This is a genomic window from Brevibacillus fortis, assembly GCF_003013395.1.
Taxonomy (GTDB): Bacteria; Bacillota; Bacilli; order Brevibacillales; family Brevibacillaceae; genus Brevibacillus; species Brevibacillus fortis.
Genome location: NZ_PXZM01000014.1, coordinates 1 through 57,366 on the forward strand (window position 1 = coordinate 1; position 57,366 = coordinate 57,366).

A 57,366-nucleotide genomic window follows, 5' to 3' on the forward strand; every position below is an offset into this window, starting at 1 on the left:
ATTCTTCTCTGACGTAACTGATCACACGGAAAGCTCGTAGAGGAAACAGGAGAAGAAAGCGAAGATCTTAGGGACGCCGACCGAGACGCAATGCAAAAAGCGAAACGCGCTCTTAAGCGTCCACCTCTGAAACACATCCTGAAAAGACTACTTTGGACGCGGTTTCGCTTTTTGCATGGAGTCGTGCAGTCAATCCCCCAGGGGGTGGCCCTAGAATCCGAGCGTTTTCTCCTGTTTCCTCCCCACCACAACAGTAACTTAAGGATCCTGTTATGTGGCTGCGGTGAAGAGAAGAATATTTCCAGTCTAGGCTCCAGGCTCCGTCCCCCGGGGAAGTGAGCACTGTCCGCTCCGAAGGGATTAGCGGGGAAACGCAAAAGTGGTAGCCGCTTCGATGTATGGGCAAGTTGCGTTTCTTTTGCCCGCTAATCCCTTCTCCGCTCGGTAGGACTCCACAAGTCGCTACGTCTGGAAATATTCTTCTCTAGCGTATCTGATGTGATTCTTCAATTTTTTAAGGCTTTAAAAAATCGGATCACACGGAAAGCTCGTAGAGGAAACAGGAGAAAAAAGCAAAGATCTTAGGGACACCGACCGAGACGCAATGCAAAAAGCGAAACGCGCTCTTAAGCGTCCACCTCTGAAAACACATCCTGAAAAGACTACTTTGGACGCGGTTTCGCTTTTTGCATGGAGTCGTGCAGTCAATCTCACAGGGGGTGGCCCTAGAATCTGAGCGTTTTCTCCTGTTTCCTCCCCACCACTACAGCCACGTACAAGAGACTTCTGTTCTTCATGAATCAGATAGAATCAATCGTTATACACTACATAAAACAGGTGCTATTGGTGGACATTCAACCCATTTACCAAATGAAAAAAATGAGGTATTCTTGTCCATATGCAATCCTTTCATTGGAATCGGACAGGATTTCCTGACCTCACCAGTGCAAAGGATTTTTTGCCCCTTAATAGGAAGAGTCTGAATGATCGTAGTAGAGCAATCTTCAATAATTTTGTTTTAACGTAGTTCGAAGTCGGTAACTGATGAGAGATGATGAGAAACGATGCGGATCGATCAGCATATATTGCAAGCATTTTTACAGGAAGTACAAGTGGAGAGTCTGTCGCCGGATGATCCAGTCGTGGTACACCACACACCGTACCCGTGGGAGTTGGTCGGTACCGGCAATTATGCTGCCGTATTTGCCCACCCGGACTATCCGAAGGTAGTGATCAAGCTGTACGCACCTGGAAGACCAGGAGCCGAACAAGAAATCGAAGTCTATCGCAAGCTAGGGGAGACTCGTTCCTTCCCTGTCTGTTATGATTATGGTGCAGGATACTTGGTCATTACGCGGATGAACGGCATACCCCTGTTTGACTGTGTTCGCTTCGGTATCCCGATTCCCCCGCAGGTGATTGAAGACGTGGAGGAAGCGCTAGAAGAGGCACGCAGGAAGGGTTTGTTTCCGCATGATGTCCATGGGAAAAACGTTTTAATGGATCAGGGACGCGGTTATTTGATTGACGTATCAGATTACTATGTCAATGATACAGACACGAAATGGCGTGATTTACGCAAGGCGTATTACAAGGTGTATTTGCCATTTATCAAGGATCGCGGATGGAAAATTCCATTGTGGATGCTGGAAGTTGTGCGTAAAGGCTATCGACTGTACAAAAAAGGAAAGCGCTTGTTCACGTAGACTGTCTCTGGTAAAATGATCATTTGACATTGTGTTTGTACAGTTGCTGGTCGAAGCAGAATAAGGAGGACATTCCATTGTTGTACTATCTCATTGCGGCAGTAATTATTGCGCTTGATCAGTTTACAAAGTATTTAGTCGTGAAGTTTATGGAACTGGGCCAATCGATACCTTTGATCGCGGACGTATTTCATCTAACTTCCCATCGAAACATGGGAGCGGCATTTGGTATCCTGCAAAATCAACGTTGGTTTTTTATTGTCATTACCATTGCCGTTGTGATTGGGATTGTCATTTCTTTGATTCGCTTGGGGAAAAACCAACCTCGTGCATCGTTGGCGCTGTCGTTGGTCTTAGGTGGAGCCATCGGGAATTTCATTGATCGTGCGATGACCGGTCAAGTCGTAGATTTTCTCGATTTTACGTTGATTAACTTCCCAATCTTTAACGTGGCTGACATGGCTATCACGATTGGCGTGGGGATTTTGCTACTGGATGTTTTTCTGGATGGGAAGAAAAACAGATAGTCATGAGAATAATAGTAAGAAAGCTCGGATAGGTGGAGAACATATATGAATGATATGCAATTGTTTGAACGTTACGATTGGACGGTAGAGCCAGCGGATGCGAGCGAGCGCATCGACAAGTTTATCACGCTGCAAAATGAAGAGTGGTCCCGCTCACAGGTGCAGGCTTGGGTGAAGGAAGGCCGTGTCACTGTAAATGGTGAACCGATTAAAAACAACTACAAGCTGCAGGCGGAGGACGAAGTGACCCTACGTGTTCCACCGCCAAAGGAAATGGCGATTCAGGCAGAGGAGATGTCGCTCGAGATCGTTTACGAGGACAGCGATGTCGTGGTCGTGAATAAACCACGTGGCCTCGTCGTGCATCCTGCTCCTGGTCATTACAGTGGGACACTCGTCAATGGGCTTTTGGCTCATTGCAAGGATTTGTCCGGAATCAATGGCGTATTACGTCCGGGAATTGTCCACCGCATTGACAAGGATACATCCGGTCTGTTGATGGTAGCCAAAAACGACAAGGCACACATGGGTTTGGCTGAACAATTGAAAGCACATACGGTCAATCGAAAGTATGTCGCGATTGTTCATGGAGTCATCCCGCATGAAATGGGAACGATTGAAGCACCAATCGGGCGCGATCCGAAAAATCGCCAGCAAATGGCGGTCGTTTTTGAGAACAGCAAGCCTGCTGTCACGCATTTTATCGTGCTGGAGCGTTTCAAGGAGTACACGTTGGTGGAACTGAAGCTCGAAACAGGACGGACCCATCAAATTCGCGTACACATGAAGTACATTGACTATCCACTGGCTGGCGATCCGAAATACGGTCCGAAAAATACATTGGAGCTCGAAGGACAAGCTCTACATGCGAAAACACTGGGCTTCATCCATCCGCGTACAGGAGAGCAGCTCGAATTCGAAGCGCCAATGCCGAAGGAATTGCTCGACGTCATAGAAGTTCTCAGACAAGCGTAAGAGAACAGGAGGAACAGCCGTGCTAAAAAGATTAGCGCATGTGACACTGTACGTTCACGATTGTGAAGATGCATTGCGGTTTTACACGGAAAAGCTCGGTTTCGAAAAACGCATGGATTCTCGTATGGATGATGGTTCTCGTTGGCTTACCGTGGGTCTTCCTGGGCATGAGATAGAGATCGTCTTGCATGACCCTACCCATTGGCATCGAGAAGAGGTTGCGCAGGAAATGCTACGTCAGGTCGGCAAAAATCCCATGTGGGTATGGGAGACGGATGATTTTTGGTCCACATACGAAACACTGCGTCAACGCGATGTGAAGTTTGTGAGTGAACCAAACGACGTGATGTATGGCATAGAGGTTGTTTTCGAGGATCTGTATGGCAATCGTTTTTTGTTGTTGCAGCCAGTCTTCATGTGACACTTACATAATGGTAGTTGGATTGGAAAACGCTAGCAGAGAGCTTATTACTTTCTTCTGGTGTTTTTTTACATCATTCAATAGAGCGTGTAAGGAGTGAATGCCTGTGAACAGAAAATGGGGGAAGCTGATCAGCCTTGTTGTCCTCTTGGTTGTACTTGTCACAGCAAACGGTGAAGCAAAGGTGGCAGCCCAAAGCCAAGGTCCAGAGCGTGTAAACAAGGAAATAAACGTGCCAGCGAAAATTGCTTTTACGAGCAACCAGCATTTGTTTTTGGTAGATGGACGGGATGCATCGGGTAAGATAAAGCAAATTACCAAGGACGGCTACGCAGAGATTGTGGGCTGGTCGCCGGATGGCAAGTGGCTCCTGTTCGTGAAACACAAAGGCAACGACAATTATTCGACACCGGGCTACGTGTGGATCGTTAGCGCAGATGGAAGCAAAGCTGTGCAGGTGGATGAGCGAGCGGTTTATGAAAGGCCAAAATGGTCCCCGAAAGCGAACGAGCTAGCGTACACCGTGAATATCGGCAGCAATGAAGAGCCGAGACCATTGCTGATTGTAAAAGACGTCCAGGACTATGGAGAATTAGCCTTGCAAAGTACAACGAAGGCTGATTTCGCAGATTTTGCCTGGATGCCGGATGGAGAAAACATGCTTGTCTCGCTACCCGCCGAAAAAAATAAGCCGATGACGCTGGCCTTGCGTACGCTTGCCGGTAAACCGCTGGCTGCCTATCCGATTGCAGAACCGCCAAAAGTGGAGGAAGGTATCTACCTATGGGCAGCGACAGGCTTAAAAGTATCCCCGGATGGGAAGGCTGTGGCCTACTTTGTCAGGTATAACTCCGGTTCCTTGTCTGCTGATGGCGTACCTATTCAACGGTTTGATTTGACACAACCTGGCAAGAAGCCAATAGAGCTCGGTACAGGATTGGCGTATCCTGACTGGCTTGCTTGGGCACCCAATAGCGAACAGCTCGCTTTTATCGATGGCACTGACCGGATCGCCACGACTAACAAGCAGTTGAAGCTGGCGGATCGAGCAGGAAAGGTCAAAACAGTCAGCCCTGGTCCAATCGTGGTAGATACTTATCCGGTCTGGATTCCAAAAGCTCCGTACTCGCTGCTTTTCACTAGAGGCTTAGCCACGCCGTATTCATACGACCCAAAGAAGGTCATGGTACCGGAACAAGGCATCTGGCGGCGGTCCGCAGATGGAGCTGAGCAGCAGGTGACAAAAGGGGAGGCGAATACAGCAGATTACTATCCTGCGTCGTCTCCAGATGGGAAACAGCTCCTTTTTTTGCGTTTAGATCAAGCGGAGCATGGCTCCCTGTTTGTCCAAGGAATTGGCGAGGATGCGGACAAGCAAATCGAGCTGATCAAAGACATTACAGGGGACATTGGTTATTATGCGAACTACTTGCCACCGTGGGTCAGCGTCTATTGGGAATAGTTAGACTTTTTTGAGCTGCATTGACACCCGTCCAGAATCGTGACATAATTCTACATGACGAATGGAACCTTTAAATCCAGTCCAGTGAGGCTGGCAAGGGCACGGAATGACAAGCAGGCGGGACTCTTACAGTCCGGTCAGTTTGTCCGAGGGCTTCTTGTCTCCTGACAAGGAGCCTTTTTTCGTAAGGTCCACTGTTCCCGTCGAAAAGGGGGATATTGAGATGATCAACAAAAGCGTTATTATGGATGAAGCGGCGATCCGCCGCGCGCTCACTCGTATCGCACATGAAATTATCGAGCGAAACAAAGGCGTCGAGGATCTCATTATCGTGGGCATCAAAACTAGAGGGATCTACCTCGCGCAACGCCTGGTAGAAAGAATCGAAATGATTGAGAATGTGAAGGTACCAGTCGGTGAGCTGGACATTACGTTCTATCGTGACGATTTGCAGCACAAGTCCGAAGATGCCATTTTGCAAGGCTCCAAGCTCCCGGATCAAATCACAGGCAAGACTGTGATTCTGGTGGACGATGTTCTCTATACCGGACGTACCGTACGTGCTGCTTTGGATGCACTTATTGATAACGGGCGCCCACGGATGATTCAACTGGCTGTCTTGGTTGATCGCGGGCATCGCGAGCTGCCAATCCGCCCTGATTTCGTCGGAAAAAACCTCCCAACTGCACGAACGGAAATTGTCGATGTACAATTGGCAGAAGTGGATGTTATGGACATTGTGTCCATCCGACAGCTACTGTAAAAATAAAATACCTCCTCTTTAAAAACGATCCTGTGAGGTCGGCAAGAGGCAAGATACTTCCCATGAGCATGGTGAAGCTAGCCTCTTTGTGTCCGCACAAAGAGGTTTTTTGTATAAAAAGAAGCTTTTGTATGAATGAAACAAAACAGGGGGCATACAGGCATGAGCCAAAAAAATTACATCGATGTAGACGAAACACCACATATTTCGCGATTGCTGCCACTTAGTATTCAACACTTGTTTGCGATGTTCGGTTCGACTGTACTCGTACCGATCTTGACAGGTCTGGACGTTGCAACCGCCCTCTTGGCGAGCGGGATCGGGACACTTCTGTTCCTGTGGATCACCAAAGGAAAACTCCCGAACTATCTCGGTTCTTCCTTCGCCTTCATCGGTCCGATTATCGTCGTGAGTCAATCGCATGGCGTAGGGACGGCCCTCTTAGGTTGCTTCCTCTCCGGGATTGTGTACATCATCGTCGCCGGAATCGTGAAGAAGGCAGGAGTCAAATGGCTCGATCGGGTACTGCCACCAGTCGTCATCGCATCCGTCATCGTTGTGATCGGTCTGAGCTTGGCTGGTGTAGCGGTAGACATGGCAACGAAAGTCACCGTAGACGGCCAATCGCAAATGTCACTGACTTCGATTGAAATCTCGCTCGTTACCGTGGTCATAACAGTGCTTGCAGCGGTCATACTACGCGGTTTCCTTGGTCTTATCCCAATCTTGATCGGAATGTTTTCAGGTTATGTATACACACTGCTGCGTCACCCTGATCTGATTCATTTTCAAACAGTGAAAGATGCACCTTGGGTTGTTGGATTCAGTGAAATGTTTACCTCTCACTTCAAATTTGCAGAAGTGACGAGTGCAATGGCGAATCCAAGTGCTTGGATCGCTGCTCTGGTTATCGCACCAGTCGCTTTCGTCACACTGGCGGAGCATCTCGGTCACTTGCTGGTAACGAGCAAGGTCATGGATCGTGATTTGATGAAAGACCCGGGACTGCACAGAAGTTTACTTGGGGACGGGATTGCAACGTCACTCGCTGCGATTATGGGCGGTCCACCAGCAACGACGTACGGTGAGAACATCGGAGTCCTTGCGATTACGAAGGTATACAGCCGCGTCGTCATCGGTTTGGCTGCTGTGCTCGCGATTATGTTCGCCTTCGCAGGTAAGATCAGTGCCTTCTTGATGACGATCCCAACGCCGGTACTGGGCGGTGTCTCCATCATCCTGTTCGGTATCATCGCTGCACAAGGCTTACGGATGTACGTCGAGCACAAAGTGAACTTTGCAGACAAGCGCAACATGATTCTCGCAGCGGTCATCTTGGTCACGGGAATCGGCGGATACAAAATCAGTTTTGCAGGTACAGGTATCGCTTTCCTGAACGATCTGACCATCGATAATATCGCACTCTCTACCTTCCTGGGAATCATTCTGCACCTGATCCTTCCAGGAAAAGAGTCCGCGATGGGAGAAGCGCACCGTGAAGAATAAAAACAAATAGCGTAAACGTTCCAATCCTTTAAATCCAGTCCAGAGAGGCTGGCAAGGCAAAGAACGCTGTTTTGGCTGCCCAAAAAAGGCACTCAACCAGCTTCTTGTCTCGCTTGCCTCCAAATGCAAAGCGATGCCAAGAAGCTTTTTCTTTTGAATAAATAAATGAAGCGGAGGGATTCATGATGAAAAATGTAGCGCACCTGATTGGCCTCAAAGACTTATCGAAAGAACAAATCATCCAGCTCCTCGAGCGAGCAGAGTATTGGGCTGCCAGACCAACTGAGCAAGCGGATATCCTGCGCGGACGGTTTGTCGCGAATCTGTTCTTCGAGGCCAGTACCAGAACCCGCTTCTCTTTTGAAGTAGCACAAAAGCGACTGGGCGCACATGTATTGAACTTCATTCCCGAAACCTCCTCTACTGTAAAAGGCGAGACGGTCTATGACACGATCCGCACCCTAGAAGCAATGGGCGTCGAAGCAGCCGTTATCCGCACCAAGAAAGAAGGCCTGCTGCAAGAGCTGGCAGAAAGTGTAGACCTGAAGCTGATCAACGCGGGAGATGGAACAAATGAGCATCCGACCCAATGCCTGCTCGATCTACTGACCATGAAAAGGCAGTTTGGCAAGCTCTCTGGTCTGACGGTAGCGATCATCGGAGACTTACGACACAGCCGCGTGCTTGGTTCTCACCTACATGCGCTACCAAAGCTGGGTGTGAATCTGCTGCTTGCAGGGCCTGCTACGATGATGCCAGCGCAAATCCCGCAAGGTGTCAAAATCGTGGAAATGGAAGAAGCGGTTCAAACCGCAGATGTGGTCATGATGCTGCGTGTTCAGCTGGAGCGTCATGCAGACTCCCTCTATCTGTCGAAGGAAGAGTACCACAAGGCACACGGGCTCACGCTAGAAAGAGCCAAAATGATGAAGTCCGGCGCAGTTATCATGCATCCGGCACCCGTCAATCGCGGGGTTGAGATTCATACCGATTTGGTAGAATGCGAAACGTCCTTGATTCAAACCCAAGTGACCAACGGAGTCGCAGCAAGAATGGCAGTTCTAGAAACTCTTTTGAAAGGGAGCGAAATGACATGGGAATCATCCTTGGCAACGGCAACGTACTAAATCAGGCGGGGGAACTTACCCCGATGGAAATATTGGTGGAAAAGGGAAGAATCACAGCGATGGGGGAAACGCTCGATCGCGAGGGTCATGAATGGATCGATTGCCACGGCGGTATGATTAGCGCGGGTCTCATCGATGCCCACGTACATCTGCGTGAACCAGGCTTTGAACATAAAGAAACGATCGAAACAGGGGAAAAAGCAGCCGTACAAGGCGGATTTACAACAATAGCATGCATGCCAAACACACGTCCGTCCATCGACAGTGTCGAGACAGTGACCTACATTTTGGACAAAGCGAGCGAGGCAGGTATGGCGCGCGTGATCCCGTATGGTGCGATTACCGTTCGCCAATTGGGAAAAGAGCTGACGGATTTCGCGGGGTTAAAAGAAGCAGGGATCTTCGCTCTGACAGATGACGGTGTGGGTGTGCAATCCACAGCGATGATGAAAAAGGCTATGCAAAATGCAGCAGAGCTGGGTATCTCCATCGTCGCTCACTGTGAGGACGAAGACCTGTTGATCCCGGGAGCAGCCCTGCATGACGGGGTGGTAGCAGCTCGACACGGACTCCCAGGAATTCCTTCTGAATCAGAGTCCATCCACGTAGGCCGCGATATTTTGCTGGCAGAACAAACAGGTGTGCACTACCACGTATGCCACATCAGTGCGAAAGAGTCGGTGCGTCTGGTACGCGATGGGAAACGCGCTGGCGTAAATGTAACGTGTGAAGTCAGTCCGCATCACCTCTTGCTGTGCGACGAGGATATCCCGGACAATCTGGATACGAATTGGAAAATGAACCCGCCGCTGCGCTCTCGTGAGGATCGCGCTGCACTGATTGCGGGATTGAAAGATGGCACGATTGATATGATCGCGACCGACCATGCACCACACACCCAAGAGGAAAAAGCAAACGGGATTAACCGTGCACCGTTCGGAATTGTTGGACTGGAAACAGCATTCCCGCTCCTGTACACAAATCTTGTGCAAAACGGAGAGCTGACCTTGAAGAAGCTGGTTGAGCTGTTGACTGTGAAGCCAGCAGAAGCATTCAAACTGCCATACGGGCGTCTGGAAGTAGGCGCACCAGCAGACCTGACTGTGATTGATCTGGAAACGGAAAAAACAATTGACCCAAGCACATTCGCAAGTAAGGGAATCAACACACCATTTGCTGGTTGGGTATGCAAAGGCTGGCCGACCCTGACGCTGGTAGATGGCAAGATCGTATATCAAAACGTGTAAAAACGACTTACAGACAAGACACAAGTTTTTACACGACAATGGAGGAGGAGCATAAATGCGTGCAAGATTGATCTTGGAAGACGGAACGGAATTTATCGGGACGGCATTTGGAGCGACAAAGGAGTCTTACGGGGAAGTGGTTTTTAATACAGGGCTGACTGGCTATCAGGAGGTTTTGTCCGACCCATCCTACTGCGGACAGATCGTCACCATGACATACCCGCTGATCGGAAATTACGGGATCAATCGAGACGACTTTGAAGCTGTTCGTCCATACATTCACGGCTTCGTTGTTCGCGAGCATTGTGAGGCGCCGAGCAACTGGCGCAATACGAACACACTCGATGAACTATTGAAAACCTATGACATCCCGGGCATTGCCGGAATCGATACCCGGATGCTGACGAGAAAAATTCGTTACCACGGCACGATGAAGGGGATGATTACGACTAGTGAAGCCCCGTTGGCTGAATTGGTTGCGGCCTTAAACGGCACGACATTGATGACAGACCAAGTGCCACGTGTCTCTACGAAAAATGTCTTCAGCTGCCCTGGTACAGGTCATCGGGTAGTGCTGGTCGACTTCGGAGCCAAGCACGGGATTTTGCGCGAGCTGACCAAGCGCAGCTGCGACGTAGTGGTCGTGCCTTACAATGTGACGGCAGAAGAAATCCGCCGCATTCAACCGGACGGGATACTCTTGTCCAATGGCCCTGGGGACCCGAAAGACGTACCGCAAGCCGTAGAGATGATTCGCGAAATCTTGGGTGAATATCCTCTGTTCGGAATTTGCCTCGGTCACCAGCTGTTCGCACTGGCATCTGGCGCTGACACGACGAAATTGAAATTCGGACACCGTGGCGGCAACCATCCGGTAAAAGAGCTGCCAACCGGACGCACATATATCACATCCCAGAACCACAGCTATGCAGTCAAAGAAGACTCGCTGGTAGGCACGGAACTAGAAGTTACACATATCGCACTCAATGATGGCACCATCGAAGGCGTACGTCATGCAGCGAAGAATGCATTCTCAGTACAGTACCATCCAGAAGCAGCTCCAGGTCCGTATGATTCCGGCTACCTGTTCGACCAGTTTCTTGCGATGATGGAAACCGCTAAGGAGGAAAAAACTCATGCCAAAACAAGATAATTTGAAAAAAATCCTCGTAATCGGCTCTGGACCTATCGTCATCGGGCAGGCTGCTGAATTTGACTATGCGGGCACACAAGCATGTGAAGCATTAAAAGAAGAGGGTATGGAGGTAGTTCTGATCAACTCCAACCCGGCGACCATCATGACCGATACAAACATGGCTGACAAAGTATATATCGAGCCAATCACACCTGAATTTGTTGCACGAGTCATTCGTCAAGAGAAGCCGGATGGACTTCTGCCTACACTTGGAGGTCAAACAGGCCTGAACATGGCTGTTGCCCTCTCAGAAGCAGGCGTTCTCGAGCAAGAAAATGTGAGACTGCTCGGAACCAAGTTGGAATCGATCAAGCAAGCAGAAGACCGCGAGCTGTTCCGCTCACTCATGAATGAACTGGGCGAGCCGGTACCTGAATCAGTCATCGTGAGCACAGTAGAAGAAGCTGTCGATTTTGCAAACGAAATCGGTTATCCAATCATCGTTCGTCCTGCGTACACTTTAGGTGGTACAGGCGGAGGAATTTGTGAGGATGAAGAAACCCTTCGAGAGATCGTCGCAAGCGGATTGAAATACTCCCCGATTACGCAATGCTTGATCGAGAAAAGTATTGCAGGCATGAAAGAAATCGAGTACGAAGTAATGCGCGATGCCAACGACAACTGCATCGTAGTCTGCAACATGGAAAACATCGACCCAGTCGGCGTGCATACAGGTGACTCCATCGTAGTGGCGCCTAGCCAAACACTGGCGGACCGCGAATATCAAATGCTGCGTACATCCGCACTGAACATCATCCGTGCACTCGGTATCGAGGGTGGCTGCAACGTACAATACGCACTCGACCCGCACAGCTTCCAGTACTACGTGATTGAAGTGAACCCGCGTGTGAGCCGCTCTTCCGCACTGGCTTCCAAGGCAACAGGCTATCCAATCGCGAAGATGGCAGCCAAAATTGCAATCGGCTACACGCTGGATGAACTGAAAAACCCAGTGACAGGCCAAACGTACGCATGCTTCGAGCCAACACTGGACTACATCGTCAGCAAAATTCCACGTTGGCCGTTCGACAAGTTCCAATCCGCCAACCGCAAGCTCGGTACGCAAATGAAAGCGACGGGTGAAGTCATGGCGATCGGACGGACTTTTGAAGAATCCATCATGAAAGCCATCCGTTCCTTGGAAATCGGCAGCCATCACATCGAGATTAAAGGAGCAGGAGAAATCAGCGAGGAAGACCTGAGGGCACGACTGGTGCACGCCGATGACGAACGCCTTTTCCTCCTGGCAGAAGCACTGCGCCGTGGCTGGACGATCGAAGAACTGCACAGCTTGACCAAGATTGATCTGTTCTTCCTGCACAAGTTCCATAAAATGATTGCCTTTGAAGCTGAACTGGCAAAAGGCTTGACGAGCGAAAAGCTGTACGAAGCAAAACGGATGGGCTTCACTGACCGCAAAATTGCTGAGCTGTGCGGTGAGACAGAAGAAGCAGTATACGCAATGCGCAAAGAAAAAGGCTTTGTACCTGTATATAAAATGGTAGATACTTGCGCGGCAGAATTCGAAGCGCAAACACCGTACTACTACTCCGCGTATGAAGTGGAAGACGAGCGCATCGAGACTGGCAAGAAGCGAGTGGTCGTACTAGGCTCCGGACCGATCCGAATTGGCCAAGGAATCGAGTTTGACTATGCAACTGTCCATGCTGTCTGGGCACTGAGAGAAGCGGGTTATGAGGCTGTCATTATTAACAACAACCCGGAGACCGTTTCAACAGACTTCAACACTTCTGATCGCCTTTACTTCGAGCCGCTGTACATCGAAGACGTCATGAACATTCTCGATGTAGAAAAACCAGAGGGTGTCATCGTACAATTCGGTGGTCAAACCGCGATCAACCTGGCTGACAAGTTGACTGCACGCGGAATCAAAATCTTGGGTACGAGCTTGGAAAACATCGATGCAGCGGAAAACCGCGAGAAGTTCGAAGCGCTGCTGCGCGAGCTGGACATCGCTCAACCACCAGGCAAAACAGTAACTTCTGTCGAGCAGGCAGTTGTGGCAGCAGAAGGTCTTGGCTTCCCTGTCCTGGTTCGCCCATCCTACGTACTTGGCGGACGTGCGATGGAAATCGTCTACAACGAGTCCGAACTGTTGGAGTACATGGAAAAAGCGGTGAAGGTAAATCCAGATCACCCTGTACTGGTAGACCGTTACATGGTCGGGGTAGAAGCGGAAGTCGATGCGATCTGCGACGGCGAAAACGTCCTGATCCCAGGTATCATGGAGCATATCGAACGCGCAGGGGTGCACTCCGGTGACTCCATCGCCGTATATCCTCCGCAATCCTTGTCCCAAGCGATCAAGGATGAGCTGATCGAAATGACGACGAAGCTGGCGCGTGCGCTGCAAATCAAAGGCCTGCTCAACATCCAGTTCGTTATCTATAAAGACCGCCCATACGTAATCGAGGTGAATCCGCGTTCGTCCCGTACGGTGCCGTTCCTCTCCAAAGTAACGGGAATTCCAATGGCGAACATCGCAACGAAAGCGATCCTTGGTCACTCGATTATCGAACAAGGCTTTACACCGGGCTACCATCCAGAGGAGTCGATGGTTTCTGTCAAAGTACCAGTCTTCTCCTTCGCTAAGCTGCGCCGCGTCGATATTACGCTCGGCCCTGAAATGAAATCGACCGGAGAAGTCATGGGACGCGAGAGTACATTGGCAAAAGCGTTGTACAAGGGCTTGGTCGCAGCAGGCATGAATATCCCGACACAAGGCACCTTGCTCGTGACTGTTGCTGATAAAGACAAGGAAGAAGCGCTAGACATCGTGAAACGCTTCCGCCACCTCGGCTTCAAGCTGATGGCGACCGCAGGCACAGCCGACTATTTGGAGCAAGCGGGACTGCAAGTGACTCGCGTAAGCAAACTGTCCGAAGGCACGCCAAACCTGTTGGATGTCATCCATACAGGCGAAGCGAACATCGTACTCAATACACTGACAAAAGGCAAAACGCCACAACGTGACGGCTTCCGCATCCGTCGGGAAGCAGTAGAAAACGGAGCAGTATGCTTGACTTCACTGGATACAGCTTCCGCTCTCCTGCACGTACTGGAGACGATCTCATTCTCTACAGAAGCAATGCCAGCCCAGCGTGCTGGTGCAAAAGTGGCAATCACTGTATAAATGACCGGAGCAAAGAAAAGGGGGAGAGCAGCGTGCAACACCAACTAACCGATATAGGCGAACGCATGATTGTTGCGCTCGACTTTTCCACACTGGATGAAGTCAAGAAGTGCATCGAGCCCCTGCAAGGGCATATCCGCTATGTAAAAGTGGGGATGGAGCTTGCTTACGCAGAGGGTCCAGCGATCGTTTCCTTCTTGAAGGAAAAGGGACTCAAGGTGTTTCTGGACTTGAAGGTTCACGATATACCCAATACAGCCAAAGGCGCGATGAAAAGCCTGGCACGTCTCGGAGCAGACATGGTAAACGTCCATGCGGCTGGTGGCGTAGCCATGATGGCGGCAGCGAGAGAAGGCTTGGAGCAAGGGACAGCGGCAGGTGCTGCTCGTCCCCTCCTGATTGGTGTGACGATGCTGACATCTACTGGTATGCAAACGATGAATCAAGAATTGGCGATTCCAGGTGCGGTAGAAGATGTCGTCGTGCACTATGCGCTGATGACCAAGCAAGCTGGTTTGGATGGGGTAGTTGCTTCTCCGCTAGAGGTTCCGATGATCAAAAAAGCTGCTGGAGATGCATTTGTAACCGTAACGCCTGGAATTCGTCCACTGGGAGCGGATCAAGGCGATCAGACGCGTATCACGACGCCGGAACAGGCATTCCGCTTGGGCAGTGATTACCTCGTGATCGGGCGCGCGATTACGGGTGCAAAAGATCCGGTAGGTGTCTGGCAAAGTATCGTCGCAGCCGTGGAAAAAGATCGTTCGTAAAGTAGCCAGCTGGAGGGAATAAGAGAAATGACGACAATGACAACCGCTAAACATATTGCAGCGAACCTTCTCGAAATCGGAGCAGTCCATCTGCGACCGGAGCAACCTTTTACATGGACGTCTGGGATCAAATCCCCAATCTACTGCGACAACCGGATCACGATGTCTTATCCGCATGTTCGTCGCGCCATTGCGGGTGCATTTGCCGATTTGATCAAAAAGCAGTACCCAGATGCACAAGTTGTGGCTGGAACGGCGACTGCTGGTATTCCACATGCTGCATGGGTAGCTGAGCTGCTTGATCTGCCCATGATTTACGTACGGGACAAGGCAAAAGGCCACGGTCGCCAAAATCAGATTGAAGGCGCATTGGCGGCTGGTCAAAAGGTCGTCGTGATTGAAGACCTGATTTCCACAGGAGGTAGCTCCTTAAAGGCTGCACAAGCTGTGCAGGCTGAGGGTGGAGAAGTACTGGGGGTCGTAGCCATTTTCAGCTACCAATTCCCGGATGCCCAAGCCCTGTTTGAGGAAGCAGGCATTCCTTGCTCCACGATATCGAATTACACAGCACTTTTGGAAGTGGCATCAGAGCAAGGGGTTATTACAAGCGAGCAGGAAAAAGTATTGGGCGAATGGCGGAAATCCCCACGTACTTTTTTTGAATAATGAGTGATACATGATGAAGAGTAGGGCGGTGGTCAAACCGTCCTACTCTTTTTTTGTTTCGTCGTGGATCACAATCTGGACCCCTTCGGATCGATAAAATTGGAGTATATCGTCGACACTCTTTTCGAAATGGCCGAAATCCTCTGGGAAAAGAATACCAGGCGGAACAGTCGAGCTTTCGTTTTGCCGAATGATTTGTTGTGCAAAAATGACAGCTCCCAAAGCGGTGAGGTGAGTCTGTCCTTTCGGGTCAGTTACCTCGACTTGGCGTTTCGCGTTCATGTCATGCTGATTGCGCCCATTTATTTGGATGACAACATGGTGAGGAGATCCTGTGCCTGGATTGTACAGTATTTTTTGACGTGTGCTTTTGCCGAGCAGGTCCCATATCCGACTTTTTACCAATGAAACGAGTGCAAAAGTAGACAGTTTATTGTCGAAGGCGATGCGAAAATCAGCGGCTGTTACGTTTGGGGCTTTCACGAGTGTCGTGTGATCCGGTGTGTCAAGACGATAGCAGTTTGTATGATATCCGTTCGGAAAGGTGACGGGTACCGGATCTGACAAGGGTGTGACTTCTTTTACGCCAGTGGGTGTGGTGACAGCAAAAGGAATCGTCATGCGATCCATATAGTCGGTGGAATCTGGACCTGCTTTGTCTTGAAGGGAATAAAGGGCGTGAAGATGAATCTGGACATCTTGCAGGGAAGATGCATGTATACTCGCGAGAAGCGCTACAGTTCCCCCCATCCATCCAGATGCAAGAATGACTGGAGAGCCAATGTTCTCATTCTTCAAGCGTTCGATCGATTGTGTAAAACGTTCTGTCCAACGCGTGACGTCAATCAAAGGGATCTGTCGGCGAACCGCAGCAAGCAGCAGCATGTCATCAGGATCATTTACTGCACTAATAATCAAGGTTAAATCTTCTGGTGCATGGGCGAGAGGATCGGGTTTGGAGACGTCTAGGAGGAATGGCTTTAGCCTAGCGGACATAAAAGGCAAAGGCTTTCCCGCAGACCTCCCTCCCAGCAATAATTCGAGATGAGGGTGGCGATCGTGTAGGATCTTGACGATTTGGCTTCCAACCGTTCCATAGCCTCCAACAACTAAAACTTTAGTGAGATTCATGAATATCCCCCTCTGATTAAGTGTTTATTTGTTTAAGTTTATTAACGAATAGGTGTGAAAAAACAGGGACACACTGTCCCTGTTTCGTGGCGATTTGAAATCAGCGGCATTCTTCTTCGACGAAGGTCACCAATTGCTTAAAAAGTCTGATCGCCTCTGTAATTTCAAGCCGATAAAACATTTCCGTTCCTTTCTTTTGAACGTTCACTAGGCCCGCTTGTTTTAATATTTTCAAGTGATGAGACACCGTAGGTCTAGACATGGGAATATGCTCGGCGATTTGTGTTACGTTCATACTTTCCTTGTCGATGAGAAGCGCTACGATTTGCTGCCGAATCGGATCACCCAAGCCTTGGAAGTATGGACTTAGCTCCATAAATATTTGAATCGCTTTTTCATTGCAGGTTGGATTCGTCATTGCACACTCCGTTAATAAACTTAATCATTTAAACCAAAGTATATGTGTTCTTCCTTATTTTTGCAAGTCATAAAAACGTTGATATATCAGCAAAAAATTAAGAGAAGGAGAGAGTGGTCAGATGTAATAGGAAAGAAAAGTGGGGAATAGTAAGGGGGGTTACAAAAAAAGTAAAGGTAGGTGCTTGTGCATGATAAAGGGAATGGGGAGTCTGGACTCTCTTATGAAAACAGGGAAGGTTAAAAAAATCATTGGTGCAGCTATATTGTCTGTCACACTCATGTTTTCCCTTCCTCATACGGGACTAGCAGTGGGTAAAGGTGCTCATGGGCCAGATATTTATGTGATTCAGGGGATGTTGAAATCATTAGGTAGTTACTCGGGCCAAATCAATGGTTACTACGATGATGTAACCGTACGCGGTGTGAAGCATTATCAGAAAAAACATGGATTGCCGGTTACAGGAAATGTGGATAATCGTACGTTACAAAGCATTGTTTATTCCTATGATAGTATCAAAACAGGGAAAGGCGGCCACAGAGGTGGTAAAGGCCAAGGTGGCGGTAAAGGCATCGGTGGCGGAACAGGCCAAGGTGGCGGTAAAGGCATCGGTGGCGGAGCAGGCCAAGGCGGAGGCATGGGCGGAGGAGCAGGCCAAGGCGGAGGCATGGGCGGAGGAGCAGGCCAAGGTGGAGGCATGGGCGGAGGAGCAGGCGAAGGCAAAGGCAAAGGCTATGGTCGCGGAGCGGGCGAAGGAGAAGGCAAAGGCAAAGGTTATGGTCGCGGAGTAGGCGAAGGAGAAGGCGAAGGAAAAGGAAAAGGAAAAGGTTATGGTCGCGGAGTAGGCGAAGGAGAAGGCAAAGGCAAAGGCAACGGCAAAGGTTATGGTCGCGGAATAGGCGAAGGCGAAGGCAAAGGAGAGGGCAACGGCTACCGCGGCGGAAAAGGTAACGGCAACGGCAACGGCAACGGCAATGGCAACGGCAATGGCAATGGCAATGGCAATGGCAACGGCAAAAACGTAGAGGATAACGAAGGTACCGGAAAAGACTAATTGTATACAAGAGGTAAAAACGCTTCGGCTCTTCATGGGGACGAAGCGTTTTCCATATAAAAGAGCTAACTTTAGTTAGTGTTAGAAGGAATTTGGCTAATGATATCATTATTCATGATTGCTATTTAATCAGGCTGGATATCAGAAAAAGTTCGAAGAAGGAAGAGCGATACACATAGGAAAGACAAGTCGGCGTATCCAGGCCTGAAAGAATGTAAGCAGGTAAGTGATCAAATGACAGAAAAGTACAACGATTGCGTGCAAGGAGGATTATGGTACATACCAGATCTTTTGAATATGAGCAAGACGAAGCCTTTATTTGGGAATTGTACTGTTCTACGAGAACTGAAGAAATGGCTCATTGGGGTTGGAGTGAGTCGGACAAGCTTGCTTTTTTACAGTCGCAGTATGCGATGCAGCAGAAATCTTACCAGATGCAGTTTCCTGCTCAAAATCATCAAATCATTCTCCGATCCGAGCAGCCTATGGCCGGGGAGCTGTCATTCCTTACTCTAACACGAGTGATGGGACACAGCTTAGCCCGCAAGCAATCGGCACCACAGGCGGGACTCAGCCTCATAATAATATGCAGCCTTATCTCGGACTCTCGTTCATCATTTGTGTGAGAGGCGGAAATTTTCCGGTGAGAGGATAGGAATCGTATCTTGGAGGCCCGATGCCGTGTAGCAGGAGGCGTCTTTTTCGAATGACAGTCACAGCCCTTCTTCCATCTTTTCCTACTTTTCGTATTCTTCTTGCGAGACGTATGCATTATAATGGATATGTCCGTGATACTAAACGATCGCTTGATGCAGAACGATCGCAGAGGATGAAGCAGATGACGAAGATAGAAATACTGAAAAGCATGTTGACGAGCGATCAACGCAATGCGCCAGTGTGGCTGTTACTAGGGTTAGAGCATGCTGAGCAGGGGGATCGTACGGAGGCTTTACAGGCTTTTACGCAGGCTCTGGCCTATGGAAATGAAGCGATGAAGGAAAAAATTGTGATCGAGCTCAACAAGCTACAAAAGGGATCCCCATACTCGCGGACGTTAAAAGGGATCAACCAGAAAGATTCCTCCACATATACAACGATGGTTGCACCTAAGATACGCGTCATAGAAGGGGGCAAAGGAAAGACCACCGCGAAATCTGTTCAGCTCCTCGAGAAAGCCGCAGGTTTTGAAATGGTCGGAGGGCTAGGGCGAGTAAAAGAGGCAATCTCTCAAAGACTCCTACAGCCTATGTCGCAACGGTTGTATCAAAAGAAAAGTACCATTTTACTTTACGGACCATCGGGGTGCGGAAAATCTTTGTTAGCAAAAGCAACCGCAGAAGAATGCCAGGCTCATTTTTTATCCATGGCCAATACAGGCGGTCGAAGTATGTATACATCATCGAACAGCCCGCTCAACATCCAAAGCTTGCTGGCAACAGCTCCTGCCAATAAGCCGTTTCTGTTCTTTTTGGATGAATTGGACGCTTCCAGCCATTACGAAGAGCAAGCCACCCCCTACAATAGGCAGAGGGGCGATTCCAAATGGATACAGCAGATAGCAGAGGCAGGCCAGTACGACGAACGATTCGTCCTGATGGGCGCAACCAATGTTCCATGGGAATTGGAGCCTTCCTTGCTCCGAGCAGCCGGCTTTGATCACTGGATTTTTGTCGGACCACCGGATCGGCAAGCACGGGAGGAGATTTTTCGCTTAAAACTGGAAGGCCGTCCTACTGAGATGCTCAATTATGACCAATTAGCTGGATGGACTGAGTTTTATTCGGGGGCAGACATCGAGTATGTAGTGGAGCTAGCGACGGAGCAGGTATGGCATGATATTGTAACAAAAGGGATCGATCGCCCGATTCAGATGAGCGATCTGCGGGAGGCCATTGCAGCTACATATCCGACAACCATTGAGTGGTTGAGGACTTTGAAAGAACATTTGAAACAGGTGGATTACAACGGAATTTATGATGAAGTGTGGGACTACTTGTCTCTGCATAGTAGAATCTAACATCAACCATAAGACTGTCGGCTCGCTGTAAGGCTGCGGTCTTCTTTTTCGTTATAAATGTTCGAATATTGACTCAATATAGTCTTTTTTGTACGCTGAGTATAGGCACGAACAGTTGCTAGAAGGTGGAGGATGCCCAATGAAAATATTTGATATTTCACGTCCGCTCTTGGCTGGCATGCCGACCTGGCCAGGGGACACTCCCTTTCAATACGTCGTAAACTGGCCCAAAGCAGAGAGTGGATCAGTCAATGTCGGGAAAATAACAATGAGCGTACATACAGGTACACATGTGGATGCTCCGTTCCATTTCGATGATGTTGGCCGAAAAATGGCTGCATTGCCATTGGACCTGTACATGGGAGAGGCAAGAGTGGTCGAGCTTACTGGACGTTCCAGCATTGGCCCAGAAGATTTTGCCCAGGTTGATCTGGAGGGGGTGGAACGCTTGCTGCTCAAAACATTATCATGGAGCGACCCTGAGCATTTTCCGCCAACCATCTGTCATCTGCATGCAGACTTGCCAGGGTTCCTCGCCAAAAAAGGCATTCGGCTGATCGGGGTGGATGTCCCATCCGTCGACCCGTTGGACAGTAAGGAACTGGCTGCTCATCATGGGCTTCATCAGCATGATATTCATATTTTGGAGGGACTTCTGCTCGATCATGTCGAACCGGGTGATTACGAACTGATCGCTCTGCCGCTGCTTTTGATGGAGGCAGATGGAAGTCCGGTACGTGCCATCTTGCGTCGTTCTTAAGGCTGCATATTGATAAAGCAGTGATTTTCTCGAATAATAATAGGGTAACGACAAAACCATCATCACGGCGTACGTATGAAGGGAATGAAAAAGTAGATGGAAGCGATGACCTTTGTCCTTTTTGGCGCGACAGGAGATTTAGCAAAACGCAAAATTTTCCCTGCGCTTTTTAACTTATATGTAGATCAAAAATTGCCTGCTGCCTTTTCGATTATCGGTGTGGGGAGAAGGGCTTTGTCTGATGACAAATTTCAGAAATCTGTTCATCAGTCTGTCCATGAGTTTTCTCGTCGCGCCCAGATTGATTCCCGCGAGCTGGATGAATTCTTGTCTGCTTTTCGCTATGCGGAAGTAGATGTCATGGAACCGCGTGCTTATGTAACGCTACACGATCTGGTCCTTCAAAGAGAGCAAGAGCTGCAGATTCCGCAAAACCGGATGTTTTACTTGTCAGTGGCCCCGCAATACTTCGAGGGAATTGCAACTAATATCAAGACCAGCGGACTCGGTTCAACGACAGGCTGGAAGCGACTGATCATTGAAAAACCGTTTGGACATGATTTGCAATCCGCCGAAGAATTGAATGAAAAGCTGGGGAAAGCATTTTTGGAAGAAGAAATTTATCGGATTGACCATTACTTGGGTAAGCCAATGGTTCAAAATCTCGAGGCTCTCGAATTTGCGAACCCAGTCTTCCAGGCTCTCTGGAACAATCAGTACATCGCCAACGTGCAAATTACGGCTAATGAAACGGTCGGCGTCGAGGATCGGGCTGGATATTACGAACCGGCCGGAGCACTGCGCGACATGCTGCAAAATCACATGCTGCAAATGCTCATGATCATCGCCATGCAGCTTCCGAAGCGGATCACATCTGCCCATATCCGCGAAGAAAAGCGCAAGGTGATGGCAGCCGTACGTCCGATGAAGAAAGAAGAAGTCCGTACCCAAGTCATTCGTGGCCAGTATAGCGCAGGACTTCTCCAAGGAACACCTGTGACTGGCTACAGGGACGAGCCTGGTGTCGATCCAGTTTCGATGACAGAAACGTATATTGCCACTCGTGCCTGGATTGATGACCCGTTTTGGCAAGGGGTACCTTTTTATATTCGCACCGGAAAAAGACTGCAAGAAAAATCAACCAGGATCGTCATTGAGTTCAAAAATCCGCACGAAAAGCTATATCAGGAGCAAAATGAAACGACGTCGCCTAATTTGTTGATCATCAGCGTGAATCCGAACGAAGGTATTGCCTTGCAGGTAAATAGTAAGAATCCGACAAATAGCGGTAAGATTGAGCCGGTGACGGTAGATTTCAGTGCAGGGACAAAAGACGTGCCAGAAGCGTACGAGCTGCTCTTGTTCGATGCACTCCGAGGGGATTCCACCTACTTTGCGCATTGGGATGAGGTCCGGCTGTCGTGGGAGTGGGTGACGCCGATATTGGAAGCCTTCGCTGAAAATCTGGTGCCGCTCTTTACGTACGAAGCTGGCTCATTCGGACCGAAGGCCGCTGAGCAATTGCTTGCAGCGGACGGATTCGTGTGGTGGCTGGATAAGGTCGAAGCACGAGTGCCGGTCACTGCAACGAGATAGACAAAGAAGAAAAGGGAGCGGATGAGATGCGATTTGGCGTAATCGGAACGAATTGGATTACCGAGGAATTTATCCAGGCTGGTCAAGAGGTAGAAGGGTTTTCTCTTCAAGCTGTGTATTCACGTACCATCGAACGCGCCCAAGAAATCGCTGACAAGTACCATGCTCCATTCGCCTATAACAGTCTAGAAGAAATGGCTGCAAGCAAAAATATTGACGCGGTCTATATTGCGAGCCCCAACTCCTGCCACTCGGAGCAAGCGATCCAGTGCATGGACGCGGGGCTACACGTATTGTGTGAAAAGCCACTGGCTTCCAATGCGATTGAGGTAGAAGCCATGATCGAAGCAGCAAGGAGAAATGACGTGCTGCTCATGGAGGCTGTCAAATCTACGCTCTTGCCCAATTTTTTTGCCATACAAGACAACCTGCACAAGCTGGGAAAAGTACGACGCTTTATTGCTAGCAATTGTCAATATTCTTCGCGCTATGACGCTTTTCGCGAAGGGAGGGTACTCCGTGCTTTTGATCCTGCCTTTTCAAACGGAGCTTTGATGGATATCGGTATATATTGCCTGTACCCGGCGATCATCTTTTTTGGCAAGCCAGCCGAAATCAAGGCAGAAGGAATCGTGCTTGATTCCGGAGTGGACGGGGAGGGCAGTATTCTATTGAAATATAGGGGAATGGATGCAATCATTAGCTTTTCAAAAATTACGACCTCCTATCAGCCAGCAGAAATCCAAGGGGAGGACGCTACGATGGTGATCGATCGAATCAACCATCTTAAAGAAGTGGACATTCGATACAGGGACGGACGAATCGAGCAAGTGACAAGGCCGCAAACCCCTAAGACGATGCACTATGAAATCAGAGAATTTCTTCATCTGGCAAGGACAAGGGCAAGACAATCTGCAACCAACTCGCATGAGGTCTCGAAAGTGACCATGCAAGTTATGGACGAAGCGAGAAGACAGATGGGAGTTATTTTTCCAGCTGATCGCAAAAAACAGTAGGCATAGGGGAGGCGTTTGGAATGAAAATGTATGACGTAACAGCAACCGTGTACGAAGGAATGACTGTGTATAAAAACAAGCCTGAAAAGCAGCCGAAAATACAAACAGTTACAAATGGATATGTAACGGAATCGAGAATCGATATGGACGTTCATTCTGGGACACATGTTGATGCTCCGCTTCATATGGTAAATGCTGGTGATACGCTTGAGAGTATTTCATTGGAGAAGCTGGTAGGCAGCTGCAAGGTTCTTGATCTAACAGTGGTAGAGGATAGGATCACTCGCTCCGACTTGGAAAGCTTCCATCTTGAGCAAGGAGATTTCGTGCTCTTTAAAACGAAAAACTCTTTTGACGAGGCGTTTTCCTTTGAATTCATCTTCCTGTCAGAGGAGGGAGCGGACTATTTGAGTGAGCTGGGTGTGCGAGGCATCGGTACGGATGCACTCGGGATCGAACGCAGTCAGGAGGGACACCCAACGCATAAAAAACTGTTTGCAGCAGGGGTGATTGTGGTGGAGGGATTACGGCTGGCAGAAGTACCTGCAGGCGAGTATTTTATGGTAGCAGCCCCTCTCAAGCTAATGGGTACGGACGCAGCCCCGGCAAGGGTCCTCTTGTTTGAAGGTTTGCATAGCTGATCATAATGCGAAGCACCTTTTTATGCAAACAGGGATTATCAGTGAAGTTCGATCCTGTTTGCCATGAAAAGGGAGTAAGGACAGCATCAAGTCTTGGAGAAAACGGAACGTATCCAATCCACTAGCAAATAAATGACCGGGATCATTTCGGCGATGATGATAAAGTTAACGAGTCCAGAGTACCGCATTTTAGCGAAGCTTGTGCCGGATTTGTCCATGTACAATGCCAAGCCAACGATTATTGCCGTCATGGACAAGGAAAAGGGCTTGTGATCCTTCAAGGAAAAGGTTTGGGTAAGAACGATAACGGCCAAGTACAAGAGCAAGCTAATTTTTATAAAGAGACTGGATAGCCAGACCGCAATGAGAACGGGGTCCAGGTTTTCTAAGAAACTACCAGCCCGAATAAAACGGATGAGCTCTAGCTCGGGGTAGATTAACGAACCTGCCAGTTGAGGTCCAAAAATAAGAATTGCCGGGATCATGTTCGCCAAGACGATGATAATGGACGTGAGGGTTGCATAGGCCAGAGATCGCATGGTTCGCTCAGGGCGTGAAAAGTACGGAAACAGATACAGAACGAATGCCATTTCTCCATAGAGAGCGGTAACCAAATAACTGGCTTTCCAAATCTTTCTGGCCTCAAAGTGATTGAATAGGGCGACGGACATATCGAGATTCATATCTCTTACTACGAACAAAGGGATGACAATGCTGCCAATTATACTGAGAAAAAAGATTCCTTGGGCGCATTTGAAAATTGTCTGAACGCCCGAACGAACAGCGTATGCGACACATATCGCGAACAAAGAAGTCACTGCCCACTCCGGAGTATCTGGCAAATAAACTTCAATAATGAAATCCTGCAAATTTCGCAGGCCGAAGGCTGCGGAAAACGAAAAGGAGAATATCATAAAAAAAATCAAAGGATAATGAAGCCAGCTCCCAACGATGCTTTTACCATAATTCCCAAAGAATTGTGTCGGTCTTTTCATTGCCAATCGATAGGATAGATAAGTGATGACATAGCCGCCGAAGGAGCCTATCAATAAAGGAAGCCACGCAGAAAACTGGGCTTCTTCGATCAATAAGCTCAAACGGAATCCGAGTATCGTTGTAAAAAGAAATTGAGTGAACAGCATGTAAATCTGGGATGGGGAGATTTGTCCGAGAGGGCTCGTCATTTTATTCACCTCTATTTAGGCAGCTTGTCAAAGGGATAGAAAAAACTTTCTATGAACGCCGTCATGGAAAAGGTATCACTGAAGAAAAACAAGGCTTCAAAACAAAGAAAAAGAAAGGCATTTGTGCTCATAACAATGAAAATGGTACGGACATTGCGGTTTTTTTGTTTCAAGTACCGACATTCCACATAAAAAATGGAGAAAAACAGGAGCGCGATGATGATCATTCGACTGCCTCCCACTTACCTGGCGAATAAACGCGGATAGGCTTCTTCACTGTACCCAGTCTTTTGATTGTAATATCGACCTTAGGGGTGAAAATAACCTTTTCGCGGTAGTACTCCCTCCAATCGGAAGCAATCGCCTTCCACTGCTTTGGGTAATACCAATCGAGATAAGCAGCAAATTGAAATGGATCTGTACCGACTTTCCTTGTTTTCGCAATCGCCCTGCTCATTCGGTTCTCAACTAGTGCCTCCAGTCTTTGCTCCAGCTTCAACCGCTCCTTTTCGTCTTGCAGATTCACATTTGATTCAGTTGAGATCAGCGATGCTTCTGCTCCGGTCTGAATCTCCATGGTTATTTGTGAACCAGCGATGACCGGTTTTATACGGGTTTGGATTCGATTGAGGATGTAATTGACGTTCTTGTGATCTGTTGGGGAGTGCACAGAAATTTGCGCGTTTTTCATTTGATTGAGAATCCACATGGCTCCTCGCATTTCGTCCATGCTGAGTACCGTCACCAATTTCCCTTGCTTGAAAATAGCTGCACCGTCATTTTCCATCCACTTTTGTTCTTGCTTTTTTTCACTGGGAATTCTTTTTTCTTCAAATTTCAGCATGGGCAGGACTGTGTCGCCTCCATAGTAGGTGGACATCAGAACATCATTAACCGTTGTACTGATTGTTACGTTATCTCTTTCATAGGCTAGTAAAATGTCCGCAGGAAATCGTTCGATGATGATGGGGATGGAAGCGACTTCTTTCGCTTTTCCAGGTGTTACAAACAGGATGGTATTAATATGGAATCGAGGTTCGCGGGCAGCAAAATCCAGAATCGGGGTTATGCCTTCCTCCGCAAGCTCTTTTCCAATAATAATGACACCGGTTTGACCAAACGTAATTCTGCGTGGCATATCTGCCTGGATAGAGCGATAGGCTTCTTCGATATCCCGTCCCGATTTCGTAACGTAAGTATAGGGAGCACCGGATAACTCTCCTGAACCACCTGATAGCCCGGGAATCAAACGATTGGGCAACGGAAGACTGAGGGTAAGCTCAATACCAGATTCAGATTTGTCCAGAAACATCATGCGAGCAAAGCTTCTATCATTAATTTCAACAGCAGACCAGCAACCTGTCAGAAAAAATAAAGGGAGAAAAACGAGAATCGCAACTATCTTTTTGTATATCAGGTTCAATCCTCGTCCTCCTCTAACGTGTTACGGGCCTTTCGTGAATGCCTGCTTTGTCGGATTCGATTTACCCCTAAGCTGAATGGCCTTGTTCGCATCATCCACCAGGGAGCACGGACGATCGTGTCCTTCAGATCACTGAAAACAAAGGGAGTCAAGGGGGTCAGATAAGAATATCCAAAAGGACGTAAGTTCGTTAGGTGGATATAAATGATGAGTAACCCGCATGTCATCCCAAACAAGCCAAATAAACCAGCTAGAATCATGATGGGGAATCGTAGAAAGCGAAAGGCCAGACCGAGATCGTATTGAGGGATGATAAATGAGGCAATCCCTGTGAACGAAACAATAATGACCATGGATGCCGAGACGATCCCTGCTTGTACGGCGGCAGTACCGATAATGAGTGCCCCGATAATGGATACTGCTTGCCCGATTGATTTCGGAATGCGTATAGCTGCTTCTCGTAACGCCTCAAACGATACCTCCATAATGAGAGCTTCTATTAATGCTGGAAAAGGAACCACTTCCCGAGATGCCGTGATGGTTACCAACAATTTGGAAGGGATCATTTCCGGGTGAAACGTAGTGATCGCAATGTAAGAAGATGGAAGTAACAGCGAAATAATAACAAAAAGGTAACGTAGCCAGCGAATCCACGTGCTGGCAAAAAAACGTTGATAATAGTCTTCGGCTGACTGGAGCAGCATGAACAGAGTGACAGGTGCGAGAACAACCGTGGGTGTGCCATCCACGATGATACCGACCCGTCCTTCCAAAAGTGAAGCAACGACAACGTCAGGCCGTTCCGTAAATTGTACTTGGGGAAATGGTGAAAAGGGGGAGTAATCCATTGCTTCCTCCAGATAACTGCTGCCAAGTAAACTGTCTACTTTTATTTGGGCCAACCGATTCCGAACTTCGTCAACTAATTCATTCTTGCATATTCCCTGCACATACATCATGATTACATTCGTGTTCGTATGCTTGCCAATCTGCAGTGTTTCCGACTTGAGATCGGGTGTCTTCAATCGCTTCCTGATGAGGGTGAAGTTATCCACTGCACTTTCAATAAAACTTTCACGTGGACCTCGTACGGTAGCTTCATTGGGTGGCTCATCGATGTCTCGTTTTTTATGCAAAGCAAGAGGCAAGGCGATCATTCTCTTTTCTCCCTCTACAAGCAGAAGCACGTGGCTATTCAGGATAGAAGGGACGCCATCTTTTTTTGCGATGAAATGATAGTCAGCGATAGGTAGCAGTTTCTTCTCAAATAGGTGTTTGCGAATTTCTGCCTCATCCATAGCCACAGACGATAAGAGGGGGTGCAATACCTCTTCCTGAATCGATTGAATATCGATCATGTTCTGCAAATAAATGAGTGCACAGAATACTTGCTGTCCGACTGAGAAAGTGTGATATACCACATCGGAACGGTCGGGTAGTTGTTGACGAAACCACTTGAGTTGATCCTCAAGCGGCTCAATCGAATCCTGTGTCTCATTCTCTTTCGGATTCGCTGGTTTCTTTCTCCATTTCATAACAGAGGGGATTTTTTTCATCGTAGGCACCCTTACTCATCTTTCATCGATGTGGATAGCCTTACACAAACTACCAGGAATTATTCTTAGTATCATTACGGGGAAACAACTGTTCAACTTGCATGTCTTGCTGGTGTAGAGTGATGGTATAATTTATCTACAAAGGGAGAGTGATGATATGCTCAAACGACCGGAAAGAGATGAGTACGCTAGTTATTTTGACTATTATATTGGACTAGTTCCAGAGGGCGAGCTGCAGACGATCCTCACGCAACAAGGAGAGAGTGTAGTCGCCTTATTTTCTTCACTTACGCCAGAGCAAATCGATTATCGGTATGCACCTGGTAAATGGAGTGTAAAAGAGGTTTTGGGTCATCTCGTGGATACAGAGCGAATCATGAGTTATCGCTTGCTCCGAATTGTTAGAGGAGACCAGACGCCACTCATCGGGTTTGATGAAAATGCTTTTGTAGAAGGCGCTTTTTTTCAACAACGAGAGCTCTCTGATTTGTTGGAAGAGTACAAGGCCATTCGCGCTTCTACAGTGGCGCAAGTACGAGGAATCTCGCCAGAAGCGTGGGTGCGTACCGGACTTGCCAACGGAAATAAGCTATCAGCCAGGACATTGGCGTATGTGATTGCTGGACATGAAGCTCACCACTGTAACATTCTAAAAGAGAGATATTTGGGATAGTTCGATCCGCGGAGGCTTAAAATGCGATCGGTTCATACCATTTTTTATGCATCGCCAATCGGCATCAGCGAAATCAGTGGAACAGAAGAAGGAGTCTGCTCTATCACGTACACATATCGGACCATAAATAGGAATGAGAATACACAATTTCATAGGTGGAAACAGGTTCCTTAGGGCGTAGCCAATTCGCACAAGGATAATAGGGAAGCTCGGTGCAAATCCGACACGGTCCCGCCACTGTAAGAGGGGAGTCAGCGTCCAAAAAGCCACTGGTCTATCAAAGTAGACGGGGAAGGCGACGCTCGACGATGAACTCAAAGTCAGGAGACCTGCCTGTTTCGACAACACTGATAGACCTACGGGAGATAGGGAGGTGTTAGAGATGGCTTGCGAAAAACAGCGAGTGGACAAGTACGTCCCTCCTTTTCTGGCATTTTCTAACGATCGTCACGGTCGAGCGGAAAATGCTCTTTTTATTTTGGCCAGAATAAAAGAAGAGGAGGGTGTTCAATGATTCAACTTTTTATTTGCCAATGGTGCGGATATGTCGAGGAACAAGAGCTGCCTGAGGAATGCCAGGAGAGCGTGTTTCAGTGTACTTGCTGCAGTATGGAAGAGGTAGAAAGCCTGTTCACCCACAACTGAAAACCTTGCCCAATTCGCTTGCAATCAGAAAAGAAAGAATTTTGTTGACGCTTGCCTTGGAATTTCTTAGAATAAAGCTCAACAGCATAAATGGTTCTTATCCAGAGAGGTGGAGGGTCTGGCCCGATGAAGCCCGGCAACCGTTGCATATTGCGACAAGGTGCCAATTCCTGCGAGACGTTTTTTTGTCTCGAAAGATAAGAAGCGGGTTACTTCATTTGTAGATGAACCTTCTTCTTATCGAAGAAGGTTTTTTTAATTTCATATTTTCTTTATCCAGAGAGGTGGAGGGACTGGCCCGATGAAGCCCGGCAACCGTCACGCATATTTTGTGACAAGGTGCCAATTCCTGCAGGACATATACGTCCTGGGAGATAAGGAGGGGGAGCATTAGCTGCTAACAAGCCTTCTTCTTATCGAAGACGGCTTTTCTTTTTATCTAAAATTCGGGGTATGAGGTGGTCAGGATGAGTGCAGAAGTGGTACGCGTGGGATTATTGGGATTGGGAACAGTGGGTGGAGGCGTAATCAAAACGATCCGTTCGCAACAGGAGAAGCTGGCTTCTCGTTTGGGAAAGCGAATTGAGATCGTCAAAGCATTGGTGCGTGACTCGGAAAAAGAGCGAGCGGTTCATGTCGACCCTGCTTTACTGACAACAGACTTTGAGGATGTATTGAGCAGCGATGTGGATATCGTGGTGGAAGTCATGGGCGGTGTAGAACCTACCTATGATTACGTCCGTGCTTTAATCGAAAAGGGCTGCCATGTGGTAACTGCCAACAAAGAACTCCTGGCGAAAAGAGGAACGGAGCTAGTCGATTTGGCCAATCAGCATCAAGTGCATCTTGCCTATGAAGCAAGTGTGGCAGGGGGCATCCCGATCTTGAGCGTACTGAGACAGTTCCTTCGCACAAACGATATCCAAGGAGTTCGCGGTATTCTCAACGGAACAACGAACTTTATTTTGACGAAAATGGAGGCAGAGCAGCTCTCTTACCAAGAGGTACTCAAGCAAGCGCAGGAGCTGGGCTATGCGGAAGCAGACCCTCGATCCGATGTAGAAGGTTTTGACGCTATGTACAAGTTGTATATCTTGGCACAGCTTGTTTACGGTGAATCACTGCCTTTAGCGGATGTCGTTCGCAAAGGGATTGCAGATTTGTCAGCAGGTCACATTCGGATTGCGAGCGAGCTGGGGTACCGGATCAAGCTGATCGCGCAGGCCTATCAAGCTGAAAAAGGAATTCGCCTATCTGTTGAGCCAACCATGCTTCCGGTGAGCCATCCGTTGGCGCAAATCCACGACGCATTTAATGCTGTCCAGCTATCCGGCAACATCGTGGGAGACTTGTTGTTTACAGGAAGAGGGGCAGGAGAGCTCCCTACAGCAAGTGCTGTCGTCGAGGATTTGGCCTATTTATTGACGCAGCCATTCACACCGCATCCTACCTGGAAAGAAAAAACGGCTGACAAAGCTGGAGGCACGTTGGACTCGGCAGAACGCGTCCTTTGTTATCTAGAGGGCTCATGTCAAACTGCTACACCAGATCGTGTCCTGCATTTCCTTCAGCAAGCAGGAGTAAACGTGCAGAAACTCAAAGTCCAATTCGATTTGGGGGGCGTCTTGCGCGCAGGTTTGATCGTGACAGGGATCAGTGAAGAGCACGAGTCCCTATTGAAAAATGATTTTGGCTTAAGCGTGCGCTGCTTCCCCATTCTCGAATCTGCGTAAGTAAGCGGAATAAAAAGAAAAGCCGTATTTCTAGTTACCTGGAAACACGGCTTCTTTTGTCAGGGGGCAGTCTCCACTGCTTTTACACGTGGCTGCACACGCCCGTCACTTGGTATGTCGACACTCTCTGAAATGGATTCAATTCGTTTTAGCAGGGCGGCTCCATTGCTTTCATTCATCGGTACGGCTTGTCCTAATTCTGCGTGAAACGGAAGCATCGTCAGTTCACAATCACCGCTTTTCGTACAGCTTGCTTGCAGAACCATCGTCTCCCATGTCTTGGGCTCGGTTGATCGTGTGAAAATGAAATTGCCGAGACTGTACGCAATCCATTTGTCGTTGTATCGTTCAAAGCCTTGAAGGACGTGGGGATGACCACCGACGATCAAATCTGCACCAGCATCGATGTATGCACGAGACAACTCTTTCTGATGATCGACTGGATAATCGGAGCGTTCCTTGCCCCAGTGTGCAATCACCACGACAAGATCCGCTTGGCTGTTCGCATCTTGGATTGCTTTCACTGCCAGCGTAGGATCATAGGAAGCGGCCATACCTGGCTGGGAATCCCCTGCAAACCAGCTTGTTTCGGGAATGACCCTACTGAAGCCGAGAATCGCGATTTTGATCCCGTTCTTTTCTAGGAAGACAGGTGAATAGGCACGGCTGGCATTCTTACCTGCGCCGACGTATTCAATCCGATTTTCTTCCAAAGCGTCAAAGGTATCGAGCAATCCTGGAACCCCTTGGTCCATGGAGTGATTATTGGCGAGATTCACGACATCAATCCCAGCGTTTTTCATGGCAGGAACAGCAAGTGGCGACGACTTGTAGACATACTCCTTGTTCTGTGCAGCAACACCTGCGGCGGTAATCGGCGTCTCCAGATTGGCAATCGTGATATCATCTTGCAAAAAGAGCGAGCTTACATGCTTATATGGGTAGTCATAGCTGTTTGCGAGTAAGGTTTTCTCTACATTCCCTGACATCATAATGTCACCGACAAAGGTGAGTTGCACAGTAGACTTTTGGTTCACGGTATTGTCAGGAGTAGGCTGCGTGCTCGGGTTAGCATATTCTCCATCCATCGCTGATTCGAAAAGGTAGTAGGTTGCGACGACGAAGATGGCTAACACGCTAAATAGGAGTGTGCTTTTAGCAGCCCGTACCCATTTTCTACGTGAATGCTTGCGCCGAGCTTTTCCCCGGCTTGATCTGGTCTCGTTCATTTTTCCCCCTTGTATTTCTATCCTTGCATAAATGAATTTTGATATCCTATAAGTAATACGAAAAGAGGCGAAAAAAGGTGCGATTAACTTTTGATCATTTGGTTCATTTTGTACAGCGAACGCCACAGGAAGCATCGGAACAATTTTGCCAAGCAGGTTTTCATGCGGTAGCTGGAGGGCGTCATGCGTCTTGGGGGACATGGAATAGCCTTAGTTATTTTGGTCTTTCTTATGTTGAATTTTTGGCGATTGAAAACAAGGAGCTTGCTCGACAATCAGACAATCCGCTCGTGCGTCAATGCATCGAGGATGAGAAAAAGGGAGAAGGATTTGGTCAGATTGCGCTTCGGACGAACGAGTTGGATGCGTGGGCAGAGCGTCTGCGAAGCCAAGGTTTGCAGGTTACTGGACCTGTTGCGGGGAGTCGTACCCGTGATGATGGTACGACGCTTCGATGGCGGATGCTCTTCCTCGAAGATGCAACTAGTGCCCTACTACCGCCATTTCTCATTGAATGGTCGCAAACGGATGAAGAGAGAACAGAAGATTTGACAAATCGTGGCATCATTGAAGCACATCCGAACGGTGCAGCCCATCTCGATTCTGTATGTTATGCCGTGACGGATCTGGAAGAAGCAACAGCACGTTGGCAAAGCTGGTTTGGATGGAAGAAGAGCGAAAAATTCTACGATAAAGAACTGGGAGCCATCTGTCACGTATTTGAACTTCCGGGTGGAAATGTAGTACTCTGCCAACCAACAGAAGAGGGATTGGCGCAATCGGCCTTGCAAAATCGCGGGCAAAGACCGTTTTTTGCGAGAGTGTCAGGTCTAGAGAAGGAAAGCGAGTCTAAAATTTGTGGCGGAACATACTTTCTAACCGCGCTGGAATAGTTGTGTAGAGGAAATGGAGGCGTACATATGGGATCTCCCCGACATATTGTGTCCGCAGCAGCGATTATCATCAATGAGCGTCAGGAGATTTTGTTGATCAAGGGTCCGCGTAGAGGATGGGAAATGCCTGGTGGTCAAGTAGAAGAGGGCGAATCTTTTGCTCAGGCAGCCATTGATGATGGCGAAGCATTCTAACAAAAAACATCTCGCAAGCCGAGAGGGTTTTTTGTTTTTTTATGATCGTACGTTCCTCGCTAGCCTGAGGATTCTTTTGATGGTGGAATGCCCATTCTGAAACGGAACGAAAATTGGAATTTGTAAAAATGGTTAAATTTGGATGTGAAAACAGAAAAGTGAAGATAAAATACAGTACCATAGGATTATCTAGAGTCAAAAGAGGAAGTGAAGGTGATAGGGGTGCTCATAATGAGTATCTTATTGACAATAATCCTAATTGTTCTGTTGGTCTTTATTTACAAAAAACGTGAAGAACCCGAAACAAAGCTAGGATGGAAAGTGGTTGGCTATTTTTGGTTAGGGGCATTTACTTTTAAGGCAAACGAGATCCCGTTACCTTTAGGCTTTTTGCTATTTCTATTGGTTTTCCGTCCAACGACGAATGTGAAAACCAAAAATCGTTCCGCTTATCTCGGCTTAATGTTTTTTCTCGCTCTGAATGTAATTTTCCCAGCAGTGGAGAAGGAGCTGTTTGAACGTCCGCGAGATGTAGTCGCTGCCAGCAACAATATGTTTCAAGTTGATTTCACAAACGATTGGATGAAGATACGAGATCAAATCAAAATCGACGAGCATGCACGGCTGGTATATTTTAAGGCGCATTATCAAAAAAATGGTCAGATAGATCGCTTGTATTATTATGTAGTAAGCGTTTCAGGAAAGGACTCTGTCTATTATGATATCAATTTTTCTGCTGACACAAATCGATATACAATCCGCGCTGAGAAAATTGGTGTTAAAGGGATAAAATATGTGGAATTCGTAGAGGCTTCGAGATTTTTTGAAGTTTTGGATGAGGTTTCGCCTCGAAATCTTTCTCTAGAACAACCATTTGAAGGGTATACCCTTAGATTCGATGGAGAATGGATAACGGATGCTGACGAGTATCAGCAAAAATATGTGATCCTGGGGAAAGAAATCAAACCCATTACTAGTGATCAACTTCCGGCGGAAGGCTACTCCATCCATCTTTGCGGGAAAGGGAAGCCTTACGAATTACCGACTGGCTTTGGAGTATCAAACAGATGTGAAGCGAGTGTAGATTTCTTTTTTTGATGACCGGAAATGAAAGAAACCACCTCGCATTGGAGGTGGTTTTCTACTAGGTGCCAAACGTCTTTTTGGTTAAATTCCGATACATCACCAGCATCGCGATACGCCAAGGTACGAGCATACCAAATGCGAGCAAGAAGAACAGTCCACCCGTTTGAATCGGTGTAAAGCTATCATTGATCGCCAGTTTAATAATCAGCCGGATGACCAACAGACCAGTCAAAATGAAGAAAAACGCTCGGGACCGTTTCAAATACACGTCTTGCCCGATGATTTCGAAGCGTGATGTCATAATCAACGGAATCGAAAAGATTAGCCCGACCACAAAGGCAGCAATATCAAACATGGGCGGTAATTGCGCTTCGGGGAACAAGAACATTGCAAACCCTGTTGCCATAAAGAAGGGTGGCAAAATAATGCTTTTTGCAGAAGCCGGCTTTTTTTGCCGACGCATTCTCACAAAGATCACTGCAATAGCCATCACGAGAGGCAGCAGGATTCCAAAAATGGGAGAGGAAAGGATCTGCATGGAAAAACGCCTCCATAAGTGTTCAACGTACTTTCATTAGTGTACACCAAAGCATGGTCTGTGGGAAAGCGTTTGTCAGGGTTTGTTACATTCGGAAGACTAGGCAGCTGCCTCATCGTGGGAGCGTACATCCAGCTTATGCTTTTTACTGTATAGGAAAGTCAACAAGCCAAAGAGTAATGTCACCGAGCCGATGAAGATGAGGTAGGCGCTAATGCCGAGAAGGTCAAGCCCGACCCCTGTAATCGCGAGAGCCAACAAGAAAAATCCACGATCCAGCATGCTTTTGAAAGAAAAGAATCGCCCTTGCTGGTGTGGAGGTAGGCGCTTCTGGAAAATCGTTGCGATGACAGGGAAGAAGAAAGCGACGACAAAGCCGAACACGGAGAAGGAAGCAAGCACCATGAATTTGTTATCGGCTAGTGACATGCCAAACTGGGACAGCGCGAAGAAAAAGAGCATGACAGTGGACGCTGCCACGAGGTTTCTGCGACCTATCCAACGTTTTGCCAAGAGACCGCCGATCAAGATGCTGGTTCCTTCCACTGCATAGATCCATCCCATGAGCTCGGGTTCCTGCTGCAGTTCGCTAAAGTTCAAGATCATCAGGTTCACACCGCCAAGGAACAAGGTGATCAACCCGTTATTAATCAATCCGACAAACAAGGCTGGGTCCTGTCGCGAGATCGTCAGTACTTCGCGAAACTCCACTTTTTCCTGAATTTTCCGAGAAGTGACTTGGGGAATGCGGAGAAAGAGTGTGACGACAGCGAGTACAGCGTACGCGACGATGGAACAGACATACAGCATGGATAGATCCATAGATACAACGAGTATACCGCCGATTGCTGTTCCCCCAATGCGCGAGAGGGTAGAAATATTCAAGTATGCACTATTCGCCTTGAGTAACTCGTCCTGGGAAAGGATGGCTGGCAAGGAAGCCTGCACGGTCGGAAAATAAAAGGCAGCTGAGCATTGCATCACGATCAAAGATACGATCATCCACAGAAGAGAATCGTTTGCAAGAGCCGGGAACATGAAGACGGGGCTGAGTGTTCGGACCAAGCTGGCAAACAGCATGATCTTGCCTTTGTCATACATGTCAATCACCACACCCGCTTTAGGGGCGAGGAGGATGCTGACCACCAATCCACACATCAGTATCAAGCCCTTCACCGTATCAGAAGGAACGAGTTTCTGCATGAACGAAAGATTGGCAATAATCGAAATCCACATGCCCGCTCCCGCGACGATCTCTCCGCTCATTAAAAGCAGAAAGGTACGATTACGCCATAACATGAGAGCCACTCCAAACATTCGTTAGATAGGTAAAAATTTGAACCGATCCATTCATTTTGATCAAAAACGATTTCTCTAGTATAGCATTCATGCAAACGCTTGTATATTTATTGTCTTTGTGGGTATTCTTCGTATTCATAACGGACAAACTAACGCAACACTGCGGCCATTACGCCCTAAAGGAGCTATTCGTAAATGGCGCGAAAACGAACGTTGCTGCTGTTGATCGTGTATGGATTTGCTGCGACACTGACGATCTTTTATGGACTGGTGGAAAAGCATAGTGTCATTGTCACATTCTTTTCTTTTCATGTGCTCGTTTGCATTTGTATACCCGTCATTCACGGATGGTGGGAAGGAGATTTGCGGAAGCACTGGCGTTTAGCGTGGGGAAGTTTTGAGTGGCAGGGTACTTTGTACGGACTGGCATTTGGTGTTCTTATGTTGACAGGGGGGCTGGCTGGGCTTTGGTTGCTCCTGCAGGAAGCAGGAAGACCTGAAGTCGTTCGAACAGGCATGGAGGCATGGGGGATTGAACGCCGCTGGATTTGGGCTTTTTCCTTCTACCTCGTTTTCATTAATTCTCTGTTGGAAGAGCTGTTTTGGCGAGGCTTCGTATTGCAGCGGTTGCGCGCATCCTTATCCCGCTTGAGGTCCATTTTTCTTGCCAGCTTTTTTTATTCCTTGTATCACCTGATTATCTCTACGATCTTATTTGGTTTAAGAAACGGCTTGTTAATAACTGCGATGGTTTTTGGTGCAGGGATGATTTGGGGATGGATGAAAGGAATGTTTCCTTCGATTTATCCCAACTGGTTTAGTCATTTACTCGCAGATTTGGGTCTCGCACTCGCTGTAATTCTCTGGATTTATTGATTGGACAGGAGGGAAACTGATGCTGGCGATACATGAAGAAGCTAGACTTCGCAAGCGATTGCTCAGTATACTTCGACAAAACAGTGGAGCCTTTCAACTCTACTATGATACGTACGGTTATACCCCGATTGAGCCGTTGCTGGATTATCTTCGTACGTTGAAAGGGTGCGTATACATAACCCGGCAAGATCTTCATCAAGTCGTTGAATTCGATCCGGAGCGGAGTATTGAATGGGATGGAGGAGCACTCATTCGAGTTATTTACGGATTTTTGCCCTCGATTGCCAAAAGTAAACTCATCGAGATCGTACCACCTGACGTTCTCTATTATGGGACACATCGAAAGCTATTGAAACAAGTACTCACTGGTGGCCTGTTGCCGATTGCCAGTGAGTATGTGCAGCTTGCCGTAAGACATGAGCATATTGGAGAGTCGACAGACACATTGCGCCTTGTCACCGTGAATGCAAAGGAGGCTCATGAAGCTGGCATCTGCTTTTACCGAGTCGGTGCGCACTATTGTTTGAGCGATGCAGTCCCCGCCAGTTATTTGCAGCTGTACACCGATTAGTTCGACTGGTTGTTTCGACGTGCTTCGCGCATTTCCAACTGGTGCTGACGTTCTGCCAAGACGTCGCTTCGATCCCTGAGGGAATGCTTATTCAGCAAGTAGGCGTCTTGCATATCGCTATCCCGATGTTCAGGGTGATTTTGCATCGTACAAGCCTCTTGATATGCCTGTTTCAAAGCAGCGGACATGGGCAAGGAAAGGCTTCGATAGGGCTGATCGTTTTTCATTTCCGTCAAGCGCTCTTCAAGCAGGCTCGCCAGATTGGCACTATCCAACCCAAGCTTTTCGATGTCTAGGTGATGCTTTTTGACAATAGAAATGGCGCTTGTGAGCATTTTGATTGCACCTGACTGATTCCCGCGTCTCTGGTGATAAAGAGCGACGGAGATTTGAATCAAACCAACCCACACTGGCTGTCGCTCTTGGGAAGGAGCACTTTTCCAATATTCCTCGAGAATCTCATGGCACTCGAAATAATCGCGTTCTACATGAAACTGGATCAAATAATCCAGATACGGTTGCGGATACATGGTGGCCTTCACCTCACTGCTTGGTTTTCAATGGTTCGTTTATGTACTATTATAAAGCATAGAGAGTAGAAAATGAGGTGTAAAACCATTTATGACAAGAGATGAACTCGTAGCCGTATTGGAAAATAAGCGAATGACCGAAATCATAGAACTGATCGAGGACGCTGAACAGGGAGAACTGGAAGAGCTCGAACTCGTGGAAAGCCTGGGTTTGCTCATGGATCAGGAGTTGAACAAAGAAGTCCTAGCGTTATTGGAAAGCTTGGGTGTCACCATTATTTACTTGAGTGGCGATGAAGACGACGAAGACGACGACAATTAGTAAAAAAGAGAACCAACCTTGTGCATGGTGCCAGGTTGGTTTTTGCATTCCTTACTTTTGCGTCCATACGCGATTTTTATTTCGTGTAGCGGGGAATTTTTCCCCTCTGGAAAGCTCGATGATCATCGGATTCTGTACACTTGCACCGGACTCACCAATCTCCATGTATACGGCATTTTTCGGAGACTTTTCTCCTTCACGAAAACGACTGTGTTCTCCCACGAAGGCACCTTCTTCCTAAGGAATTGTCATCTGAATTAGTATGACCCGGTACGGAGGCTTCATGCCCTTCCTTCTATTGACCATAGATTTTGAATTCCTATACGATCATTTCAATTACTTTTGGAGAGGTGAATTCATGCTACGTTTGACCTTGAAAAAGGAATCAAATATATCTTATCACGAGCAATTATACCAACAAATTTCCTCCTCGATTCGAAACGGTGAGCTTCCCTCCCAAGAGCATTTGCCAACGGTTAGGGAGCTGGCGGCGCAGTTGAAAGTCAATTACAACACCGTTCGCAGTGTGTATTTGCGTCTCCAACAAGAAGGATTGGTTGATTGTCGGCAAGGTAGGGGGACGATCGTAAGCAATAGCGTAGGTGATGGGCTATTGACGCGTAATCCGATCCATCTTGCTTTACTCGCCAAAGAAACGATTCATAAAGTAAAAGCACTAGGCTACACCATGGATGAATTCTCGCGCGTCCTGTCGTGTGTCTTGCCAGAAATCAATCAGTTTCCGGTTCTTTTTTTGCGGTTCACAGAGCTGGAGGTCACTGAATATATGCGTTTGGTGCAGTACCATCTTCCGAGTGTGATGGTCGAAGGGAGAACCATCGAGGATTTTTCCCAGCAGGTAGAATGCGATGCTAATTTTTTGCAGCAATACAAAGCCATCGTTATCCCTCCTTGCGTTAATCTGAAACTCCCGAAGGATGCCCCTCCTATCGTTAGCCTTGATTTTATCCCGGACCCGACGACGGTGATCCCGGTCATGGAGGCCTACCCACGAAATACGAAAGTCGGGTTAATCTGTGCGACTATACGAGGTGGCGCGGGGATGATCAATGATCTCTACAACGCGGGCATTACGCATTTGGATATTCGGACAATAGAAGCGAACCATGCCGAAGTGTTTGATTTGATTACAACCTGTGACGTCGCGTATATTTCCAAGCCTGGCTATATGGTGAAACCTCATTTGCTGACACTGCCAAAAGTAAAGGAATTTCAAGAAATCCCTGACCACCATGGTATTAATGAGCTGCGCAAGCTCGTTACCCATTGAGTTAGATGGCAAGATTCATTATATTTGGTGCTGGTGGTTGGAAAAAGCACGATCCAATCAGCAATGCGCCACTAATACTATCAAGTAGCCTACGAGACATCTGCTGATTTTGACTCGTGTATAGACTTATGTCCATGCCGATATATCTTCACCTTCATACCTTGTAGATGTAACGAACAGGAGGGGGTGAGGTTAATGAGTTGCGGATGCAAAAAATCTCGTCGCAAATGCTATAAGTGCTGCGAAAAGAAAGTGTACAAAAAGCATTGCTACTACAAGCCATACTACAAAACATCTTGTAAACCATACGGCCGTAGTTGGGGACACGGACACTGCGGCGGTTGGGGCGGAGGCTACGACTCCTCTTATGGTGGCGGATACGGCGGAAGTCACGAGAGCAAATATTAATAGAGAAAGGCGCCGTAATGGCGCTTTTTTCGTTTTTTCGCAAGTTTTTCACAATTTGTCGTACAATAGAGGAAAAGGAATAATGGAGGTATGGATATGCAATTCCTGAATGGGAAAGAGGAACGAATGTGGGCGATGATCGTACATTTATCTGCCTTCCTTGGTTTTATCGTTCCGTTCGGCAATGTACTAGGACCTTTAATCGTATGGTTGATCAAGCGTGAAGAGGGAGCCTTTTTTTATGAGCATGGAAAAGAGGCACTGAATTTTAGCATCTCGGTGACGATTTATGCCGCTATTTCAAGTTTGTTGATCATCATTTTTATTGGCGCACTATTATTGGGAGCCCTCTTTATCTTTTGGGCGATCTTCGTTATTATTGCTGCGGTGAAGGCGAATGAGGGAAAAGAATTCCGTTACCCGCTCACTCTCCGTTTGATAAAATAACCTTTTTGGGAAAGTCGTTCCATTTGGAACGGCTTTTTGTATTTGTTTGAATTTTCCATTAAAAAAGAGGGTGAACAACCGTTCATCTCGAATTACAAGAGAGTGTAGTCGGTGAAGGGGGAGTCAAATCATGTTGACGGGAGTGACGATAGTTGATTTTTCTCGCCATCTTCCAGGTCCGATTTGTACGATGCGTCTGGCTGATTTGGGGGCAGAGGTCATCGAGGTGGAACCGTTTCACGACAAAGCTCACTCACCGGTAATCAGGCCTACTCATCCTGAAGTTAGAGAGACGGGAGCGTTTTACCTGCGTTCACATCGCAATCATAAAAGTATTTCCTTGAATTTGCGGACGAATGAGGGAAAAGCGCTCGCGTTTGCTCTGGCCAGACAGGCTGATGTCGTGGTAGAAAGCTATCGACCAGGTGTGATGCGACATTTGGGTCTTGATTACGATCGCCTGTGGGAGATGAACCCTGCGGTCATTTATTGCTCCGTGACGAGCTATGGACAAAGCGGGGAGCTATACCAAATAGGCGGGCATGACTTGAATGTCCAGGCAGTAAGCGGATTTCTCTCACTGGTTCGCGATATGGAAGGCAAGCCTGTCGTTGCTGATTTTCCTCTTTCTGATTATGCGCTTGGGTTGTATGCCAGTGAACAAATATGCGCGGCGCTTGTTCAACGTGCGCGGACAGGGCGAGGAGCTTATTTGGATGTTTCTTCGGCTGACTTGTTTAGTTCTTGGACAGGGCTGCATGCACTGTTTATGTCATACAGCTCTTCGATCGGAAGGGAGACTGGGAGAGGGAGTTTGCTAGCGTATCAGGTCTTTGAGACAGCAGACGGTCAGTATGTTGCACTAGCGGCGTTGGAAGAGAAGTTCTGGCTCAATTTTTGCCGCGCGGTAGGACGAGCAGACTGGGAGCTTTGCCACCGAGCTAGCGTTGCTCGGCATCCAGAAGTGTTTGAAGATATGAAAGCACTGTTTCTGTCCAGGACCCAAGCCGAGTGGAGTGAGCTGGGCAGTGAAGTGGATTGCTGCCTGACCGCTGTGGAAGATTGGGAAAACTGGGCAGACAATCCGTACGTTGCAAATAGGGAGATAGCCTATACGCTTCCTTATTTGGAGAAAAAGTCTCCCGATCAAGAGGGGAACTTCGCGCATTGTTACAGGACAGAGAGGTTGTCACCCCCATGGCACACCGATTACACATACGAGCTGCTCAAACGCAAACTGAACCTCACAGAGGCGGATTTGAGCAGGCTGCAGAAGCAAGGGGTTATTCCTGCCGCTTCTTCTTAGGAAAGGGTGAGAAAAATGATGGAACAGGATCATAATGCGCAGCTGATTGTAACAAAAGCTGGTGGAATCTGCACGATTACGCTCAACAGACCCCACGTCCTCAATGCGATGACGGTTGAAATGTTTTCCCTTTTGCAGGACGCTTTCGCAAAAGTTTCAGCAGATGAGGAGGTCGATGTGCTTATTTTGCGGGGAGCGGGGGGGAACTTTTGCTCCGGTGCTGATTTGGGCGTGTTGACTGCGCTGACGGATAAGAGTGACGCTGATCAATCATTGACGATCATTAATGATTTCATCACCAGCTTGCATCAAATGCCAAAGCCTGTCATTGCGGTTATCGAGGGAGTAGCCGTCGGAGCGGGACTCAATCTCGCGTTGCATGCTGATTTTGTCATTGCTGCGGAAGATGCCCTGTTGCAGGAGCCTTTTGTCCAGATCGGTCTGACAACGGATTTTGGCGGGACATACCTTTTGCCAAGGCTTGTTGGTACGGCGTGGGCGAAGCGGCTCGGACTGCTGGGAGAAAGAATTACAGGGAAAAAAGCGGAGGAAATCGGCTTGATCTATCGAGCGGTAGAAGCCAGCCAAATCGAAAGTGAGGTTGAAAAATTGGTTGCTGCCCTACGTCGCTTGCCGAAACAAGCGTATGCGGTAACAAAAGAAGGGTTGGGACGCTGCCAGACAAACGGCCTAGAATATGCACTGGCCTGGGAAAAGCAACAGCAGCCGTCCCTGATCGCACGTCCTGAATTTCAGACACTTGTACAAGCGAAGCTGAAGCGGACGTAGCGATTTATTTTGGTAGCGGGATGGTTAGTTCATGAATGCGCTGACCTGTCGCTGCACTTTCCTCGAACAAAGAGAGCACAGGTGATTTTACGCTCGGGTCCAGCTTGAGATCGATGGAAAAGCTTCCCCATTCAGGAGCGCCCGTGCTTGCTGTCACAAAGCTGTTTGCCAATGTCTTGTCATCGTCCGTCACGACGAATCGTACGTTGGCTTCGTTCACGCGGGCCTCACCCTTGATCGCATATTGCCCTTCGCCTGTTTTGGTGATCGTAATTTTCCGAAACGATTCATTCTCGTATCGTCCCTTGTCCTCGCCAACAGGATGCGAATGCGTAGTGGCAGAGGCAGAGGGAATGATGGTGGGGATAGATACAGCAGTCAAGCTGATGGCGAGTAAGCAGGTTGTCAGCATGTTTGATGGGAGTCGCATGGTTTCCCTTCCTTTCATTCATTTTCCTCTCTAGGTTGGCGAATTTGGCGTAGAACTATTCTCGGAGTTGATTAGACTGACTGTACAAATGGAAAGTAGCACGACGCCGTGAAATGGGTCTTTTTCGTGAAGAACGGATGAGATAAAAGCCCAAAAGGGAACTTTATCCGTTGAGCAAAGGACCATTCTGTGATAAAGTAGGGATATCAAGATCCTGCGATGTACGATAGGCCGTAAATGTTTCTAACCTTATACGTGTTTTTTGGGAGACGGAAACTGTGATGGATGTCAGGCCCACCTCCTTTTTGGATGCATGGGAAGGCTGAAGTGCAGAAGGGTCACCCACCTGTGTGAGCGCAGGTTATAGAAACATGAGGTCAACGGCAGAGCGGGGACTTGGCCGTTTATGAATGCAATGAATTACCGATAGCACAAAAAACCACTTGGAATCTGCTTCCAGGTGGTTTTTGCTTTTTGTACCCTGATTAATGGGTGGTTTTGTTTTGTTTGCCCGAGCCGTGACCCTGCCCTTGTTTTTGGGAGCCCTGGTCTTGATCCCCGTGATCGACAATGGTCAGGTCTTTTTCAAGTGTTTGGGAGTCTTGGGCGTCTTGAAGAATTTGATACATTTGCAGGAAGTTTGCTTTTTGCCCTTCAGGAATTCCTTTAATGCGAACAGTCAGCTCTTGCGGACTATTTTGCTGCTGTCCGCCTTGGCTGTTCCCTTGCCCACTGCTTTCATTTGAACTCGGCTGCTCATCGAGAAAGCTGAGAAACATCGAGTCGCTGTCTTGGTTTTGTTGGTTGTTTTGTCCGCTGTCGTTTGATTGCTGTCCTTGTTGACCTTGACCTTGCCCGTTTCCGCCTTGCCCACCTTGCTGCTCAAACAGCACGTTGAATTCGTTAAGATCGGTCTGGATGATGCCAATGACGTTCATCCTGATCCTCCTTCCAAAATAGAAATGATGCTTCAGCCCGGATGTTTGGAATGATGAACACCGTGTCGCTGCAGGTAACCATGGAAAAAGTATTCCACCACCGTAATGGCAAATGCCGTCAACAACAAACCAGATAAGGATATGGTCTGGCCAAACAAGTAACAGCCAAGCCACAAGGAGGCAAACACGAACAAGAAATCAGCGGAGCTCGCAAACGTATTGTTCGTTCGTGGGAGGATCGTCAAATCAAGTATATAACCCAGTAAACTGACAATCACGCTTGCGAGCACTGCAAACATAAGGGATGTCCCCGACCACCAAAGCCCTGGAATGGCAATGATTCCATGAAACAAGAGCTTGAGAACGATGTTCAAAGAACGAACACCACCTTTCATACCCTTAGTATGAACTTAGGTAGTCGCACTATTCGTAGAAGAGGTGTTTGATTTTAAACGGCGGATGAGCGCTTCATCTGGTGTCACATACAGCGTTCGTTGCTGCTCGTAGATGACGTAGCCAGGCTTGGCACCACTTGGTTTTTTTACATGTTTGATGAGCGTGTAGTCTACGGGAATTTGACTTCCTTCTTTGGCACGACTGAAATAAGCCGCCAGATTCGCTGCTTCGAGCAGCGTCTCATCCGAAAATTCCCGAGCGCGAATGACTACATGGGATCCCGGGATATCCTTGGTGTGCAGCCATGTTTCTTGCGACGATGCGAGTTTGTTGGTCAAGTATTCATTTTGCTTATTGTTTTTGCCGACCAAAATTTCAATGCCGTCTGAAGAATGGTACGTATCCAGCTCTGGTCTGGTATCTTTTTTCTTCCGCGGTCCACGTTTTTTACGATCTCGCATGTAGCCTTGCTCAACGAGCTCCTCGCGAATTTCTTCGGCATCTTTTAAGGTGGCATGTTCCAGTTGAACCAATACGCCGTCCAAATACAAGAGTTCAGCGTGCGCTTGCTCAATCTGCTCACTCACGATGGAAAGGCTGTTTTTGGCCTTGTTATATCGCTTGTAATACGACTGCAAATTTTCCGAAGGGGTCTTCAACGGATCGAGCGGAATCGTGATGGTACCTCCCGCTTCGTCATACCAGTTGACTGTGACGAGCTCGCGATCACCACGCTTCATCTGATGCATATTGGCAGTGATCAATTCACCGTACAGGCGGAACTGATCTGCTGCATGCGCATCTTGCAGCGTTTGCTCGAGCTTCTCGATTTTCTTTTCATTTTTATTGCGCTCAACGGTGACAAAACGAATCAAGTCGTGCGCGCGCTGTTTGACAGTGTCACGGAGCGCCTTTCCTTCGTAAAATGCCTGCAAGCATTCTTGGGTGGAAGGATAGGAGATGGTAGCCCCGTTTGAGAGATGAGTCAGCTCGACGACGTGAAAATACGCTTTGCCGTTTGTCTCTACAATGGAGGGCACATACTCATGAGCGTTGATTGCCTCCATCACCTGTGAAAAGGCAACCCACAGTGTTTCACGATTGGCGAGGCCGGCTCTGTGCAAAATTTCTTTTGCTAATAAGGGACTGATTCCGGTATAGCCTTCTACGATTTGCTTGTCCAAACGACCACCATTCCAGTCGAGGGAAGAAATAAAGGCTTGCTCAGTTACAGTGAGAGGGTCACGTTTATCTTGGCTCGGAGGAGAGACATAAGTTCTGCCAGGCGTAACTTGTCTATACTGGCTAATGGCGAGCGTCACATGCATGGCGCTATCCAAAATCATTCCAGTTGCAGGATCGATGAGGATGATGTTGCTGTGCTTGCCCATGATCTCTACAATAATTCGACGGAGAGCCGTGTCACCCAGCTCATCCCGGGTGCGTACGTCGATGTGAATGATTCGCTCCATCCCGATTTGCTGGACAGATTCAATCACGCCGCCCTCACAATGCTTGCGCAATAGCATGCAAAACATCGGAGCTTCCAGCGGATTCGTGAATTCTTCTGTCGTAATATGAAGCCTCGGATAGGTTGGGTTTGCAGACAGGAGGAGCTTTACCGTTTCTCCTTGTGTCCGTACTTGCATAACAATATCGCTATGGTGGGGCTGGTGGATTTTCGAGATGCGTCCTCCAACCAGTTTATGTAATTCCCGCGCAACAGAGCGGGTTACTACGCCATCAAATGCCACAAAAGTCACCTCAGATCAAAAAAATGGCTAGAATAATGAATAGAAGCCTGCCAGTCACAGTGTAGCATAAGTCAGAGCGAGGAGGAATCTCATCGTGGTGCGGTGGCTTCGGTTGACACTGCCAAGAGTTGTCTCCTATAATAAATTAACGATTTTGCGTCTATGGAAGTGAAAACTTGTGATTCGAAGCATGACGGGTTACGGTAGAAAAGAAGATAGCAGAGGCTCCATTCGAGCAACAGTCGAGATTCGTGCAGTGAATCACCGCTTTTCCGAGATTGTCGTGCGCCTGCCCAAAGCATGGAATATGTTTGAGGATTCGGTTCGTAAGCTGGTCGCGCAGTATGTCAGAAGAGGGCGTGTCGATGTCACTGTCTCTGTGGAAGGGAAAAATTCTTCTGCTACGGTCATGGACATTGACTGGGATGTAGCTGAACAGCTCGTCTCCATTTCCCGCGAGATGACTCAGCGTTTTTCGCTAGAGACGCCTTTAACCGTCAAGGATCTGTTACACTTTCCTGGCGTGATACATACTAAAGAGTCAGATGACAATGTGGTGGAGCTGGCAGAGTGGCTCCAAGACTTGGTCAGGGGCGCTGCAATGGATCTCGTTTCGATGAAAGAGACCGAGGGTAATCTGCTGCACGCTGATCTAGCCAGTCGCCTGACTGCTGTCAACACCTGGACGCGGGAGATTTCCCAGTTGGCCCCACTTTGTAGGGAAGAATATAAGGGCCGACTTGAGCAACGCGTGAGTGAGTGGGCCGGTTTGACACCTTTTGAATTGGACCCTGCTCGTGTAGCGCAAGAGGTTGCCTTTTTCGCTGATAAAAGTGATATTAGTGAAGAGTTGACCCGTTTAGATAGTCATTGCCAACAGTTTGCCAAGCAATTAGGCAAAGAAGAAGCAATTGGTCGAAAACTGGATTTTCTGCTCCAGGAAATGAATCGGGAAGCCAATACGATTGCTTCCAAAGCGAATCATTTGCGCATTCAGCATCTGGCTGTCGAGATCAAGACAGAACTGGAGAAGATGCGGGAGCAAATACAGAATGTCGAGTAGCATGAAAGGATGGGCTGGGCCGTCATGGCAATCAAGCTAATCAATATCGGTTTTGGCAACATCGTCAATGCCAACCGCATTATTTCAATTGTAAGTCCGGAGTCCGCTCCTATCAAACGGATCATCCAGGAAGCGCGCGATCGCAACATGCTAGTGGACGCGACCTATGGGAGACGTACACGTGCGGTAATCATTACAGACAGCGATCACGTGATTTTGTCAGCGGTACAGCCAGAAACAGTGGCACAGCGCTTGACTACAAAGGATGACGAATCGGACGAATAAAGTAGGAGTGTAAACAATGAGTATGGTTGATCGTGGTCTCCTTTTGGTTCTTTCCGGACCAGCTGGTGTGGGAAAAGGGACAGTATGCAAGGCGCTTCGTGAAGTGATGCCTGATCTGGTGTATTCTGTTTCCGCTACCACACGCCAGCCGCGTCCTGGAGAGGTAGAAGGAGTTAATTACTTTTTTAAAAGCCAGGAAGAGTTCAAGCAGATGATTGAAGAAGATGCTCTTCTGGAATGGGCAGAGTACGTAGGGAATTACTACGGAACACCTCGTCAGTTCGTGGACGATATGCTCAATGAGGGGCGCGACGTCATTCTCGAGATTGAAGTTCAGGGTGCCCTTCAAGTAAAAGAAAGTTTCCCGCAAGGTACATTCCTGTTCTTGGCACCACCTGATTTAAACGAACTGGAAAACCGGATTGTGGGGCGCGGGACAGAATCACAAGAGATCATTCGCAAGCGCATGGAAGTGGCGCGCGCTGAAATCGAGCTCATGGACCATTACGATTATGTAGTCGTCAATGACGTCATCGAATCAGCATGCGATCGAATCCAAGCGATTATTACAGCCGAACATCTGAAAAAAGATCGTCAGGTTCACAAATATCGCAAATGGTTACAGGAGGTTGAATAAAATTATGTTGTATCCATCTATTGACGAATTGACTGAAAAGGCAGAGAGCAAGTACATCCTGGTGACCGTAGCATCCAAGCGTGCACGCCAGCTTCGCGAAAACAGCGAAATTCAAGTGGTGAGACCAAAATCCAAAAAGTTTGTAGGTTTGGCACTGGAAGAGTTCATCTCCGACGAGCTCGTTCACGAGTTTTTGGACGGTCGCAAATAAGCATTCGCCTTAAAAAACAACCTCCATGTAGGTTGTTTTTTTCGGATTTCGGATAGGGGAGAAAGGAGAGAATGCAGATGCATTCGCTTGCAGGAAAACGAATTGTTCTTGGAGTATCTGGCGGCATCGCTGCTTACAAGGCAGCTGCACTGACCAGCAAGCTGACACAGGCAGGTGCATTGGTGCATGTCATTTTGACAGAGGGTGCCTTGCAGTTTATTCAGCCCTTGACGTTTCAAGCCTTGTCTCATCTGCCTGTTTTTACAGATACATTTACGGAGCCAGACCCGCATGTGATTAGTCATATTGAACTGGCTGATCGAGCAGACCTTGTTTTGATCGCGCCAGCAACGGCCAACGTGATTGGCAAAATGGCGAATGGCATTGCGGATGATATGTTGACGACGACCGTACTAGCTACGAAAGCGCCAGTCATGGTCGCACCTGCCATGAACGTCAATATGTACAATCACCCCGCGGTTATCGCAAATATGGATAAGCTTACGGCCTATGGATATCGGTTTGTTGAACCGGGTGTCGGGCTTCTGGCATGTGGCTGGATTGGCAAAGGACGTTTGGCGGAACCGGAGGAAATCGTCGAAGCTGTTCGTCAATGGTTTGCTTCCGATGAGACAAGACAAACGATCCGAGAAAAAGATTTGCATGACAAGCACGTACTGATCACAGCGGGACCGACTCGTGAAAAAATTGATCCCGTTCGTTACATAACCAATCACGCTTCAGGAAAAATGGGCTACGCCATCGCGGAAGCGGCTCGTGATAGAGGGGCGAAAGTTACACTGATCAGTGGGCCGACTTCCTTAGCACGTCCTGATGGAGTTGATTTCATCGCAGTGGAATCGGTACAAGAAATGTTTGATGCTGTCATGGAACAGCTACCGCACTGTGACATCGTCGTCAAATCCGCAGCGGTGTCCGATTATCGACCAAAGCATGTGGCTGAACATAAGATGAAAAAGGGTGATGGTCCACTCGAACTGGAGCTGGAGAAAGCACCGGATATTTTAAAGACCATTGGTGAGCGGAAAACGAAACAATTCGTCGTGGGCTTTGCAGCAGAGACCCAAAATGTGTTACAGCATGCCCAGTCGAAGCTGGAGCGAAAAAATCTTGATATGATCGTAGCCAATAATGTATTGCTTGAGGGAGCAGGGATGGGAAGCGACACGAATATCGTGACCCTGCTAACACGTGGCAAAGAGCAACTGGCATTGGATAAATTGAGTAAGCGGGCTGTGGCAGACAAGCTGTTTGATGCTGTCCTCGCAGTGCAAGAGCATAAACCGCTCCGAGACCTGTCATGATTGCCCAAATTATTGTGGACGTTCCGGTCAATCGAACGAATCGACCTTTTGATTACCATGTTCCGCCCTGGTTGCGTCCACTGATTCGCATCGGCAGCCGAGTGGTTGTCCCATTTGGTCCCCGTCAACTGCAAGGCTACGTCACCGGGATCGTGGAGGACGACAAGGCCGTTTTAGATCGTTCGCGACTCAAAGATGTGGTGCAAGTACAAGACGATACGCCGCCTCTTACGCCAGAGCTTTTAAAGATGAGCGAATGGATGTCCAAGCAGTACTTGTGTCCGTGGGTAACCGCTGTACAGGCGATGCTCCCGGCTGTACTCAAAGGTAAGTCGGAGAAGTGGCTGACGGCGACAGAGGCATTGGACGAAGAAGCATGCGGGAGATCGGGTCTTCTTTGGGAGTTGTTTCGCAAACGGCAAATACCGCTGACAGAAGTGGAGAAACAATTTGCGGAGGAGTATTTGCTCGTTCCAGGCTGGATACAGAGTGGGCTGCTTGCAACGGAGTATCAAGTAAGGGACAGAATTACCCGTAAACAGCAATCATTTGTCCGAAGCTTATTGGACGAGGCTAAACTGGAAGAAGCGATTGGCTCTTTGCCAGCACGAGCGGAGCAGATGCGCCGTGTCCTTCAACTGATGCTCATGCACAAGGAGCAATCCTTGGCTGTGCAAATGCTGCGGGATGAATACGGAATTACACGTTCTCCATTGAAAAGCCTGGAATCAAAAGGCTGGATCGCCATCGAGCAAGTGGAAGTTTACCGGGACCCGTACGCCAATCGACGTTTCCAGGAAAAACAGAAACCGGTCTTTACCTCTGTTCAGGAAGCGGCACTGACACCCATCTTGCAAACGATTGAATCGGGGACATATGCTTCTTATTTGCTGCACGGCGTTACGGGTAGCGGTAAGACAGAAGTGTATCTCGAAGCGATCGAACGGACGTTAGAAAAAGGTCGCGAGGCGATCTTTCTCGTTCCGGAAATTTCTTTGACTCCGCAAATGGTGGAGCGCTTCAAAGCCCGTTTTGGTGCGGACGTAGCTGTTTTGCACAGTGCGTTGTCACAAGGAGAGCGCTATGACGAGTGGCGCAAGATCATTCGCAATCAGGTCAAAGTGGTGGTAGGTGCACGCTCTGCCATCTTTGCTCCGTTTCGGAATGTTGGGTTGATTGTGATCGATGAAGAGCATGAGAGTTCCTATAAGCAAGAAGAGACCCCTCGTTATCATGCACGGGAAGTAGCCCTGTGGCGAGCGAAAGAGAATCAGGGTGTACTTGTCATGGGAAGCGCGACTCCGGCCCTGGAGACATATGCTTTGGCTACACGTGGCAGATACGAGCTGTTGCGCATGCCAGAGCGTGTCGGGAATCGCCCGATGCCAGAGGTACATGTCGTGGATATGCGAGAGGAGCTTCAGGCCCAGAATCGTTCGATGTTCAGCCGGAAGCTGCATGAGATGATTGCAGATCGATTGGCAAAAGAAGAACAGATGGTCATTTTCCTTAACCGAAGAGGCTTCTCTACCTTTGTCATGTGCCGCTCCTGCGGCTATACGATGCGCTGTATTCATTGTGACATCTCGCTTACTTATCATAAATCGAATCACACGGCGCGCTGCCATTACTGTGGATACACCATTGTACAGCCTAAGCATTGTCCAGAGTGCCAGAGTGAGCATATTCGCTTTTTTGGTACAGGAACGCAAAAGGTGGAAGCAGAGCTGGCAAAACTTTTCCCTGGCATCCGGGTCATTCGAATGGATGTGGATACGACCTCGCGAAAAGGCTCTCACGAAGAGCTGCTGAACAAGTTCCGCACGGGTCAAGGTGACGTCCTGCTCGGTACCCAGATGATTGCCAAGGGCCTTGATTTTCCACGAGTGACGCTGGCGGGAATCATTGCAGCAGATACCTCTTTGCATCTGCCTGATTTCCGTGCAGCGGAAAAGACATTCCAACTCCTGACGCAAGTAGGTGGACGCGCAGGACGGCATGAGCTGGACGGAGATGTCGTGATCCAGACGTATACGCCGGAGCACTACAGCATTGTTCACGCGACCAAGCATGATTATCCCGCATTTTATCAGGATGAAATGATACAGCGCAGACGAACTGGCTATCCGCCTTATTTCCGCCTTGTATTAATTACGTTTAGCCACGAGGATGTACCTGTTGTTATCCGTGGTGCTCATACGATGGCTGACTATTTACGGCAGCGTTTGGCACAGACAACGATCCTCTTGGGTCCAGTCGCTTCGCCCATTGCTAGGGTGAAGGATAGATTTCGTTTTCAGATCATGCTAAAATATCGTGATGAACCGCAACTGTCAGACCTGCTCGCTCAGGCGACGGCTGCGTTTGAAGAATGGAACAAACAGCAGAAAGTATTGATGACGATTGACGTCGACCCTTACGTACTGCTTTAGGGAGGATATGAAACACATGGCGATTCGCACAATTGTAAAACATCCAGATCCGATTTTGCGTGAAAAGGCAATGGTTGTAACCAAGTTTAATTCCAACTTGCACAAGCTGCTTGATGATATGGCAGATACGATGTACGATGCAGACGGTGTAGGCTTGGCTGCTCCACAAGTGGGCATCTCCAAGCGTGTCATCGTGATGGATTGCGGTGATGGACTGATTGAAATGATCAATCCGGAAATCGTTGAGCATGAAGGTGAGCAATACGATTATCCAGAAGGTTGCCTGAGCATTCCTGGTCTGCAAGGGGACGTTCGTCGCCACAAGTGGATCAAGCTGCGCGGTCATGATCGGAACGGGAATGTGATTGAGCTCGAGGCAGACGACCTGTTGTCCCGCTGCGCTCAGCATGAGATCGATCATTTGAATGGTGTCCTCTTTATTGATGTGGCTGACAAGGTGTACAAAGTTAACCCGAACCAGGAAGGGGAATAACCATTTGAAAGATGCTCGCATCCTGTTTATGGGTACACCTGACTTTGCTGTATCGAGTCTTACGGCTGTACTCGAAGCAGGCTATAACGTGATTGGAGTCGTAACACAACCCGATCGTCCCGTTGGACGCAAGCAAGTATTGACGCCGCCCCCCGTGAAGGAGGCGGCTTTGCGTCATGGACTTTTGGTATTGCAACCGGAAAAGATCAAGGCAGAAGAAGCCTTGGACGAAGTGTTGGCACTCGAGCCTGATCTGATCATTACCGCGGCGTATGGGCAGATTTTGCCTAAAAAGCTGCTTGATGCACCGAAATATGGCTGCATCAATGTGCACGCTTCTCTTTTGCCGAAATATCGCGGGGGTGCCCCGATTCATAAATCGATTGTTGAGGGTGAAGCCGAAACAGGCGTGACCATCATGTACATGGTGGAAGCTCTCGATGCAGGGGATATGCTGTCCAAGGTAGTCGTGCCGATTGAGGAGCGCGATACCGTGGGGACCTTGCATGACAAATTGGCTGCGGCAGGCTCTGAACTGTTGATGGCTACCGTTCCCCGACTGTTTGCTGGTGAGCTCGTAGCAGAGCAACAGGACCATTCGTCCGCGACTTTTGCCCCGAATATCAAGCGTACGGACGAAAAAATTGACTGGACCCGTTCTGCGGAACAGATTTACAACCAAGTCCGCGGCTTGAATCCGTGGCCTGTCGCATTTACTACGTGTGAAGGCAAGATTTGGAAATTGTGGTGGGTAGAAAAAATGCCTGCGTCCGGCGAAGCCAAAGAGCCGGGAACCATCATCGCCCGCGAGGAAGACGGTATCGTTGTCGCTTGCGGTAGTGGTGCAGTGAAAATAACCGAATTGCAGCCAGAAGGCAAAAAACGTATGAGTGCACTCGACTTTTTGCGTGGAGCGGGCAGCAGCATTGAAATCGGCACAAAGGTAGGAGAATAGTCCGTGGCAAAAAAGGGAGCTCGCGAAATCGCCCTCGATGTTTTGAACAGGGTAGAAGAACATAAGTCCTACAGCAATCTGGAGCTGCGCAACGTCTTGGATCGGGAAAATCTCAGTGCAGCAGATGCAGGGCTGGTGACAGAGCTTGTGTACGGTACCATTCAGCGCAAGTTGACGCTGGATCATGTTCTGTCCCATTTTGTCGGGAATAAAAAGGTCCAGACCTGGGTCCGTAATTTGCTGCGTCTCAGCTTGTATCAAATTCACTATTTGGACCGTATTCCTGAGCGCGCTGCCGTACACCAGGCGGTTGAAATCGCCAAGAAACGCGGTCACCAAGGGATTGCTTCGATGGTCAACGGTGTCTTGCGCAATGCGTTGCGCCAGCCGGATGTGTGGGAACGTCAGCCAAAAGGCGACCGTGCCCTGCAAATCGCTGTAGCCTATTCTCACCCAGAATGGCTTGTGCGCCAGTGGCTCGCCGTATATGGCGAAGAGACGACGATTGCGATTTGCGAAGCCAACAACAGAACACCGCATAGCTCTGTTCGAGTCAATGCATGGAAGACGACGAAGGATCAAGTGCTGGACAAGCTGGCGGAAGAAGGGTTAGAAGGACAATCGTCATCTGTCAGTCCTCATGCCATTCTGATGGAAGGTGGACATGCAGCAGGCTCACGCTTGTTTAAGGAAGGCTACTTCACGATCCAGGATGAGAGCTCCATGCTCGTAGCACCAGCTCTTGCTGCCCATCCAGGCATGCGCGTTCTGGATGCATGTGCGGCACCTGGTGGAAAAACAACACACATAGCGGAAATGATGGAAAACCGCGGGCAAATCATTGCGAGTGACGTGCATCCGCACAAACGCGATCTGATAGCGAGTGCTGCGAAAAGGCTCGGGATTACGATCATCGAGCCAATCGTAAGCGACGCGCTGGACCTGCCTGAAAAAGCGCTGGGAACTTTCGATCGAATCCTGTTGGATGCGCCATGCACCGGATTTGGCGTGATTCGTCGCAAGCCTGATCTGAAATGGAACAAAACGCCGGAAGATGTCCGTGCGATTGCTCAGCTACAGTACGAACTGCTCAAGACATTGGCGCCGATGCTTGCTCAGGGTGGTGTCATGGTTTACAGCACATGTACGATTGAGCCAGCAGAAAATCAGGAGATTGTTCGCCGCTTTGTCGAGGAACACCCTGATTTCGTATTCGATGATACACTGGCACAAGACCTTCCTGAGGCTGTCAGCGTGCATGTCGATGATACCGGAGCCTGCGTTCAAATTTTGCCTCACCATTTCGAGAGTGATGGATTCTTTATCGCGCGATTGAAACGAAAAGGATAATGAGACAAGGGGTGGCGCACCAAGAGGTGGAAAATGCCACTCCTTTTACCTTTGTTTGCGAGCGCTCGGATTGGTTTACACTAGGAAAAGCGACGCATTTATGAATCTGGATGTCAAAACCGTTTGAAGCGAGACGCCCCACGAGGTACAATGATAGAATGGATTTATGCAAGCAATGATTTTGAGGATGTGGAGATCGTATGCCGTTAACGACATTTACTGGCGCAAAGCCGCTTATTTACAGTTTGACGCAAGATGAAATGAAGGAATGGCTGGTTAGTGCCGGCGACAAAGCATTTCGTGCGCAGCAAATTTTTGACTGGCTATATGTAAAGCGCGTCACTTCTTTTGACGAGATGAGCAATTTGTCCAAGGAGTTGCGTCAAAAGCTGGATGACACATTCCGCATGGGCCCGCTCAAGGAAATCACGCATCAGGAATCACAGGATGGAACGATCAAGTTTTTGTTCCAGCTTGTTGATGGACATGCGATTGAGACGGTTATTATGCGTCATAACTACGGAAACAGCATTTGTGTTACGACACAGGTTGGCTGCCGTATCGGATGTACGTTTTGTGCATCTACTTTAGGTGGACTGAAGCGTAACCTGGATGCAGGTGAGATCGTCTCTCAAGTATTGACGGCACAACGCAGATTAGATGCGGAAGGTGAGCGTGTCAGTCACGTTGTCGTCATGGGGATCGGGGAGCCTTTCGAGAACTTTGAGAGCTTGATGGCTTTCTTGTCTGTAATCAACGATAATCGTGGCTTGAACATTGGTGCTCGTCACATTACGGTTTCCACCAGTGGAATTGTGCCGAAGATTTACGAGTTCACTGAGCGAGGCGGACAAGTGAACCTGGCAATTTCCTTGCATGCTCCAAACACGGAGCTGAGAAGCCAGCTGATGCCAATCAACAGAGGCTTCCCGCTTGCTAAGCTGATGGAAGCATGTCACCATTACATTAACAAGACAGGGCGCCGCATCAGTTTTGAGTACGGTCTTTTCGGCGGGAAAAACGATCAGCCTGAGCATGCAGAGGAGCTGGCGAGTCTCATTGGCGACATGCTTTGCCACGTGAATCTGATCCCAGTGAACTACGTACCAGAGCGTGATTATGTGCGCACGCCACGCAATGAGATTTTTCAGTTCAAACGCATTTTAGAGGAAAAAGGAATCAATGTGACCATCAGGCGCGAGCAAGGCAGTGACATTGCTGCTGCTTGCGGACAATTGAGGGCACAACACGCTAAAGAAACCGTGGGGTGATGCCATGGAAATCGCGATGAAATCCCATGTTGGCCGCGTTCGTCAGGTTAACGAGGACTATTATGCCTGTGTGACCGATTTAAACGGACGCGTGCTCGCCATTGTAGCAGATGGTATGGGTGGCCATCAGGCTGGTGATATCGCCAGTCGCCTTGCTGTTGAGCGAATAGTAAAAGAACTGCGTCACCTGGATGGGGACCTCGATGCAGAGGATGTGCGTGAGCAATTGATGAACGCCGTCCTACTTGCGAATAAAGAAGTCTATGAATATGCGGTGGAACATCCGGAGTGCAGTGGCATGGGCACAACCGTGGTTGCTGCTTTGTTCGATCAATCCTCCGTGATTACCGCGCATATTGGAGACAGTCGTCTGTATTTTTACAACCAAGACGGACTGGTCATGAAAACAGAAGACCATTCCCTTGTAAATGAGCTGGTGAAAAGTGGACAGATCACAGCCGAGGAGGCGTCTGTCCATCCTCATCGCAACGTCATTATGCGTTCGCTCGGGACTGAACCGGATGTGCTTGTTGATCTTGGGCAGTTTGAATGGTCAGAGGGTGATATCGTCTTGATTTGCTCAGATGGACTGAGCAACAAAGTGAGTCATCCTTTCTTAGAAGAAAGTTTGCAGAAACAGATATCGTTACAAGCGAAGGTGGACGGTTTGGTGCAGGAAG

At 48.4% G+C, this 57,366-nt stretch carries 56 protein-coding genes, 1 other RNA gene, 1 pseudogene and 3 riboswitches (1 of these 61 only partly in view); of the genes and pseudogenes, 44 read left to right on the top strand and 14 right to left on the bottom strand.

Annotation, left to right across the window (positions count from 1 at the left end; all coding sequences use genetic code 11):
* Positions 1-1,064: 1,064 nt before the first annotated feature.
* From C7R93_RS10255 to pyrE, 13 genes are all read left to right on the top strand, one after another.
* Complete coding sequence (locus C7R93_RS10255; RefSeq protein ID WP_106838717.1) at positions 1,065-1,706, top strand: serine/threonine-protein kinase; 642 nt, start codon at positions 1,065-1,067, stop codon at positions 1,704-1,706.
* Positions 1,707-1,783: 77 nt separating this feature from the next.
* Positions 1,784-2,233 carry a signal peptidase II gene (gene lspA, locus C7R93_RS10260; protein ID WP_106838718.1) on the top strand — a complete coding sequence of 150 codons (450 nt, stop codon included), beginning with the start codon at positions 1,784-1,786 and terminating at the stop codon, positions 2,231-2,233.
* Between the two features lie 45 nt (positions 2,234-2,278).
* The gene (locus tag C7R93_RS10265) at positions 2,279-3,208 is read left to right on the top strand and encodes an RluA family pseudouridine synthase (RefSeq protein WP_106838719.1); all 930 of its coding nucleotides are present in this window, start codon (positions 2,279-2,281) and stop codon (positions 3,206-3,208) included.
* Between the two features lie 19 nt (positions 3,209-3,227).
* Positions 3,228-3,629, top strand: a complete 402-nt coding sequence (locus tag C7R93_RS10270; RefSeq protein WP_106838720.1) for a VOC family protein — start codon at positions 3,228-3,230, stop codon at positions 3,627-3,629.
* Between the two features lie 100 nt (positions 3,630-3,729).
* Positions 3,730-5,091, top strand: a complete 1,362-nt coding sequence (locus C7R93_RS10275) for a TolB-like translocation protein (RefSeq protein WP_106838721.1) — start codon at positions 3,730-3,732, stop codon at positions 5,089-5,091.
* Between the two features lie 223 nt (positions 5,092-5,314).
* A complete protein-coding gene (gene pyrR / locus C7R93_RS10280; RefSeq protein ID WP_007728461.1) occupies positions 5,315-5,854 on the top strand; it encodes a bifunctional pyr operon transcriptional regulator/uracil phosphoribosyltransferase PyrR in 540 nt (179 codons plus the stop codon).
* A 162-nt stretch (positions 5,855-6,016) separates the two neighbouring features.
* Positions 6,017-7,360 carry a solute carrier family 23 protein gene (locus tag C7R93_RS10285; RefSeq protein ID WP_106838722.1) on the top strand — a complete coding sequence of 448 codons (1,344 nt, stop codon included), beginning with the start codon at positions 6,017-6,019 and terminating at the stop codon, positions 7,358-7,360.
* Positions 7,361-7,545: 185 nt separating this feature from the next.
* Positions 7,546-8,487: an aspartate carbamoyltransferase catalytic subunit gene (locus tag C7R93_RS10290; RefSeq protein WP_106838723.1), complete on the top strand. Its 942-nt coding sequence runs from the start codon at positions 7,546-7,548 to the stop codon at positions 8,485-8,487.
* Complete coding sequence (locus C7R93_RS10295) at positions 8,454-9,734, top strand: dihydroorotase (RefSeq protein WP_106838724.1); 1,281 nt, start codon at positions 8,454-8,456, stop codon at positions 9,732-9,734. Before C7R93_RS10290 ends, C7R93_RS10295 begins: the two co-directional genes overlap by 34 nt.
* Positions 9,735-9,789: 55 nt before the next feature.
* Positions 9,790-10,887: a carbamoyl phosphate synthase small subunit gene (locus C7R93_RS10300; protein WP_106838725.1), complete on the top strand. Its 1,098-nt coding sequence runs from the start codon at positions 9,790-9,792 to the stop codon at positions 10,885-10,887.
* Positions 10,871-14,083: a carbamoyl-phosphate synthase large subunit gene (gene carB, locus C7R93_RS10305; protein ID WP_106838726.1), complete on the top strand. Its 3,213-nt coding sequence runs from the start codon at positions 10,871-10,873 to the stop codon at positions 14,081-14,083. Before C7R93_RS10300 ends, carB begins: the two co-directional genes overlap by 17 nt.
* Before the next feature lie 32 nt (positions 14,084-14,115).
* A complete protein-coding gene (pyrF, locus tag C7R93_RS10310; protein WP_106838727.1) occupies positions 14,116-14,853 on the top strand; it encodes an orotidine-5'-phosphate decarboxylase in 738 nt (245 codons plus the stop codon).
* A 27-nt stretch (positions 14,854-14,880) separates the two neighbouring features.
* Entirely contained in the window at positions 14,881-15,519 is a 639-nt protein-coding gene (pyrE, locus tag C7R93_RS10315; protein ID WP_106838728.1) for an orotate phosphoribosyltransferase, read from the top strand.
* A 42-nt stretch (positions 15,520-15,561) separates the two neighbouring features.
* Here pyrE and C7R93_RS10320 read toward each other — a convergent pair whose 3' ends face one another.
* Entirely contained in the window at positions 15,562-16,650 is a 1,089-nt protein-coding gene (locus C7R93_RS10320; RefSeq protein ID WP_106838729.1) for a saccharopine dehydrogenase, read from the bottom strand.
* A 100-nt stretch (positions 16,651-16,750) separates the two neighbouring features.
* Positions 16,751-17,068, bottom strand: coding sequence for an ArsR/SmtB family transcription factor (locus C7R93_RS10325; protein ID WP_106838730.1), 318 nt, complete (start codon positions 17,066-17,068; stop codon positions 16,751-16,753).
* Positions 17,069-17,291: 223 nt separating this feature from the next.
* Here C7R93_RS10325 and C7R93_RS10330 point away from each other — a divergent pair, with 223 nt between their 5' ends.
* The 6 genes from C7R93_RS10330 (at position 17,292) to C7R93_RS10365 (ending at position 24,152) form a co-directional block, all read left to right on the top strand.
* Positions 17,292-18,122, top strand: a complete 831-nt coding sequence (locus C7R93_RS10330; RefSeq protein ID WP_244191503.1) for a peptidoglycan-binding domain-containing protein — start codon at positions 17,292-17,294, stop codon at positions 18,120-18,122.
* Positions 18,123-18,960: 838 nt separating this feature from the next.
* A complete protein-coding gene (locus tag C7R93_RS10345) occupies positions 18,961-20,139 on the top strand; it encodes an ATP-binding protein (RefSeq protein WP_106838877.1) in 1,179 nt (392 codons plus the stop codon).
* Positions 20,140-20,278: 139 nt separating this feature from the next.
* Positions 20,279-20,899: an arylformamidase gene (gene kynB / locus C7R93_RS10350; RefSeq protein WP_106838732.1), complete on the top strand. Its 621-nt coding sequence runs from the start codon at positions 20,279-20,281 to the stop codon at positions 20,897-20,899.
* Between the two features lie 96 nt (positions 20,900-20,995).
* Positions 20,996-22,495: a glucose-6-phosphate dehydrogenase gene (zwf, locus tag C7R93_RS10355; protein ID WP_106838733.1), complete on the top strand. Its 1,500-nt coding sequence runs from the start codon at positions 20,996-20,998 to the stop codon at positions 22,493-22,495.
* 26 nt (positions 22,496-22,521) lie between these two features.
* Positions 22,522-23,511, top strand: a complete 990-nt coding sequence (locus C7R93_RS10360) for a Gfo/Idh/MocA family protein (RefSeq protein ID WP_106838734.1) — start codon at positions 22,522-22,524, stop codon at positions 23,509-23,511.
* Between the two features lie 20 nt (positions 23,512-23,531).
* The gene (locus tag C7R93_RS10365; RefSeq protein ID WP_106838735.1) at positions 23,532-24,152 is read left to right on the top strand and encodes a cyclase family protein; all 621 of its coding nucleotides are present in this window, start codon (positions 23,532-23,534) and stop codon (positions 24,150-24,152) included.
* An 86-nt stretch (positions 24,153-24,238) separates the two neighbouring features.
* On the opposite strand, the gene C7R93_RS10370 is transcribed toward C7R93_RS10365, so the two are convergent.
* The 3 genes from C7R93_RS10370 to C7R93_RS10385 form a co-directional block, all read right to left on the bottom strand.
* On the bottom strand, positions 24,239-25,336 hold the full coding sequence (locus C7R93_RS10370; protein ID WP_106838736.1) for a GerAB/ArcD/ProY family transporter: 1,098 nt from the start codon (positions 25,334-25,336) through the stop codon (positions 24,239-24,241).
* Positions 25,337-25,559: 223 nt separating this feature from the next.
* On the bottom strand, positions 25,560-26,759 hold the full coding sequence (locus tag C7R93_RS10380) for a Ger(x)C family spore germination protein (RefSeq protein WP_106838738.1): 1,200 nt from the start codon (positions 26,757-26,759) through the stop codon (positions 25,560-25,562).
* Positions 26,756-28,315 carry a spore germination protein gene (locus tag C7R93_RS10385; protein WP_106838739.1) on the bottom strand — a complete coding sequence of 520 codons (1,560 nt, stop codon included), beginning with the start codon at positions 28,313-28,315 and terminating at the stop codon, positions 26,756-26,758. Before C7R93_RS10385 ends, C7R93_RS10380 begins: the two co-directional genes overlap by 4 nt.
* A gap of 157 nt (positions 28,316-28,472) precedes the next feature.
* Here C7R93_RS10385 and C7R93_RS10390 point away from each other — a divergent pair, with 157 nt between their 5' ends.
* The 3 genes from C7R93_RS10390 (at position 28,473) to C7R93_RS10395 (ending at position 31,366) form a co-directional block, all read left to right on the top strand.
* Positions 28,473-28,988 (top strand): DinB family protein, encoded by a 516-nt coding sequence (locus C7R93_RS10390; RefSeq protein WP_106838740.1) that lies wholly within the window; start codon positions 28,473-28,475, stop codon positions 28,986-28,988.
* A gap of 146 nt (positions 28,989-29,134) precedes the next feature.
* Positions 29,135-29,339, top strand: a riboswitch (cobalamin riboswitch).
* Between the two features lie 159 nt (positions 29,340-29,498).
* Complete coding sequence (locus C7R93_RS30925) at positions 29,499-29,633, top strand: hypothetical protein (protein WP_279629444.1); 135 nt, start codon at positions 29,499-29,501, stop codon at positions 29,631-29,633.
* A gap of 94 nt (positions 29,634-29,727) precedes the next feature.
* A riboswitch (SAM riboswitch) is annotated at positions 29,728-29,837 on the top strand.
* Positions 29,838-29,902: 65 nt separating this feature from the next.
* Positions 29,903-30,014, top strand: a riboswitch (SAM riboswitch).
* A gap of 86 nt (positions 30,015-30,100) precedes the next feature.
* The gene (locus C7R93_RS10395) at positions 30,101-31,366 is read left to right on the top strand and encodes a homoserine dehydrogenase (protein WP_106838741.1); all 1,266 of its coding nucleotides are present in this window, start codon (positions 30,101-30,103) and stop codon (positions 31,364-31,366) included.
* Positions 31,367-31,425: 59 nt separating this feature from the next.
* Here the strand turns inward: C7R93_RS10395 and C7R93_RS10400 are convergent, their stop codons facing one another.
* Positions 31,426-32,595, bottom strand: a complete 1,170-nt coding sequence (locus tag C7R93_RS10400; protein WP_106838742.1) for a CapA family protein — start codon at positions 32,593-32,595, stop codon at positions 31,426-31,428.
* Positions 32,596-32,672: 77 nt separating this feature from the next.
* On the opposite strand from C7R93_RS10400, the gene C7R93_RS10405 reads away from it, so the two are divergent.
* From C7R93_RS10405 to C7R93_RS10415, 3 genes and pseudogenes are all read left to right on the top strand, one after another.
* Positions 32,673-33,488, top strand: a complete 816-nt coding sequence (locus C7R93_RS10405) for a VOC family protein (protein ID WP_106838743.1) — start codon at positions 32,673-32,675, stop codon at positions 33,486-33,488.
* A gap of 27 nt (positions 33,489-33,515) precedes the next feature.
* A pseudogene (locus tag C7R93_RS10410) lies at positions 33,516-33,662 on the top strand (NUDIX domain-containing protein); the annotation flags it as partial.
* Between the two features lie 252 nt (positions 33,663-33,914).
* The gene (locus tag C7R93_RS10415) at positions 33,915-34,781 is read left to right on the top strand and encodes a hypothetical protein (protein WP_244191504.1); all 867 of its coding nucleotides are present in this window, start codon (positions 33,915-33,917) and stop codon (positions 34,779-34,781) included.
* A 46-nt stretch (positions 34,782-34,827) separates the two neighbouring features.
* Here C7R93_RS10415 and C7R93_RS10420 read toward each other — a convergent pair whose 3' ends face one another.
* Together C7R93_RS10420 and C7R93_RS10425 are read right to left on the bottom strand one after the other, a co-directional pair.
* A complete protein-coding gene (locus C7R93_RS10420) occupies positions 34,828-35,307 on the bottom strand; it encodes a CcdC family protein (RefSeq protein WP_106838744.1) in 480 nt (159 codons plus the stop codon).
* A gap of 99 nt (positions 35,308-35,406) precedes the next feature.
* Complete coding sequence (locus C7R93_RS10425; protein ID WP_106838745.1) at positions 35,407-36,606, bottom strand: MFS transporter; 1,200 nt, start codon at positions 36,604-36,606, stop codon at positions 35,407-35,409.
* A gap of 195 nt (positions 36,607-36,801) precedes the next feature.
* Here C7R93_RS10425 and C7R93_RS10430 point away from each other — a divergent pair, with 195 nt between their 5' ends.
* Positions 36,802-37,482 carry a CPBP family intramembrane glutamic endopeptidase gene (locus tag C7R93_RS10430; protein WP_106838746.1) on the top strand — a complete coding sequence of 227 codons (681 nt, stop codon included), beginning with the start codon at positions 36,802-36,804 and terminating at the stop codon, positions 37,480-37,482.
* A 19-nt stretch (positions 37,483-37,501) separates the two neighbouring features.
* The gene (locus tag C7R93_RS10435) at positions 37,502-38,053 is read left to right on the top strand and encodes an RNA 2'-phosphotransferase (protein WP_106838747.1); all 552 of its coding nucleotides are present in this window, start codon (positions 37,502-37,504) and stop codon (positions 38,051-38,053) included.
* On the opposite strand, the gene C7R93_RS10440 is transcribed toward C7R93_RS10435, so the two are convergent.
* Positions 38,050-38,583: a DUF309 domain-containing protein gene (locus C7R93_RS10440; protein ID WP_106838748.1), complete on the bottom strand. Its 534-nt coding sequence runs from the start codon at positions 38,581-38,583 to the stop codon at positions 38,050-38,052. The genes C7R93_RS10435 and C7R93_RS10440 overlap by 4 nt on opposite strands.
* Positions 38,584-38,674: 91 nt before the next feature.
* On the opposite strand from C7R93_RS10440, the gene C7R93_RS10445 reads away from it, so the two are divergent.
* Positions 38,675-38,905 (top strand): hypothetical protein, encoded by a 231-nt coding sequence (locus C7R93_RS10445; protein WP_106838749.1) that lies wholly within the window; start codon positions 38,675-38,677, stop codon positions 38,903-38,905.
* A gap of 51 nt (positions 38,906-38,956) precedes the next feature.
* Here the strand turns inward: C7R93_RS10445 and C7R93_RS10450 are convergent, their stop codons facing one another.
* Complete coding sequence (locus C7R93_RS10450; RefSeq protein ID WP_017249478.1) at positions 38,957-39,127, bottom strand: YjzC family protein; 171 nt, start codon at positions 39,125-39,127, stop codon at positions 38,957-38,959.
* 136 nt (positions 39,128-39,263) lie between these two features.
* Between C7R93_RS10450 and C7R93_RS10455 the strand changes: the two genes are divergently transcribed.
* The 4 genes from C7R93_RS10455 to C7R93_RS10470 all read left to right on the top strand — a co-directional run bounded on the left by C7R93_RS10455 (position 39,264) and on the right by C7R93_RS10470 (position 43,146).
* The gene (locus C7R93_RS10455; protein WP_106838750.1) at positions 39,264-40,196 is read left to right on the top strand and encodes a GntR family transcriptional regulator; all 933 of its coding nucleotides are present in this window, start codon (positions 39,264-39,266) and stop codon (positions 40,194-40,196) included.
* A 504-nt stretch (positions 40,197-40,700) separates the two neighbouring features.
* Positions 40,701-41,051 (top strand): DUF4870 domain-containing protein, encoded by a 351-nt coding sequence (locus C7R93_RS10460; protein ID WP_106838751.1) that lies wholly within the window; start codon positions 40,701-40,703, stop codon positions 41,049-41,051.
* A gap of 130 nt (positions 41,052-41,181) precedes the next feature.
* Entirely contained in the window at positions 41,182-42,357 is a 1,176-nt protein-coding gene (locus C7R93_RS10465) for a CaiB/BaiF CoA transferase family protein (protein ID WP_106838752.1), read from the top strand.
* 18 nt (positions 42,358-42,375) lie between these two features.
* Positions 42,376-43,146 (top strand): enoyl-CoA hydratase/isomerase family protein, encoded by a 771-nt coding sequence (locus C7R93_RS10470; RefSeq protein ID WP_106838879.1) that lies wholly within the window; start codon positions 42,376-42,378, stop codon positions 43,144-43,146.
* Between the two features lie 4 nt (positions 43,147-43,150).
* On the opposite strand, the gene C7R93_RS10475 is transcribed toward C7R93_RS10470, so the two are convergent.
* Positions 43,151-43,576 (bottom strand): Gmad2 immunoglobulin-like domain-containing protein, encoded by a 426-nt coding sequence (locus tag C7R93_RS10475; RefSeq protein ID WP_106838880.1) that lies wholly within the window; start codon positions 43,574-43,576, stop codon positions 43,151-43,153.
* A 208-nt stretch (positions 43,577-43,784) separates the two neighbouring features.
* On the opposite strand from C7R93_RS10475, the gene ssrS reads away from it, so the two are divergent.
* A non-coding RNA gene (gene ssrS, locus C7R93_RS10480) (6S RNA) lies at positions 43,785-43,975 on the top strand.
* Between the two features lie 86 nt (positions 43,976-44,061).
* Here ssrS and C7R93_RS10485 read toward each other — a convergent pair.
* Genes C7R93_RS10485 through C7R93_RS10495 form a run of 3 tightly spaced genes read right to left on the bottom strand, consistent with a single transcriptional unit; the run spans position 44,062 to position 46,664 of the window.
* The gene (locus C7R93_RS10485; protein WP_106838753.1) at positions 44,062-44,514 is read right to left on the bottom strand and encodes a hypothetical protein; all 453 of its coding nucleotides are present in this window, start codon (positions 44,512-44,514) and stop codon (positions 44,062-44,064) included.
* A gap of 32 nt (positions 44,515-44,546) precedes the next feature.
* Positions 44,547-44,888: a DUF2512 family protein gene (locus C7R93_RS10490; protein ID WP_106838754.1), complete on the bottom strand. Its 342-nt coding sequence runs from the start codon at positions 44,886-44,888 to the stop codon at positions 44,547-44,549.
* A 36-nt stretch (positions 44,889-44,924) separates the two neighbouring features.
* Entirely contained in the window at positions 44,925-46,664 is a 1,740-nt protein-coding gene (locus C7R93_RS10495) for an Rqc2 family fibronectin-binding protein (protein WP_106838755.1), read from the bottom strand.
* Positions 46,665-46,842: 178 nt separating this feature from the next.
* Here C7R93_RS10495 and C7R93_RS10500 point away from each other — a divergent pair, with 178 nt between their 5' ends.
* The 11 genes from C7R93_RS10500 to C7R93_RS10550 form a co-directional block, all read left to right on the top strand.
* Positions 46,843-47,727: a YicC/YloC family endoribonuclease gene (locus tag C7R93_RS10500; RefSeq protein ID WP_106838756.1), complete on the top strand. Its 885-nt coding sequence runs from the start codon at positions 46,843-46,845 to the stop codon at positions 47,725-47,727.
* 24 nt (positions 47,728-47,751) lie between these two features.
* Positions 47,752-48,012, top strand: coding sequence for an extracellular matrix/biofilm regulator RemA (gene remA, locus C7R93_RS10505; RefSeq protein WP_015891999.1), 261 nt, complete (start codon positions 47,752-47,754; stop codon positions 48,010-48,012).
* A gap of 16 nt (positions 48,013-48,028) precedes the next feature.
* Positions 48,029-48,649 (top strand): guanylate kinase, encoded by a 621-nt coding sequence (gene gmk / locus C7R93_RS10510; protein ID WP_048033660.1) that lies wholly within the window; start codon positions 48,029-48,031, stop codon positions 48,647-48,649.
* A gap of 4 nt (positions 48,650-48,653) precedes the next feature.
* A complete protein-coding gene (rpoZ, locus tag C7R93_RS10515; RefSeq protein ID WP_016742004.1) occupies positions 48,654-48,860 on the top strand; it encodes a DNA-directed RNA polymerase subunit omega in 207 nt (68 codons plus the stop codon).
* Positions 48,861-48,937: 77 nt separating this feature from the next.
* Positions 48,938-50,185, top strand: coding sequence for a bifunctional phosphopantothenoylcysteine decarboxylase/phosphopantothenate--cysteine ligase CoaBC (gene coaBC, locus C7R93_RS10520; RefSeq protein WP_106838757.1), 1,248 nt, complete (start codon positions 48,938-48,940; stop codon positions 50,183-50,185).
* Positions 50,182-52,617: a primosomal protein N' gene (gene priA, locus C7R93_RS10525; protein ID WP_106838758.1), complete on the top strand. Its 2,436-nt coding sequence runs from the start codon at positions 50,182-50,184 to the stop codon at positions 52,615-52,617. The genes coaBC and priA overlap by 4 nt, the downstream gene beginning before the upstream one ends.
* A 16-nt stretch (positions 52,618-52,633) precedes the next feature.
* Positions 52,634-53,110 carry a peptide deformylase gene (gene def, locus C7R93_RS10530; protein ID WP_106838759.1) on the top strand — a complete coding sequence of 159 codons (477 nt, stop codon included), beginning with the start codon at positions 52,634-52,636 and terminating at the stop codon, positions 53,108-53,110.
* A 4-nt stretch (positions 53,111-53,114) separates the two neighbouring features.
* Positions 53,115-54,065, top strand: coding sequence for a methionyl-tRNA formyltransferase (fmt, locus tag C7R93_RS10535; protein WP_106838760.1), 951 nt, complete (start codon positions 53,115-53,117; stop codon positions 54,063-54,065).
* Between the two features lie 3 nt (positions 54,066-54,068).
* Positions 54,069-55,415 (top strand): 16S rRNA (cytosine(967)-C(5))-methyltransferase RsmB, encoded by a 1,347-nt coding sequence (gene rsmB, locus C7R93_RS10540; protein ID WP_106838761.1) that lies wholly within the window; start codon positions 54,069-54,071, stop codon positions 55,413-55,415.
* Between the two features lie 200 nt (positions 55,416-55,615).
* Entirely contained in the window at positions 55,616-56,686 is a 1,071-nt protein-coding gene (gene rlmN / locus C7R93_RS10545) for a dual-specificity RNA methyltransferase RlmN (protein WP_106838762.1), read from the top strand.
* Positions 56,687-56,690: 4 nt separating this feature from the next.
* Positions 56,691-57,366, top strand: the 5' portion of a protein-coding gene (locus C7R93_RS10550; protein ID WP_106838763.1) for a Stp1/IreP family PP2C-type Ser/Thr phosphatase. Its footprint extends 80 nt past the window's final position; only the first 676 of its 756 coding nucleotides appear in the window; it begins with the start codon at positions 56,691-56,693; the stop codon falls past the right edge of the window.

What these genes read in the sequence shown, in the direction of transcription:
- C7R93_RS10255 (WP_106838717.1), top strand. Translation starts at nt 1,065, where the DNA reads ATGCGGATCGATCAGCATATATTGCAAGCATTTTTACAGGAAGTACAA.
- C7R93_RS10265 (WP_106838719.1), top strand. Translation starts at nt 2,279, where the DNA reads ATGAATGATATGCAATTGTTTGAACGTTACGATTGGACGGTAGAGCCA.
- C7R93_RS10275 (WP_106838721.1), top strand. Translation starts at nt 3,730, where the DNA reads ATGCCTGTGAACAGAAAATGGGGGAAGCTGATCAGCCTTGTTGTCCTC.
- pyrR (WP_007728461.1), top strand. Translation starts at nt 5,315, where the DNA reads ATGATCAACAAAAGCGTTATTATGGATGAAGCGGCGATCCGCCGCGCG.
- C7R93_RS10285 (WP_106838722.1), top strand. Translation starts at nt 6,017, where the DNA reads ATGAGCCAAAAAAATTACATCGATGTAGACGAAACACCACATATTTCG.
- C7R93_RS10290 (WP_106838723.1), top strand. Translation starts at nt 7,546, where the DNA reads ATGAAAAATGTAGCGCACCTGATTGGCCTCAAAGACTTATCGAAAGAA.
- C7R93_RS10295 (WP_106838724.1), top strand. Translation starts at nt 8,454, where the DNA reads ATGGGAATCATCCTTGGCAACGGCAACGTACTAAATCAGGCGGGGGAA.
- C7R93_RS10300 (WP_106838725.1), top strand. Translation starts at nt 9,790, where the DNA reads ATGCGTGCAAGATTGATCTTGGAAGACGGAACGGAATTTATCGGGACG.
- carB (WP_106838726.1), top strand. Translation starts at nt 10,871, where the DNA reads ATGCCAAAACAAGATAATTTGAAAAAAATCCTCGTAATCGGCTCTGGA.
- pyrE (WP_106838728.1), top strand. Translation starts at nt 14,881, where the DNA reads ATGACGACAATGACAACCGCTAAACATATTGCAGCGAACCTTCTCGAA.
- C7R93_RS10320 (WP_106838729.1), bottom strand. Translation starts at nt 16,650, where the DNA reads ATGAATCTCACTAAAGTTTTAGTTGTTGGAGGCTATGGAACGGTTGGA.
- C7R93_RS10325 (WP_106838730.1), bottom strand. Translation starts at nt 17,068, where the DNA reads ATGACGAATCCAACCTGCAATGAAAAAGCGATTCAAATATTTATGGAG.
- C7R93_RS10330 (WP_244191503.1), top strand. Translation starts at nt 17,292, where the DNA reads ATGAAAACAGGGAAGGTTAAAAAAATCATTGGTGCAGCTATATTGTCT.
- C7R93_RS10345 (WP_106838877.1), top strand. Translation starts at nt 18,961, where the DNA reads ATGACGAAGATAGAAATACTGAAAAGCATGTTGACGAGCGATCAACGC.
- kynB (WP_106838732.1), top strand. Translation starts at nt 20,279, where the DNA reads ATGAAAATATTTGATATTTCACGTCCGCTCTTGGCTGGCATGCCGACC.
- zwf (WP_106838733.1), top strand. Translation starts at nt 20,996, where the DNA reads ATGGAAGCGATGACCTTTGTCCTTTTTGGCGCGACAGGAGATTTAGCA.
- C7R93_RS10360 (WP_106838734.1), top strand. Translation starts at nt 22,522, where the DNA reads ATGCGATTTGGCGTAATCGGAACGAATTGGATTACCGAGGAATTTATC.
- C7R93_RS10365 (WP_106838735.1), top strand. Translation starts at nt 23,532, where the DNA reads ATGAAAATGTATGACGTAACAGCAACCGTGTACGAAGGAATGACTGTG.
- C7R93_RS10370 (WP_106838736.1), bottom strand. Translation starts at nt 25,336, where the DNA reads ATGACGAGCCCTCTCGGACAAATCTCCCCATCCCAGATTTACATGCTG.
- C7R93_RS10385 (WP_106838739.1), bottom strand. Translation starts at nt 28,315, where the DNA reads ATGAAAAAAATCCCCTCTGTTATGAAATGGAGAAAGAAACCAGCGAAT.
- C7R93_RS10390 (WP_106838740.1), top strand. Translation starts at nt 28,473, where the DNA reads ATGCTCAAACGACCGGAAAGAGATGAGTACGCTAGTTATTTTGACTAT.
- C7R93_RS30925 (WP_279629444.1), top strand. Translation starts at nt 29,499, where the DNA reads ATGATTCAACTTTTTATTTGCCAATGGTGCGGATATGTCGAGGAACAA.
- C7R93_RS10395 (WP_106838741.1), top strand. Translation starts at nt 30,101, where the DNA reads ATGAGTGCAGAAGTGGTACGCGTGGGATTATTGGGATTGGGAACAGTG.
- C7R93_RS10400 (WP_106838742.1), bottom strand. Translation starts at nt 32,595, where the DNA reads ATGAACGAGACCAGATCAAGCCGGGGAAAAGCTCGGCGCAAGCATTCA.
- C7R93_RS10415 (WP_244191504.1), top strand. Translation starts at nt 33,915, where the DNA reads ATGAGTATCTTATTGACAATAATCCTAATTGTTCTGTTGGTCTTTATT.
- C7R93_RS10420 (WP_106838744.1), bottom strand. Translation starts at nt 35,307, where the DNA reads ATGCAGATCCTTTCCTCTCCCATTTTTGGAATCCTGCTGCCTCTCGTG.
- C7R93_RS10425 (WP_106838745.1), bottom strand. Translation starts at nt 36,606, where the DNA reads ATGTTATGGCGTAATCGTACCTTTCTGCTTTTAATGAGCGGAGAGATC.
- C7R93_RS10430 (WP_106838746.1), top strand. Translation starts at nt 36,802, where the DNA reads ATGGCGCGAAAACGAACGTTGCTGCTGTTGATCGTGTATGGATTTGCT.
- C7R93_RS10435 (WP_106838747.1), top strand. Translation starts at nt 37,502, where the DNA reads ATGCTGGCGATACATGAAGAAGCTAGACTTCGCAAGCGATTGCTCAGT.
- C7R93_RS10440 (WP_106838748.1), bottom strand. Translation starts at nt 38,583, where the DNA reads ATGTATCCGCAACCGTATCTGGATTATTTGATCCAGTTTCATGTAGAA.
- C7R93_RS10445 (WP_106838749.1), top strand. Translation starts at nt 38,675, where the DNA reads ATGACAAGAGATGAACTCGTAGCCGTATTGGAAAATAAGCGAATGACC.
- C7R93_RS10455 (WP_106838750.1), top strand. Translation starts at nt 39,264, where the DNA reads ATGCTACGTTTGACCTTGAAAAAGGAATCAAATATATCTTATCACGAG.
- C7R93_RS10460 (WP_106838751.1), top strand. Translation starts at nt 40,701, where the DNA reads ATGCAATTCCTGAATGGGAAAGAGGAACGAATGTGGGCGATGATCGTA.
- C7R93_RS10465 (WP_106838752.1), top strand. Translation starts at nt 41,182, where the DNA reads ATGTTGACGGGAGTGACGATAGTTGATTTTTCTCGCCATCTTCCAGGT.
- C7R93_RS10470 (WP_106838879.1), top strand. Translation starts at nt 42,376, where the DNA reads ATGGAACAGGATCATAATGCGCAGCTGATTGTAACAAAAGCTGGTGGA.
- C7R93_RS10475 (WP_106838880.1), bottom strand. Translation starts at nt 43,576, where the DNA reads ATGCGACTCCCATCAAACATGCTGACAACCTGCTTACTCGCCATCAGC.
- C7R93_RS10485 (WP_106838753.1), bottom strand. Translation starts at nt 44,514, where the DNA reads ATGAACGTCATTGGCATCATCCAGACCGATCTTAACGAATTCAACGTG.
- remA (WP_015891999.1), top strand. Translation starts at nt 47,752, where the DNA reads ATGGCAATCAAGCTAATCAATATCGGTTTTGGCAACATCGTCAATGCC.
- gmk (WP_048033660.1), top strand. Translation starts at nt 48,029, where the DNA reads ATGAGTATGGTTGATCGTGGTCTCCTTTTGGTTCTTTCCGGACCAGCT.
- rpoZ (WP_016742004.1), top strand. Translation starts at nt 48,654, where the DNA reads ATGTTGTATCCATCTATTGACGAATTGACTGAAAAGGCAGAGAGCAAG.
- coaBC (WP_106838757.1), top strand. Translation starts at nt 48,938, where the DNA reads ATGCATTCGCTTGCAGGAAAACGAATTGTTCTTGGAGTATCTGGCGGC.
- priA (WP_106838758.1), top strand. Translation starts at nt 50,182, where the DNA reads ATGATTGCCCAAATTATTGTGGACGTTCCGGTCAATCGAACGAATCGA.
- def (WP_106838759.1), top strand. Translation starts at nt 52,634, where the DNA reads ATGGCGATTCGCACAATTGTAAAACATCCAGATCCGATTTTGCGTGAA.
- rlmN (WP_106838762.1), top strand. Translation starts at nt 55,616, where the DNA reads ATGCCGTTAACGACATTTACTGGCGCAAAGCCGCTTATTTACAGTTTG.